We start from the raw sequence: 57,671 nt of genomic DNA, 5'->3' as shown, positions 1-57,671 counted from the left end.
TATATTGCAGCATGCCTGCAATACGGTCTCCGATCGGAAAGTCGTGGAATCGGTAAGATTCAGCGCGAGTTCCAAAATTATAGATGAGTTCTCAGATGCAACAGAACTTCAAAGGCAATCGCTGGAACAGATCTCGGCGTTAAAAACGGATGGGGATTTCCGGCAGTATTTGCTTTCGTTGGAGCCTTATTTGGCGGAGTTTGCGCAAGTGACGGATAAGCAGCTGAAGAAGCTGTTTCCAAAGAACAAAAAATTAAAGGTTCCCGATCTAACTGCGATCGATTATCGCTATGTCACGTATCTCGGCTGGACCGACATCGCGACGAATAAATTGTTCATGGTTTATCATCTGAACGGGCAACTTGTCGGCGTAGAAGGAAGATTTACCCCAGTGAACAGAAAAAGCGTCTGCTTTTTGTGTAACCGGCATGAAGAGGTTGCGTTGTTTTCGGCGATTACCAAGTCGAAGCCGGCTAACGCATCACCTGACTACTATAAAGCGATCGGCAACTATATGTGTGTAAACAGTGACGCTTGCAACAAGAATATAACGGATGTAGCTCCACTGGAAAAATTCATTCATGCGGTCGTCGGCTAATCCAATTCGACAGATCGCTGCGGCGTTCCAATTTAACGAAAGCATCGTTCCATTTAGGTGGGACGATGCTTTTTTGAGGGCTTTCTAAAACACCTGATACCAGAATATCGCTTTTTCATTAGCTGTCGGAAAATTGGAATATAACATCGTATCAACTGCACCGATTACAAACTTGTTCTTAGCATAAAATCGGCACGCCGATAGATTAACATCCTGCGTTTCAAGCATAAGACCAATGTGGTGATTCTGCTTTGCCCACTCAGCAGCCTTTTCTAATAGTGACGTTCCCACACCTTTTTGTCTCCACTCTTTGGCAACCGCAATATCCTCTATGAAACCATAGCCGTTCCAATAGGAACGAAGCCTTATCTGTCCGACGCAGTTATCGTCATTGTAATACAAAAACACAGCTCTATCTTTTTCTTCAATATAGCTTATGTCAATGTCGTCATTGTCGTATTGTTTCTCATATGACTCAGAGTAAATCTCCTCGGTATATGTCCAGGTGTCGTTTTCGTATTTTGGTATAATCCTCCCAAAAACAATAAAGCTTTCGTTTGATTGGTTAAAATCCTTCATATTGGCATGTGACATTTTAATGATCATCATCTAATCCCTCACAAAAATAGTCGAGTTAGTTTACTTATTATTACAATATCGAATGTTTCAATCATACCATGAACAGCTGAATACATGTAGATTCTATCAGTAAGCCGACCGCAAGAGGTCGGTTTTTTGCGTTGAGGCGAGGTGAAGGGAGTCTGTTATAATCATACATAAATGCGTGATAAATTATGGTAGGTAGAATACCGATATTCTGAACGTGTGACTTCACCAGCGGAGGACAAGCAATGACTCTTCATATCTCAATATGTGACGACGAGCAAGTTGAAATCAAATATTTAACGATGCTAATAAATAAGTGGGCTGTGGCGAACGAGCATAGAGTGGTCATTGAAACCTTCGAATCTGCGGAGGCGTTTCTATTTCGATATACAGAAGACAAGAATACGGATATACTTCTGCTTGACATCGAGATGGGGAAAATGAACGGCGTGGAGCTTGCGCAGCATATTCGGCGTGACAACGAATCGATGCAAATCGTGTTTATTACAGGATTCCCCGATTTCATGGCGCAGGGCTATGAGGTATCGGCTTTGCATTATCTCATGAAGCCTGTGAATGAAGAAAAACTGTTCTCAGTGCTCGACAAGGCGTGCAGAAGTCTGAACAAAAAAGAACGCGTAATCATGCTGAACATCAACAGCGAGATCGTACGTATTCCCGTTAGTGACATCCTTTACGTCGAGGCGTTTGCTCATGATGTCGCGATTGAGACGATAGACGGTCTATACAATGTGAAGCAATCCATTACCGAAATCGAACATCAGCTTGAGGAAGGCTTCATCCGCTGCCATCGCTCCTATATTGTCGGGCTTAAGCATATAAAACGCATCACCAAAACGGAAGTCATACTTGATACCAACAGGGCATTGCCGCTTTCACGCCGATCGTATGACAAGGTAAATCAGGCTTTTATCCAATTTTTCAAAGGGGGATGAAGATGGGACTAGCCAATTTTCTTTTTGGCCGAATGCTTGATCGCCGTATTTCTGCCTATCAAAATGATCTTATGACCAAGCACTTCGACGAAGTGCAAAATATATACATGCAGATGCGCGGCTGGCGACATGATTACCATAATCATATCCAGACTATGAAGGCGCACCTTGCACTCGATCAAACAACCGAGCTTCAGGAGTATCTAAGCAAGCTCGATTCGGACTTGTCCACTGTCGATACGGTTCTCCAGACAGGCAATGTTTTAATAGATGCGATTCTTAACAGCAAGCTTTCGCTTATTGCCAAGAAAGACATTGCCGTCAACGCAAAGGCAACCGTGCCAGGCAAGCTTCAAATCTCCGAGATCGACCTCTGCGTGATCATCGGAAATTTGCTAGATAATGCGATGGAAGCATGTCTGAAACAACCAGACCCATTCGAACGCTATATCCGTGTATATATCGGAGTATTGAAAGAGCAATTATATATTTCGGTATCGAACTCCGTCAGCGGAGAAGTGATTAAACACGGCAAAACCTTCATCTCGACCAAAAACAGCGCTACCCATGGCTTCGGGCTGCTGCGGATTGATCGGATCGCTGATAAATACAACGGTTATGTCAACCGTCAGCATGAAGAAGGCGTGTTTGCAACAGAGGTTATGCTGCCGCTCTAACCATTCGTGCTCAGGTATGGACCATTCGTGCAATAAACAGTCGTCCTTTTCCATGATATGCTACCCTGATGGCAAGGAGGTATGTCGATGAAGAAAGAGAAAAAAACAAAGCCATTGTATTCTTTGCCGAGCAATGTCCTATTTCTGCTGCGTAAATCGTGGCAGCTGGACAAAGCCCTGTTCTTGGGGATCCTGACGCGTATCCCTATAGTCGTGCTATTGCCGTTGCTCGGTGCCTATTTATCCAAATTTGTAGTGGAGCTTGTGTCGAATGGTTCGTCTGCAGGTACCTTGATTACTTATGTGTTGTATATATCAGCCGCAATATTGTCACTTCACTTGCTGAATAACTTTGTCAGCGTCACAATCGCATGGAGAGCCTTCGGCAATCGCTTCTTATATATTAATATGAGCAGCAATAAAATCATGGATACGGACTATGACAATATCGAAAACCCTGACGGGCAAACCAAAATGCAAAAAGCCTTAAATACGCTTTACAGTGATAATAGCGGAACACAGCAAATTTTCTCTCAATTCGTCAATATTTGTGCCAATACGATCGGTCTTGTCACGTATTCGGCCTTGATTATTGCGCTTAGCCCGTGGCTTGTGCTGCTGCTCTGCGTGATGACGATAGCCAATTATTACGTCAATAAGGCCCACAATTATTGGGTACATCGGAATAAAGATCAATGGGTGCCGATCGATCGGAAACTCGGATACATCAGCAATAAGGCCGGGGATTTCGAGGTTGCAAAGGATATGCGTCTCTACGGTATGTCCAGCTGGTTTAAAGATGTATTCGCTAGGCTGCTTGCAGATCGGATGCATTGGATCAAGAAAACCGAAAAACGCGGCTTTGGCATTGATTGGTTGGCGGCCATGATGACCTTTATCAGAGACGGGGTCGCATACGGGATCTTAATTTACCAAGTCACCCAGAACGAGATTACGGCGGCGGAGTTTGTGCTATACTTTGCGCTGATTTCCCAATATTCCGGCTGGCTGCTCGGATTGGTCGAATCCTACAATGCGATTCAGAAGACAAGTCTCGGCTTTTGCGACGTACGCGAGTTCCTCGATATGCCCGACCGTTTCAATCGCGGAGAAGGCGAGGAATTGCTGTCAAGCTCCCCGGAAATTGAGTTCGATCATGTTTCCTTCATCTATCCGCATAGCGAAAACGTTACCTTGAAGCACTTGAACTTTAAGGTGAAGCAAGGCGAAAAAATTGCGCTGGTCGGGCTCAACGGTGCAGGTAAAACGACACTGGTTAAGCTGCTGTGCGGTCTATATCAACCCACAGAGGGGGCTGTAAAGGTAGGGAATGTGAATATTACCGAGTACAACCGTGATGAATATTATACGTTACTGTCGGTTGTATTCCAGGATATCAGTCTGCTGCCGATTTCGATTGCGAAAAATATCGCCTTGTGCGAGGAAAAGCAAATAGACAGCGAGCGACTTGAACAGGTGTTGAAGCTTTCGGGGCTGTATGAGAAGGTGCAGAGTCTGCCGAAACACGAAAGCACCGTGCTGCTAAAAAGCGTTCACGACCATGCGATTGATTTATCAGGCGGGGAAAAACAAAAGCTTGCGTTGGCAAGAGCTCTGTACAAAGGCGGCAAGATCATCGTTCTGGACGAGCCGACTGCCGCACTTGATCCGATTGCGGAGAACGAAATGTATTTGAAGTACAACGAATTAACATCGGGCACAACTTCGGTATTCATTTCTCACCGCTTATCAAGCACGCGCTTCTGCGAACGAATACTCTTCCTTGAAAATGGTGAAATCGTCGAGGAAGGCTCCCATAGCGAATTGATGAAGCTTGGAGGCAAATACGCCGATCTGTTCAACCTCCAAAGTCACTACTACAAGGAGGTTGTGGAAGCATGAGGCGTTTGATAGATGATATTCTCTACATAGTCAAAGGGCTGCAGGAAATCCGCCGAATCCGTCCGTGGCTGCTTTCTCTGATTGTTATCAGGGCGATTTTTAATGCGGTTTCTCCCTTTGTCAATATTTATATGTCCGCGTTTATTATTGACGGTATCGTTGACGGGAAATCCTTTCAACTTTTAATCGAATACGCTGCTATTACCATTTCATTAAACTTAATAGTTGCTCTGATTATCAGGTTGATGAGCAGACTCATTTCGATCTTAGAGGCGGAGTTTAACCACCGATATGAAATGGTATTGAGCCAAAAAATTATCAACATGGACTACACCAGCGTCGAAAATCCTGAGACACACCGTTTGAGAGTGAAGATTAACGAAATCCGCAATATGAACAGTGGAGGAATTTGGAGGCTGTTTTTTTCATTTCAGGAGATCGTCAAAAGTCTATTTGTCATCGTCTTCTCGGTATCGCTCACTTTCTCGTTGTTTACACTAAACGCCGATCACGAATTAACGGGGATATACGGCTTTGCAGCATCGCCGATCTCTTCAATTGTCTTGGGGGCGTGCATTCTTGCAAACGTCATGATCAGTATGTACGCAAACGCAAACATGACTCAAAAGATGTATCAAATTATGAATGAATTCATCCCATTCAACCGGATATTCAGTTATTATTTTAACAGCTATCTCCCTGCCTATAACGCGGGAAAAGACATTCGGATCTATAACCAGAAGGCATTAATCGAAAGCGAATCTATGGCGTTGTTCGATGATTCTAATGTCGTGATTAACAAGATGGCTAAATATGAAATAAAGTATTCGGGCATTGCTACGATTTCGACAGTTTTGATCACGACCCTAGTCTATCTGTTTGTCGGATTAAAAGCATTGGCAGGATTGTTCGGCGTCGGTTCTATTGTGAAGTATGTAGGCAGCATCAATGAGTTCACCGGCGCTTTTACAAGCTTCATGACGGAGCTCGCTGTACTTCGCGCGAATAACGAATGTATGAGGGTCTATTTCGACTTTCTCGATATCCCCTCGCAAATGTACCAGGGTTCGCTCCCCGTGGAAAAGCGTGCGCTATGCGATGATGGCGATAATGATTACGAGATCGAGTTTCGAAATGTGTCCTTCAAATACCCGTCGTCAGAACAGGAGACGCTGCGTAACGTATCGTTGAAATTTAAAGTCGGAGGGCGACTCGCGGTTGTAGGGATGAACGGAAGCGGTAAGACGACCTTCATCAAGCTGCTTTGCCGTCTATATGACCCGACGGAAGGGGAAATTCTGCTTAATGGCATTAACATTAAGAAGTACAGCCATGAAGAGTATACGTCGATTTTCTCGGTTGTTTTTCAGGACTTCAAGTTGTTTTCGTTCAGTTTAGGTCAGAATGTCGCCGCTAGAGTTGATTACGACAAGACCAAGGTAGAGGCATGCCTTGCGGAGGCCGGCTTCATGAAGCGATATAGCGAAATGCCGAGCGGATCTGAAACCTGTTTATACAAGGATTTTGACGAAAAGGGCGTGGAAATCTCCGGCGGAGAAGCACAAAAAATTGCGCTGGCACGCGCGCTGTACAAGGATGCGCCGATTATCATCCTTGACGAGCCGACTGCCGCACTCGACCCGATAGCCGAGTTTGAGATTTATTCGAAATTTAACGAGATTGTCGGCAATAAAACGGCAATTTACATTTCGCACCGCCTGTCTAGCTGCCGCTTCTGCGACGATATTGCCGTGTTCCACGAGGGAAGGCTGATTCAAAGAGGTAGCCATGACGAGCTCGTTTCCGACAAGAGCGGAAAGTACCATGAGCTCTGGCACGCTCAAGCACAGTATTATGAGGTAAGCAATGACAAAGAAGCCGCTGCTGTAACAACGTTTTAAGTGAGAGGTTAATGAATATAAATGTAGTAAGTCTGAGTAAGCAGAGGATGTTGACTGTGAAGAGATGGCTATTAAATCGAGGATAATTTGACTGCATAAAATGAGCTGCCAAGCATGAATCTGGCAGCTCATTTTTAGTGCGCCAAGCATGGGCGCTATCTCAAGAATTCAAGTCCCTTCATTTCATACAACCTATGCGCGGGAACGGATCTCTTGCTTCATAAATAAAGCATAAGAAAGACCAAAGCAAATCATCGTCTCCGCAATCAAGGCGGTTAACTGCGGCCAGACAAGCAGAATACTTTGTCCAAGCGGCAGCGGACTGTCCGGTATCGCACCTACTAGCTGCTGCATCGTCAATGGTCCGAGCGCGCGGACATTTGGCATGAGCAGCGTCATCGTCGCTTCATCAAACAGCATTGCGGGTGATATTCGCGCAATATTCTGTAACGTGCTTTGATAGCTCAGAATCTGATTGACACTTGAAGCATCGGTAGGCGCGATCAAACCGGCTACTAGATTGAGAATTAATCCGAAGAAAACGGTAAAGAACAGCCAGACGGAAATAGACAAAAGCGCCGATGTGGCTGCCTGACGGAACCAGATCGAGAATAGAATCGATAGATTCAACCAGAATCCAACGTAGAAGACCGTCATGATCAGATAGATGATAACCCGCAAGAATTCTTCCAATGTCGGTGGATACCCAATCGTGATCATCCCGAATCCCATAACGAGAAATCCTAACGTAAAGAAGATGATCGCGATCATAATCAGCGCCGCAACAAATTTAGCATTAATAAAATAGTCGCGATGGATCGGCTGAGACATAACACGGCTTAACGTACCCTTGTTCCGTTCTGAGTTAACGGCGTCGAAGCCAAGCACAATCCCGATCAATGGCCCCAGGAAGCTCACAAAGGTAACAAAAGAAGGGAGCGTTCCGTCCGATGCTGTAAATATTTTTAAGAACAAAAAGTTCGTATTCGCGCCTTCAGTTGCCGCACCGCTCTTTAGTGCTGTTATCGCCGAATATATAGAGCCGATACAAGTCAGAGCAATTAATGCCAACAGAACGATATACCGCCAGCTGCGGATATGATCGGTCATCTCTTTTTGCACCATGATCCAGAATGGATGAGGAACAGCATCACGTTCTGTTCGCGGCTTCCGGTGAAACTTGAGCTTGAGGTTCAGCTTTGGCTTTGCCTTGGACAGCAATTGGTTCATCAGGATCACCTCCTTCAAAATAGCGGTGATAGATTTCATCCAGTCCATACTCTTTGGTGCTGATATGAGACAACATAGCTCCAGATTGTACGATCAATTGAGAGATTACACCTGCTAGATTGCTATAACAATCAATATCAAGCCAACCTTCTTGTAGTTCAACATTGATGACTCCGTCAACTTTATAGAGGGACTCAATTAATTCTGCCGTGATCGGATCAGCCTTTACTTTGACACGCACCGGTTCTCCTGCAAATAACTCTCTGGATAAGCTGGCTACGTCACCTTCTGCTAAGAGCTGCCCCTTTACGAACAAGCCGACACGATCGCAGATCTGCTGCACCTGATGCAGATGATGCGAACAGAGTACAATCGTAATGCCTTCATCATCTCGTAATTGTTTGATCAGATGAAGCAGATCTCGGACCCCTACGGGGTCAATGCCAAGCGTAGGCTCATCGAGGATGATCACTTCCGGCTGCTTAATCAGCACATCCGCCAGCCCTAGCCGTTGTCTCATCCCGCGTGAGAAGGTTCCTACTCTTTTCGAGACCGCATCTGATAGACCCACGCGCTCGATGAGCTGTTCAGCTCGTTCTTGCGCTTGCTTAAGTGGAATACGATTCAGCCTTGCTGTATATATCAAGTTTTCAAGCGGCGTACGATCCTCGTAGAAACCCACGTCGTCAGGCATATAGCCAACGCGGCGCTTTACCTCCAGCGGCTGTCTGGTTGAATCGAACCCGCAGACGCGGACAGAACCGGAGGTTGGTTCGGTCAGCCCAAGCATCATCAGAATCGTTGTCGATTTCCCCGCGCCGTTAGGGCCTAACAGTCCATAAATTTCACCGGTTTGAATCGATAAGTCAAGATGGTCGACTGCTGTATGGTTATCATATCGCTTCGTTAAATCTCTTAGTTCGATAATGGATTGTTCCACCGTTTACCTCCTCCCGTAGGTACGGAAAAGATAGTATACTCCGCCCGCGACGGCTATGATGATCAGTATGCCGAGCCAGCCCCATAGCATGGAAGTTTTCACCGCTACTCGGAACTGAGCATCTGCAGACTTCTCTACGCTCTGCGCCGTCATGTCTACTACATAATCTCCTGCAATCGCTTTCTTATCTGCTTTGATCGTGGCCTGCACACTTGCTGTTTGACCGGGATCTAGACTTGCAATGGTCTTTGGCTCGAACGTCACTTCCCAATCAACCGGTGTTGTTGAACTCATCTGAATATCCTTCAAAGTACTGGTTCCTGTATTGGTCACGACCAGATCCAAATTTTTAGAAGAACCGGATGTGACGGAAGTGCTGAGCAGATCATTCGGTGTGCTAAGTTTAATGCCGTATGTGCCGGTAATGACGGCTTCAAGCTCTGTTTCTGCCGATGTGGAATTGGTTACGGCTTGAATCGGAATCTTATACGTATCTGCCTTTACCTGTTTAGGAGGAACGGCTGTGATACTGATTTCCTCCGTAGCATTCGGCTCGACATTAACGGATGCTACATCGCTGCCTGCAACCGAGAATTTAACATCCCATCCTGCAGGAGCATTCGCGCGCAAGGAATAGAGCTGCTTCTCAGCTGTGCGATTGCGCAAGGTTGCACTGAAATTGAACGTGGTTTCAGAGTGACCCTGTATGTTCGGCTGTTCGGAAGTGAGCTCCGTTTTATAGGTGCCCTGTTCAGAGACTTTAACTTTTAACGGAAGCGTATATCCCGTACTGGCCTTCACAGAAAATGTATATTCCCCTTTACTCACCTCAAGAGGAACATTTAGCTGCAGGTTCAGAGTCTGCGATTCATTTGGCTTAACCGCGATTTGTTGAATCTGATGGCCGCCAGAGGTTAACTCATAATTCCATTTACTAGCTCCTGTATCGACACTTAGCCCTACATTCTGGATCTCATCGGTGTTATTGATGACATCGATTGAATAACTGATCTCCTCTCCAGGCGGTGCCGTGAGGCTTGTATACGTGGTATACAGCGATACTCCTCCAGCGGCGTATGCGGTACTGCTCATTCCTGGGCTCATGCTCAATATTCCGAATGTGAGAATAAAGATGAGCAGCGATGCAACTCGTTTTTTACTAGCATGTAACATAGAATCATAGACCTCCTTGGATGAAAGTTATACACTCTAAGTACGCCCAGGGAGTGCCGTTTGGATTTATCATTTTACATAAAAATTAGCTTAAAACAACCTTAAAACAAGCTTAAATCGAGTTAAATAATCAAGGCTGGTATTCACACGTTGCAAAATATTTGATACATATGGTTTAGACATCTATGATTGGGGTGAGGGTATGTGTCAGATTTAGACCGCAGTATGGTAGAGCTATTGCAAGAAATAAAGAACGGATCCATAGACGCATTTGACCGATTCTATCAGAAGTATTCTCCATTTATCATGCAAATTGCCTTGCGTATCATGGGAGACAGGATGGAAGCAGAAGATGTCTGTCAGGATGTATTTCTTGAAATTATAAAAAAGGCAGACCATTACAACGCCACGAGAGGCAGTCTGGAAGCGTGGATCGCCATTATGACGCGAAGCCGTTGCATTGACAGCTTGAGAAAAAGGCAGCGAACCGCTGCAGGGGAGCTATCGGAAGCAGTTGAATCTGCAATAAGCTGCAGATCATCAGCACCTGCCGTTGAAGACTCGGTTATGGCTAAGCTGCAAGTCGAGGCGCTCCGAGAAGCGCTTCAGCTCATTCCTAGTAAACAGAGCGAAGTCGTTACTGAAATGTACCTGGGCTCACGCACCCAGCAGGAGCTGTCAACCGAGATGCATATTCCGCTAGGTACTGTTAAATCGCTCGTGCGGTACGGTCTTCGTAATTTACATAAACAGATGTCTAGTTTGGGTTGGGGGGACCCCAAGAAGAAGGTGATGCGCCATGAATAACACAACATGCAACTGGAAGGAAGAAGATCTGATCGATTATGTGATGGTTAAGCTTCCTGAGCATAAACGCGATCAATTGACTCATCACCTGCAAACCTGCCATTCCTGTAAACAAGGTGTACTCATGTGGCAGCAAACCTTAACAGGGACCCAAGCTGCGCCCCATGATGATCCACAGCTGCAGCAGCAGGAATCCCTTATGATGCCTTCTATGCGTATTAAGAGAAAATTGATGTTTCGAGTGCTGCTTAACAAGCTGCTATACGTGATCAGACGTCCGATTACCACCGTATCGATTGCCGCTTGTCTAGCGTTATTCTTGATCGTCTCTTCATTTGAAGCGAATGATGTGATCCAGGAGGTTCGACCGCCACAGTGGACGCAAGAAATGAACAATATTGAAGGAAGCTCATTAATAGGGGATCCGCAGACTATCATCTATCGGATCGAGCGACTTCCTCAGCTGAATATGGACGGATATGCCTGGATCAAGGGCAAGTCCAATGAATTACTGTTCTTATTTGACGGATTAACTCCTTCACAAGTGCATGATTATCAGATGTGGGCTGTAACCAAGAACAACCAGACCAATATCGGATTGCTTCGTTATGATCAGGGAAAGGCTTATTTATATTTCAACGGCAGACTGCCGCAGACTGTTAAGCATTTTGCTGTCAGCATCGAGCCTAAAGGCGGCAGCAAGGTGCCAACGAACCCATTCACGTTTAACGTTGTTATTCCTAAGTAAGTTCAACCCGATCGTCCCTGTCATTCTCCCATATGTGACAAATGTCCTCGAAAACACAAATCTAAATTTTGAATAATAAGACATCAACTATTGTGAGGATAATCATATGTAGAAGGGGCGTGAGAGTGTTGACAGCCATCCGTGAATCCGTAGAGCAGGATTATGTTATTGAGCACCTGAGACAGGAATTTCAATGTACAGTACTATGGTGCGAAGGGCGAGCATGCCTAGAGTATGACAGCGAGGAAGAGCTTGACCATATATCCGACTATGTAAAAGCAAAGTTTGATCGAGACCTTCTTGATGTATTTTTTACAGCTATCGAAAGCATTCCGGTGGAATCATAGATTTTAAAAGCTTCTATAATCCTATTAAGGGGTGGAACTTTTGCAGTATAAAGCTATCTTCTTTGACCGTGATGATACGTTGGCCTTTAATGACCCAGGATGGGAGACTCTTCGTGATGACAAGTTATCAGAATGGAGCGGTGTTCCCTTTTTATTTTCTCATGAACTGTTTATGGAAGTTTTTTGGGAGGTTTTCAACGGCGGCCATGATTTTGCACCCTATAAAAATGTGGAACAAGAGCTGAAATTTTTTGCCGAATGGTACAGAGTATTGTTTAAAAGGCTTGGAATAACAGAACAGGTATCAGAACGCGTAGATTATTTAATGCAGCATTTATGGTATCTAAAGAAAGAGTTATTTGAAGAAACTATTGAGGTTTTAGAGTATTTTAAATCCAGAGGATATAAGATGGGGGTTATTAGTGATTGTCCGCCTTCGCTCGAGATGACATTGAAATCGGCAAATATCCATCATTATTTCTCATCATTTACGGCAAGTTCGCTAGTTGGAGTTGGTAAACCTCATCCACGTATATTCAATGCGGCTCTAGATTCTCTAGGTGTAACTGCTGGGGAAAGTATATACGTTGACGATTACGAAGTTGAAGCGGTAGGAGCTAGAGAACAAGGATTTACGTCTTTCTTAATTGATAGAAGCGGGAAATCTAGCGTTCAATGGACCATACATAATTTGAGAGAGCTTGTAGACTTTGTGGAGACATTGGACTAATCAATACTAGTTTAATGTAACGGGAATCCGGTGAAGGCCGCTATAGCAGTCTTCGCCAGATTTTTTAGTCGGATCGCACTTAAATTCTATCGAGGCTTGGTTTCTCTTTGTTTGACAAAATTTTAGGGGCTATCCCTCTTGGGACAGCCCCTTTATATCAATTTGCCAATGCTTTTATTTCTTCCGCTGAGTAGCCAGCATCCTTCAAAACTTTTACACGATTATTAGTAATAACGGCTATAGACTCGGTTACTCTCTGCAGTTCCTCTTGTGCAGCGGATAAATCACTTGTTTTGCCGCTATCTAAATACTTCATTAATTTTTGTGCAGTTAATTGCGATTGGATCGCCATATTCGAAATAAGGCTATGCAGGGATGAATTATGCAGTAAAGCTATATAAAGAAGGAGGTATGACTGTAAATCAAATTTGTGAAATTACAAATGTGTCAAGGGCTTCATTATATAGAAAGCTATCGGAAGGGAACGAATAATCATTCCTTATTTCATTAAAGGGCCATATAATTGAGTAACCTATTGTGAAAATAATGGTAATTTAAAATAATTGTTATTAAAGGGCAGAAAAGTGAGGGGAATTTATAATGGATAATAGATACCCAATTGGACAATTCGATTGTCCAAATGAAGTACAAAATAAAGATATTCAAATGTGGATTAAAGAAATGACTACACTACCTAGTCGTTTAAATGCATTAACTGTATTCCTTGATGAATTGAAACTAACAAAAACGTATAGAGAAAATAGCTGGAATGTACGTCAACTTATTCACCATATTTTCGATAGTCATTTAAATGGTTATATGCGAATGAAATTAGCTTTGACAGAAGAAAATCCAGTGGTTAAAACGTATGAAGAAAGTGAATGGGCAAAGCTATTAGATTATGAGTTGCCTATTAAAGTTTCATTACAGTTATTAGAAAGTCTACATGAACGCTGGACATTTTTACTTAAAAATCTAACAGCTTCTCAATTACAGCGTACATATCAGTATCCTGATGGTAGTAAAATGCGAATTGAGCAGAGTATCGCACTTTACGCATGGCATGGTAATCACCATTTGGCACATATTCAACAAGCTTTAAATAAATAACATTTGGGTTCATTTCTTGAAATCAATAGCATGGTTACTCAAGAACGATATTCCATAAAAGGGCGCTTTAATGGAGCAATGAAAAAAGCCTAATTTCTTCACATTAAATTGAGAAATTAGGCTTTTTAATGTTGAAATTTCCTTAACGTTGTAATTCCGCATTTTCCTGACGCTACACCATATTCAAATTCAAATGTTTGAGGTTCAGTTGGTGGTATAGAGGCTGTATTCATAGGAGCCGCACAGCTTTCACAGAAATTATTCGTGTCAGTATTTTTATGGCCACAGTTTTGACAAACCTTCATGTGTCTACCCCCTGCAAAAATATTAATTATTTGATAATATTCTCCAATATATTACCTAGTCTATCATTCGAGATAAGTTGTTACAAGGTAAAAGTCATTTCTACAACAGCCCCCTTCGACTCATAGACCCCCTCTAAAAGATGGACAAATCGTCGATAGCCTAGTCTTATAGTCTTAGTAGGTTCGAAGGATTGGTTAAACACTGAATATATGTATAAGTAAAAGGTAAAGAAATGTATACGAAAGGTAATGATTTATCTATTTGAAATAGGGGTCAAGTTTTTTACTGTTACAGTAGGCCATTGCTTATGCTTCTCAATATCGTGATAGGATCACGAACAGGAGGGAAGGAGGAAAGAGCATCGAACTCAGCTTGAAATGATAAATATGTTGTTAAAAGTTTGATGATGTTTCTTTACTCAGGAATAAGAAGGGAGCTACATGAATGAAATGGAATAAGAGATGGTTATCTATTATCATGATTACATCCATGTTGTTGACAGTGGTACCGATCGTGCATGCGGAAGAGGCACTTCCGCCAACACAAACAAAAGAACAGGCTCCGGTTGCGGAGACTGAAGGAGTGGTTCCAGTCGTGTATGGAGAGCTTCATAATCTTGCTCAAGGTCTTCCTTATGAATGGTCGCAAGGCCCTGAACCAACGTATCCAGATGATGGTACGAAGCTTACCGACGGTAAGTATGGGACGAAGAATATCTCAGATCCAGCGTGGGTAGGACATCACAAGAAGATGACGCGCGAAGTCGTATTCGATTTAGGCGAGGCCAAGTCGATCTCGGGTGTTAAAGCTCATTTTCTGCAGGATTGGCCGAACAACAATGTACTCATGCCGCTGACGGTCTCCATGTACGTCTCCGACGACAAGGAGAATTGGGGGTTGCTCTCGCATAACGCGATCCAGACGTTATGGAGAGATGGACAATACGAGGAGACTTATGCATGGGATGGAAATAAAGATGGAATCCCAAGCGCAGGCCCTGATGCGAAGATAGCCTATGCTCGTTATGTAAAAGTAACCTTTTCGATGCACACGAGAGCAATGACTTTTGTTGATGAAATAGAAATTTTAGGTGCAGACGGAAAGGCTGAAGGAGCGGTAACGGTTCCTGCTGAGCCTGTTGGCTTTTTGAAGCCGGGAGAAGCAACAGCTGGAATTGAGCATCTCGGATTGCTTTATAACGGACATTATTCGAATGGCAAAGGAGATTGGTCGAAGGAGCGGATCATTCCGAACATCAGTTATGTCGATAAGACAGATAAACCTGTGGATTGGCTCTTTGACGGTGTGCTGTATCTCGGAATTAGTCCACCAACACCAAATCGTGATTTTGGCGGAAATGCATACCTGGAGGACTGGAAATGGTATCTGGACAAGACCTTTGCTCCAACAGGCGATATGTATCAGCTAAATGAAGCGACGAAGGAAGTAGGAGTAGCGTTAGGCCAGCCTAATCAAAAGGAAAAGGTTGTCTTGATGATTCCGGACCCAGGTGAGTATATCACGAATTTCGGAGTCATTGATGGTGAGAATTTAAATTTCCGCGCTTCAGTAGTCGGAAAAGAGAAAGCGCTTGCAAATCGAGAAAAAGCGGTTCAATGGTATTTGAACGAAGTGAAGCAAAAGTGGGAAGCAGCGAATTATTCCCATCTTGAGCTAGTGGGCATGTACTGGCTGGAAGAGCAGATCAGTACAAGTGCGGAAGGACCGGATTTGATTCGTTCGGTAAGCAACGAAGTTCATAGCATGAATGTTTCCGGAAATAACAATATGAAGTTTTTCTGGATCCCGCACTTCTTGGCATACAAGAGCTACATGTGGGAGGAAGTCGGATTTGATGCCGTAGCTTTCCAACCGAACTATTTCTTCGAGCCGATGGACTATGACCGTCTGAAAGACGCTGCGAACATCGCTAAACAATATGGCATGACCAATGAGTTTGAGTTCGATGATCGAATGCTGACAGACAGCGTATTCCGCGAACGGTATATCGATTATCTGAACAGCGGCGTGGAGACAGGTCTAATGACCAATGGCTTCAATGCTTATTATCAAGGCAATGATGCCGTGTATGATAGCGCGGTAAGCACAGATCCTGCCAACCGCATTCTATATGATTGGCTGTATCAATACGTAAATGGAACGTACCAAGTCAACAATGGCGCTCCTCCAGAAGTGGAAGTGCAGATGAACGGGCAGCCGTTCCAAAGTGGAGTCGCCCTGCCTGACACGGAATCCGTTCAGTTTACATGGCAATTGAAAGAAGACGATGGAATTACGAAAGTAACGGCTACGTATGATGGCAAGCCTTATACAGCAGGTACCGTCATCCCTCTGGCTGGCAAGCTGGGTAAGCATGAACTGGTCATCACGGCAACATCGGGCAAATCGCAGAAAACATCTTACGTAATCGAAGCAACTACGAATGCATCCGGTATGAAGATGCTAGTGGATCGCTTCGATAAAGCCCAGCAATTTACGAGTGCCGAAGCGGTGCGTTCTTTGAACACTTATTTGGATATCATGCAGCGCTACGAAGGGAAAGATGCGGCGCAAGTTAACAAATATCTAAGAGCCTTTAACGCAAAGCTGGATGAATTGAAGACAGCGGGCACTGTTAAAGATGAGGCGTACAACACGCTGAAGGATAACGTCTATTACCTCATCGGAAACATGGCGCTGGGTAAAGCGGTAGAAGCATCTTCGACCGAAGGCGGCAATCCGAATTATGCACCTGCGAAAGCCGTTGACGGATTCCCTGCTTCCAGATGGGCGAGCGATTATGTGAACGATACTTGGTTCCAGATCGATCTCGGTGAAGCGCAGATGGTAGATACGGTTCGAATCGACTGGGAGTATGCTCGCGCTGACCAATACAAGATCCTTGTGTCGAACGATAAGCAGACCTGGACCAATGTGATGGCGAATGACGGAATCATTAAAGCGCATGATGGCAAGGAAACGGTACAATTTAATCCGATCAAGGCGAGATACATCAAATTCCAAGGTGTTAAAAGAGCTACAGATTATGGATATTCCTTCTACGAATTCGGTGTATATAACCTTTCAGAAGCTGTAGACGTGCAGGTTATTGACGGCGTACAAGTAACGGTCGACGAAGCGGCGAAAAAAGTAACGATTGATGGATTCGTGATGAATGGCAACCTTGCAGATGTGAAGTTGAAGGTAATTAATCCGAAAGGCAAGGTTCATCTCGAAGCTCAGACGAAGACTACAGAATCGGGAAGCTTTCAATTCACCTTCAAGCTGACGGGTAACTTGAAAGGAATCAATGAAGCGTATCTATCCACAAGTGATATGAGCGAGCCTGTGAAAGTGACCTTCGAATACGAAAAAGAAAATCCAGGCAAAGGTCACCAAAAGTAACGGCAATAATAAGGTACAGTGCACCCCTTATAGTAGACATTGGATAAACACCTTTGGTGTTAGTAACCGATGAATATATAGGGGGTGCATTTTTTATGTTTATATTTTCTGTAGATTTGTTACTATGAAGCTAGATACCAATGAAAGGTAACTAGAATATGAATTGAACTAACTATCCGGAGGGAATCAATTGAGCACACAAAAACTCGGAGTTCCATTAGAAGGCTTTGCTGAATTTAGTAGAAAAGTAGCCGCAGAAGGTGCCGTGCTGTTAAAGAATGAAGGTCATGTTCTCCCCATTCGCAAGAGTGAGAACGTTTCAATTTTCGGCAGAACTCAGATTAATTATTACCGTAGCGGGACAGGCTCGGGCGGCAGCGTCCATGTTACCCATACGACCAATCTGTTAGACGGTCTTCGGAGTAAACAGAATATCACAGTCAACGAGAAGCTAGCGGCGGTATATGAGAAATGGATTGAGCAGAATCCATTTGATAATGGCGGAGGCGGCTGGGCAGCTGAACCGTGGCACCAGAAGGAAATGCCTCTGACCGATGAACTGGTGTCGGAGGCAAGAAATGGGTCCGACAAGGCGATTATTGTGATCGGGCGTACGGCGGGAGAAGATAAGGATAATGCCAATGAGCCGGGAAGCTACCAGTTAACAGCAGACGAAATAGCAATGCTGAAGCAGGTAACTACCTATTTTGAACAAACTGTCGTCGTACTGAATGTATCAAATATTATGGATATGAGCTGGCTGAACGATGAAAGCTATGTGCACCCGGTTCGATGTGTTATCTATGCTTGGCATGGTGGAATGGAAGGCGGCAATGCCATTGCAGATGTATTGGTTGGGGATGTGACGCCGAGTGGAAAATTAACAGATACAATCGCATATTCGATCAACGATTATCCTTCGACTCACAACTATGGAAATGAGAAAAAGAGCGTATATGAAGAAGATATTTACGTCGGTTACCGTTTTTTCGAAACGTTTCGACCGGAAAAGGTCCAGTTTGAATTCGGTTTTGGTCTATCTTATACCCAATTTAGAATAGAACCTGACGAAGCCAAACTGACTGTCAGTGAAGGAGAACCATACGTTGAGATCGGCGTAACCGTACAAAATATCGGAACCGACTTTGCAGGCAAAGAGGTCGTTCAGGTTTATTGTGAAGCACCGCAAGGAAAGCTGGGCCGACCAGCTAAAGCTCTAGCAGCATTCGTAAAGACCACAGAACTTCAGACGGGTGAATCGCAGCATCTTACCGTGAGTATCCCTGTTCGATCCTTAGCCTCCTATGATGACGCTGGTGTGACAGGGCATCCTTACGCTTATGTATTGGAAGCCGGAACGTATCGACTATTTGTGGGGAACAGTGTCAAGAATTCAGTGCAGATCGGCGTTGAGGGACAAGAAGGCTACGTCGTGGAAACTCTTCAAGTCGTGGAGCAGCTGCAAGAGGCGATGGCGCCAACGGAAAGCTTTACGCGAATGAAACCGGGTGACCGGAAGGAAGACGGTACATACGAACTGACCTTTGATGAGGTGCCGACACGGAAGATTTCGCTTGCGGAACGGATCGAGAAGAATCTTCCAAGAACCCTGGAGCAAACCGGTAATCAGGGGTATAAGCTAAGAGATGTATATGACGGGAAAGTAAGCATGGAGGCTTTTATTGCTCAGCTCAGCGATCAGGATCTAGCAGCGATTGTCAGAGGAGAAGGCATGTGCAGTACATTGGTTACACCAGGTACGGCTTCGGCTTTCGGGGGTGTAAGTGATCCGTTATTAAGTTACGGAATACCGATTGCCTGTACGGCTGATGGACCATCCGGAATTCGGATGGATAGCGGGCAGCAGGCGACTCAGGTTGCCATTGGCACCTTGCTTGCCGCAACATGGAACACCGAATTGGTCGAAGAACTTTATGTCATGGAAGGCAAGGAATTATTAAGCTACAACATTGACGCTTTGCTTGGCCCCGGTTTGAATATTCGGCGCAGTCCGCTCAATGGACGCAACTTTGAATATTTTTCGGAAGATCCGCTGATTTCAGGGAAGTTTGCTGCAGCATGCACTAGCGGCATTATGAAAGGCGGCTCGAATGGTACGTTGAAGCATTTTGCATGTAATAACCAGGAAAAACATCGCAGCAAGGTAAATGCCGTCGTATCTGAACGCGCCCTGCGGGAGATTTATCTGAAAGGCTTTGAAATCGCGGTGAAACAGGGCGGCGCGAATTCGATTATGACCTCCTATAATCCTATCAACGGGCATTGGGCGGCTTCTAATTATGATATGAACACTACCATTCTTCGTGGGGAATGGGGCTTCAAAGGCATCGTGATGACGGATTGGTGGGCTATCATGAATGATGTTGTTCATGGAGGCTCTGCGGATCGGAAATATACGAACTATATGGTCCGTGCACAAAACGATCTTTATATGGTTGTAAGCAACTATGGTGCGGAAACCAATGTTTGGGGAGACAATACCATTGAATCCCTAGAAAATGGCTCCTTAACCCGAGGAGAGCTGCAGCGCTGTGCTATGAATATTTGTGAGTTCTTGATGCACGCACCGGTGTTCTCCAGAAAACAAGTGATTGAAGAAACGGTCAATACTTTCAAAGCGAATCCATCTCCTGCAGCGGAGCAAGCGCAAGCATTATCCCATCAGGAACAGGTTGAAGTTTCCGCAACAAGATCGACCTGGATAAAAGTAGAACAGGCTGGGGTATACCGGATATTTGCTAATGTTATGTCTCCAGATACCGAGTTGGCTCAGAGCGCATGTCATGTGACCTTAAACGATCAGTCGATGATGACCGTTCAAACCAATGGGACAGAAGGCAGATGGATCAAGCTGAAGCAAGTGAAAGTCGAACTGGAAGCAGGCTCTTATGAATTAAAGCTTGATTTTGTCAAACCGGGCATGCAGATCGACTGGATCGAATTTAAACAAGTGTAAGCGTAAAAACGTAAATAAGGCTATTAAGCTGCCAAGGATCAAAAAGACACCGTAATAGGTGTCTTTTTGCGTTGTCAGAAAGCCTGCACACCACCTCTATCTGTCATGCAAATATATTATTTTAGGCGGCTCGAATGCTTTGATCCAATAGGCAATAAAATAAATGCAAGGGAAATATTGACAACCAGCCCTCGAAGACTTACTATTTCAATAACCGATTAATACTACCTATTTTATCGGAATTGAGAAATAAAGCAATGCGAGCTAGATGTTGAAACGATGTAGTCAATCAAACACAAGTGGGGGATGGCGATGAAATCAAGAAAGCTCGGTCTATTCTTTTCTGCAATGATACTCATATTGTTGACCGTCGCGTGCAGCAACGATAATACGGAGGCTCCTAAAGACAATGCCAAAAATATCGGCAACGACAAAGGCGGAGTAAGCCAAGGAGATACCAGCAAGAAAGAGTATAAGAACGAATTGAATATCGCACTTACTGCCCAGCCGCCAACACTGGACACGGCGATGACGGTCTCGGCTGTTGCATTAGACACGGCGGGAAATATATTCGAACAGCTATACACACTTAATGCAGATTATGAGCCCGTGCCGATTCTAGCGGAATCCGTTGAGAAGAGTGAGGATGGCTTAACGTATGTGTTCACGCTTCGTCAGGGCGTCAAGTTTCATAATGGCAAAGAGATGACCTCTGAGGATGTTGCAGCATCCATGAATCGTTGGCTGGTCACATCTTCACGAGCGAAGATTCTACTAAAGAATGCGAAGTTCGAAGAATTGGACACTTATAAGGTGAAATTAACAGTGGAAACAGCCACATCAGACGTCTTAATTCTAATCTCTGCTCAAGCTCAATTCCCATCGATTATGCCGAAGGAGATCATTGATGCCGCTCCTGCTGAAGGAATAACCGAGTACATCGGTACGGGTCCTTATAAGTTCAAGGAGTGGAAGCAGGATCAGTACATCCATCTCGTCAGATATGAGGATTATAAGTCAGTTGACCGAGCGTCTAGCGGCTTCGACGGACGCAAAGAAGCGCCTACAGAGAATCTCTACTTCCATTTCGTTACGGATCACTCGACACGAATCGCAGGCATCAAGACTGGGAAGTACGATGTTGCAGACAGTATCCCCATCGAGAATTATGACGAGCTTGCGGCCGATAAAAATGTGAAGCTGCAGTCGTTCCCGGGCGGCGCGTTAACCGCATTTTTGAATACGAGAGAAGGATTGTTAGCGGATGTGAAGATCCGTCAGGCCATTCTTGCTGCACTCAATAATGAAGAGATCATGTTAGCCAGCTTTGCTAAACCGGATCTATACTCCTTATCTCCAGGCTACCTGAGCACGAATCAGGTGCAATGGACGAATGATGCGGGTGCGGAGTATTACAATCAAGCCGATCCTGAAAAGGCCAAGAAATTGCTTGAAGAAGCAGGCTATAAGGGTGAGGAAATAACGCTGTTAACGACGAAGGATTACAACGAAATGTACACTGCAACATTAGTCATCCAAGAGCAGCTTCGTCAGATCGGCATGAATGTGAAGGTCGACAACTTTGACTTCCCGACATTCTTAGAAACGAAGAATGACCGCAGCAAATGGGATCTGTTCGTAGCAAGCACAGGGTATCAATTGACTCCTCCTCAGCTGTTGGCTGTGAATCCGGATTGGGCGGGACTAGAAAATGAAACGGTGCAGCAAGCGTTAGTGGCTATCCGCGGAGCGGCGACTCCTGAAGCGGCGAAGCAGGAATGGGAGAAACTGCAGGGCTTCTTATATGAATTCGGTTCATCAACCGTTATCGGGCATTACAACGGCATCGTAGCCACGACGAACGCAATTGAAGGCTTCGAGCTCTATGAGGCGCCAGTCGTGTGGAACGCGAAAGTAGCAAAGTAGTGAATCCGATTCATAGATCATGTACAAATGAGGGGTTCCAGTGCTAACTTATATCACCAAAAGACTCTTGTCGTTAATCCCTGTATTGCTAGTCGTGACTATCGTTATCTTCTTAATCATCCATATTACGCCTGGTGATCCGGCAGCGGCGATGCTGGGGATCGAAGCGACGCAAGAAGAGATACAAGCGCTCAATGAGGAGCTTGGTCTGAATCGCCCGATCTATCAACAATATGCAGGCTGGATCATCAACTTATTCAAGGGCGATATGGGAGATTCCATCTTCATGAACCAGCCCGTCAGTCAGGCGATCAAGGAACATATCGGCCCTACCTTCTCACTGGCGGTTATCGCACAGATCATATCCCTTATTCTAGCGATTCCATTCGGAATTATGGCGGCATACAAGAGAGGTTCCATAGCGGACGTTTCCCTCATGGGAATCTCATTGCTGGGCATGGCAGTTCCAAGCTTCCTGTTAGGGCTATTGCTCATGCTGTTAGTAGGTGTCCAGCTGCAGTGGCTGCCGGTAGCAGGATATGAGCCGCTAGAGGAAGGGCTATGGGAACATATCCAATATTTAATACTGCCCGGCATATCCTTAGGGACCATCCAGGCAGCTTTAATTGCACGAATGACTCGTTCTTCGATGCTGGAGATCCTGAACCTGAATTTCATTAAGACAGCTCGTTCTAAAGGGCTAAACGAGACGAAGGTGCTGCTCAAGCACGCGTTTCGCAATGCATTTCTACCAATCCTAACGGTTATTGGGCAGACGTTCGGCACCTTAGTTACAGGCGCCGTCGTCGTGGAATCGATATTTAACATCCCCGGTCTAGGGCAGCTCATATTGAACTCTATCGCACGAAGAGACTTTGCGGTCATACAAGGTGTCGTTCTCAGCGTAACGCTCATGTATGTCTTGATTAACCTCATTATCGATCTCCTATACGGCGTGGTCGATCCGCGTGTTCGCTTAAGCCGCAAATAGAGAAGGGGGAGCAGCATGATAACCGTGCAAGAGAAAGAGCATATCGCGCAGCTCAGCAAGCAGCTGAAGAAGGAGCGGCGCTCATTAGGATTCAAGCGGCTGACATCCAACTATGGGCTGTTAGCAGGCGCCGCTATCCTAGTGATATTAGTGATTCTCGCAGCAATAGGTCCGATTTTAACATCGTATGATCCCTATGAGATGAAGGTGGTTGAGCGATTGAAGCCGCCTAGCTCGACTCATTGGCTGGGTACGGACGAATTCGGCAGGGATCTGTTAACGAGAATTGTATATGGCGCAAGAGTGTCTATTAGCGTAGGTCTAATTGTTTCGCTGCTCTCCTCAGCAATAGGGCTCGTCATGGGTGTGTACGCCACGTATTATCGGACCTTGGATCATATCTTAATGCGGATCTGCGACGGGTTAGTTGCGATTCCTGGGGTCTTGCTTGCGATTGCCTTAATGGCGGCGCTTGGCGCTTCTGCTACCAATGTCATTATTGCGCTCACGATTGTGTTTACGCCGAGCATTGCGCGAGTCGTTCGCTCATCCGCGCTCGTCATCTGTGAGCAGACCTACATAGAGGCTATACATGCCCAAGGGGCAAGCGACTCCCGGATTATCTGGCTGCATATCGTGCCGAATACGTTATCGCCGTTGCTTGTACAAGCAACCTTTGTATTTGCGGAGGCTATTATTTCAGAGGCTGCATTAAGCTTCTTGGGAGCAGGCATACCTGCCCCGGAGGCGAGCTGGGGCAATATATTGCAAGCAAGTAGATTGGTTATCTTTAAGGCTTGGTGGATGGTCGTATTTCCAGGCGCGATGATTATCTTGTCCGTTCTCAGCTTGAATCTATTAGGTGACGGCTTGCGCGATATGCTGGACCCTCGTGTGAAGCATAAACAGAAGAAATGATAACTATACAAGGCTGGAGGTGATTCCATGAGCATAGAGCCTCTATTGGAAGTGAAGAATCTCAAAGCACATTTTCACACAGAACGAGGGAGAGTTATGGCGGTTAACGGGGTCAGCTTTTCGATGAATAAAGGCGAGATCATTGGCATTGTAGGGGAGTCAGGCTGCGGCAAGAGCGTGATGTCACAGTCCATTATTCGATTGCTGGATCACACGGACTCGATTGAGTATGAAGGCGAGGTCATATTTGACCATAAGAATCTCCTATCTCTACCCCACTCACAATTGAGAGCTATTCGGGGCGACGAGATCTCGATTATATTTCAAGATCCGCTCACTTCGCTGAACCCTGTCTATACGATAGGCAATCAGATCGAAGAGGTTATTCGGCTGCATCAGAAGAAATCCAAGAAAGAAGCGCATCAGAAGGCGATCGACATCCTCAGATTAACAGGTATTTCTTCACCAGAGGTGCGAGTACACGAATACCCTCATCAGTTATCAGGAGGGATGCAGCAGCGCGCGATGATCGCAATGGCGCTTGCTTGTGAGCCTAAGCTCTTGATTGCGGACGAACCGACAACGGCCCTCGATGTTACGATTCAGGCGCAGATCCTGGAGTTAATCGTGGAATTAAATCAGAAGCTGGGCATGGGCGTGCTGTTTATAACACATGATCTAGGCGTTGTATCTGAAATATGCACCAGCGTGAAGGTAATGTACCTTGGACAGATCGTAGAGGAGACGACAACCGAGCGATTGTTCGATACCCCGCTGCATCCTTATACACAAGGGCTGATCAAGTCTATACCTAAGCTTGAAGGAAGCCGTCATGACAAGCTTCATGTAATTGAAGGAACCGTTCCGTCTCTGACCGATATACCGCGAGGATGCAGCTTCTCGACCAGATGCCCCTATGCCGATGGTCAATGCTTTAATGAGGAACCGATAATGGAGAACGTTCGTGAAGACCACCGTGTAAAATGTTGGCATTATGGCAAAATAAGCAGCTTGGAAGGGGGAGCAGAAGTCCGTGGAACGAGTAGATAGCAGTCCGTTGCTAGAAGTGACCTCCCTTCATAAGAAGTTTCCGGTGTATGGGTCATTCGGCAAGCTATTGGGTGCTAAGGCCCATGTGAACGCAGTGACGGATGTATCCTTTCAATTGTTTGAAGGGGAAACGTATGGATTAGTAGGCGAATCCGGATCGGGCAAGAGTACGACCGGGCGTGCGATTCTAGGGTTAACCCCTCCAACCTCAGGCCGAGTGACGTATCGAGATCGAGACCTGACGGCGATGTCGCGCAAGGAACTGCGCAAGCTTCGCAAGGATATTCAATTTGTGTTTCAGGACCCGTATTCCTCATTGAATCCTAGAAAGAGAATCGGCCACATTTTAGAAGAGCCGCTTATTATTCATAACATAGGGGACAAGGCGCAGCGACAGGAAGACGTATTTCGAATCCTGAACACCGTAGGCTTGCAGGCGGAACACTATTTCCGATATCCCCATGAGTTCTCAGGCGGTCAACGTCAACGATTAGGTCTGGCAAGGGCGCTTATTATGAATCCGAAGATGATGATCTGTGATGAGCCGGTGTCAGCCCTGGACGTGTCGATTCAATCGCAAATCCTTAACATACTTAAACAATTGCAAAGGGAACTGAAGCTCACGCTGCTGTTCATCACCCATGATATCAGTGTTGTCCGATATATCTCGGATCGCATCGGCATTATGTACCTAGGCAAGATCGTAGAGGAGGCTCCGACGGATGATTTATTCCACGAGCCCTTACATCCGTATACGAAAGCTCTCTTCTCAGCCGCGCCTGATTTCAGCCGCAGCCGCTTGAAGGAGCGCATCCTTTTAAAGGGTGAGATTCCTTCACCGATATCTCCGCCATCCGGCTGTGTCTTTCATACACGCTGTCCCTATGCGATTGAAACATGCAAAGTGAAGATACCCATACTTAAGGAAATACATCTCAAACATAAAGCAGCTTGCCATCTAATCGAAGAGAAGAGGTAGTTAACGATGACAATGATTAAGATCGTTGAAGGTCAGGATCACATATGGAATGAGGCGGGATTCCAACTGATAGGAAGCCATGCGCCGAATCAAGAGGGATTGTCTCCGAGAGAATTGCTAGAGGCAGCGCTAGGCTTATGCGTGTCGATCTCACTGCAGAAGATTATGGACTATGATGGTGTGGAGTATGATAGATCCACGATTCAGATTCAGGTGAAAACAGCGAAGCCAGAGGACAAGACGAATAGGTTCTCCGATTTTCACGTCTCCGTTACGTTGCCACCTACTCTAGAGCCTGCTTATAAAGAGAAGCTCAAATCTGTAGTCGAGCGCGCATGCACGATCGGAAATACGCTGAAGAGCGGGGCAGTCGTTGAAATAATAGAAGGGGAATATTCGATCTCCGCGGGGTAGAAAAAATCCCTTGGCGCTCCACATAGGAGCACCAAGGGATTTATGGATCAAAGTATCATGCTTGACGTTCGAATTAGCTGCGGTTACGTCTTGCGATCATTGGCAAGATGAGACCGAGACCAAGCAATACAAACGGAGTCACGACATTCAGCGCGAGCTGGAAGTACCATTCACTTGTGAATGCAGGGACTTTAGGGAACATTCCCATGAGGCAAGCGAAAGCTGTAAATACAAAACACCATAAGCCGATCGCGAAGCCAACTTTATTGTTTTTAACGAACTTATAATCAGATACGAACTTGTCAGACATCTTCATCAAGGCCATGAATGCCAAGAATACGAACAGGTAACGAATCGGCATAACGATAGAGTTCAAATCTAGCAGCCAGTTGAACAGTGTGTTCATGTTTTCGATACCAAACGCAGGCACCATAATCAGGATACCAACCAAAATCGCTGTCATGATATAACCATTCACAGGCGTACCGCGATCGTTCGTCTTAAGCAATGTGCGTGGAACATAGCGCTCATCCGCGTCAGACAGCAACACTTTGAGCGGCGCATCGATCGAGAATGCCAACGCCGAGATTTGCGCCAACGTATTAGCCAGAGCGTATACAATCATCAATGAATTGCCAATGCCGTAGTATTCACCAAGAATCTGGAATGCATAGTATTGCCCATTCATCTTCAAGTCGCTTGGAATATTGTTCGAGTCGAACATCATCCCCATTGCGAATGATCCGAGCAGCGCGCATACCGCAACCATAATTGCTAATATGAGCATACCGCGCGGGAATTCCTTGGACGCATTGTGCGTGTTATTGACATAAGGCGAGATCTTCTCCGCTCCGCCTACTGCGAACACAAGCATAGACAAGGTCGTGAAGTATGCAAAGTTGAAATCAGGAATGAAGGATGATACCGACATATCCGCAGTAGCCACTTGAACACCTGTGAACGCTGGCGCTGTGACCGCGAGTACAATGTACAAGAGTGACATCACGAAGATCGAGATACCTGCTATCGTACCGATACGCTTCAACGAGGATATACCGCGTGATGCGATCCACAAGAAAGCCAGGAAGATAATCAAAGTGATGGTTTGCAGCGTTATCGTAGAGAATTCTTTAACGAGTGTCCCCTCACCAGTAATTGCCCAACCAAGTGCGATAATGATAGATTGAGGCTTCTGAGCCAAGTAAGGGATATGTACAACCCAGTAAGTCCATGCCGCAAAATAGGCGATATTAGCGCCCATCGTTTCCTTAATCCAGCTGCTGACGCCGCCCTTGCCATCTTTGAAGGTGGATCCCAGCTGACCAACCATTAACGCATACGGTATAAAGTAGAGCGCGATGATTAATACCCACGAAGTAATTACGGCCAGACCTTGGTTCGCATAGTTGTTGACTACATTGCCGAATCCCCATACGGACACGAAGGCCATGAGTGCGATATTATACCATCGCAGCTTTTTAGCTTCTTTGTCATTCATTGATATACAAGCTTCCTTTCTTCTGCAAAGTCGAGATGTAATATTTCGTCAGGCACACTTCTGTGTCGAAGTTCCGCATACTTAGCAGAACCTGATCCGTCTTGCGGGCCTGTCCTGCATGTCTGCTATTCCTGATGAATTGCGGTCTTTTCTACTTTTAGGTGCAACTATAATAGTATACGATTTCCTGTTTTGTAATCCTAGAGGTAAAACTAGCCACCCCCTTGACAATAGATTATTTCGACCTCTCAGCAAGGACTTTGTCTAAGTTTTGTTTTATTTCAGCGGACAATCTCTCTGACCCCCTAATAGTAAAATAAGGAACATTTGGGAGGATCGCTCTCGGAGAATATTCAATAATTTATGCACACAAATAATAACCCCTCGCAGCTAATCTATGATTCAAATCTTATGTGTTGAAACGTTTCACAAAGGATAAAAGACCTAGATCGTGGTGCTGATAAGCAATCTGCGAATGTTTAGAAGGGAAATCTTCACCATGGTTTGACCGTATATAAGTGTATTTTTTCAATTTTTGACCACGTTCAAAACATAGTTTTATCTTGCGTCAAACGTATTAATTACAATAAAAACGCATTCATAGCAATAGTTGACTATAATATGAAAGGACATTATAATTCGAATTAGAACAGTTGAAACGTTTCGCTAATGTTCATCAGTATGTCAGCATGGTCGTTTGATGCAGGTACAATATTATGAAATCGCTATCACGTGAAACAAGACACGAGGCGAACCCGATGTCTGGCCGTTTGAGGAATTGAAAGCGTTTTATATTATCGAGCTGATGTCAGGAAAAAGCCTAAAGGTACCATTTACTCTGAACTGCAAGGAAGTACAAGAGCTTCGAATCACATTGATGGAGTAGAGAAAGAGAGGGAAACATCATGACAATGACGACAAGAGATCTGATTCCGATTCAAGCAGGCAAGATAACGTTTACGTTTATGGAAAGTGGAGATATCCGCGATATATTGCAGGGCGATACGATGGTGAACCAAGTGGTATCCAACCCGCTTGATGGATCCATGAACAATATATATTTGCGCATTCACCGCGACGGCAGCATTCATGTTGTACCGATGGTGGGCATCCGCTCTAAGAGCGAAGTGCGGTTTACGGACTCCCAAGTGATATGGGAAGGCGAAGCCGAAGGGATCCGCTATGCGGTAACGTTCACACTTACGCCTCACGGCATCTGGTTCTGGGACGTTGCCGTCAACGGGGACGGCGAGATTGTGGACGTTATTTACGGACAGGATATCGGTCTCGCGAATAGAGGCGCCGTTCGCAACAATGAATCGTATGCAGCCCAATATATTGACCATGCCGTGTATGAACACGAACAGCGCGGGTACGCAGTCTGCTCCCGTCAGAATCAACCGCAGTCCACTGGATTCCCGTATATGCAGCAAGGCGCGCTGACGAAAGTGGTCGGTTATTCGACGGATGGATTTCAATTTTTCGGATTGTCTTACAAGGAAACGAATGAGCCCGAGGCATTGACTCGGGATACGCTGAATAATGAAGTGTACCAATATGAATTCGCATATACGGCGCTGCAGTCGGAGCGAATTCGATTACATAGCTCGGCACGATTCGTATTTTATGGATTGATCAAGCCGGATCACCCGTTGGCCATTGCATCGCTGGAGTATGAGCAAGAAGTGCTGCGTGCTTGGGAGCAGGTAGACGCGCAGCCAGCCGCTGTGGGCCGGAGTGTGGACAAAGTAACCCTGGCAGCGCACATCGGAGCGCCATTGCGCACGGAAGCGATGACCTCGCAAGACCTGGACCGTTATTTCCCGAGGCGCTGCCAAGAGGAATGGGAAGGCGAAGAGCTGCTGTCCTTCTTCACAGAATCGCATGAGCATGTTGTGCTACGGGAGAAGGAGCTGCGGGTAGAACGGCCGCACGGTCACATCTTGATGACAGGACACAACGACCGTCTGAATGAACAGGTTCTTACTACTACTTCATATATGTATGGCTTATTCAATGCCCAGGTGGTAGTTGGAAACACCTCATTCAACAAATGGATGTCCAACGCCCGCAACGCTCTCAATGTGCTGAAGACGTCAGGGCAGCGCATTTATGTGGAACAGAACGGCACATACCGATTGCTGACCATGCCGTCCGTGTTCGAGATGGGCTTCAACTATGCCCGCTGGTACTACAAGACGGAGGACGATATGCTCGTTGTCACCAACTTTACGGCGTTGGATACACCGGAATTGCAGCTGCACGTCCGTTCCGAGAGCGGTACGCCGTACCGATTCATCGTGACGAATCAGATCACGATGAACAGCAATGAATACGATGTGCCGTATCAGATGAACCAGGAAGGCTCTGTTCTGTCGTTCCATGCGGATGCCTCGTCGGAGAGCGGCGGCACGCTGCCGCATCTGTGCTATCGCATGGACATTGCTGGAGCGGATGTGACAGTCACAGATGAAACCGCGTTGGCTAATCACGTGAAGTCGGGATCGGCATCGCTTGTCGTGCTCCAATTGAGCGCGAGCCATGAATGGAAGCTGATGATGCAAGGGCTGCTCAAGGGCGAGCATCAACCGATTCGGGAGCTGGATGCGGAGATTGAAATTTCCCGTTATCGCGCGTTCTATAAGGACGTCATGAACGGCTTCCATCTATCCCACCGCGAAGGGAAGAAGCAGTCCGAGCTTGATAAGTTCAATTCGCTCGCCTGGTGGTATACCCATAACATGCTGGTTCATTATTCCGTTCCGCACGGACTCGAACAGTATAGCGGAGCCGCATGGGGCACACGCGACGTCTGCCAGGGACCGACGGAATACTTTATGGCGACGCAGAAATATGATAAGGTGCGCGAAATTATTAAGACTGTGTATGCGCATCAGTTTGAGGATGACGGGAACTGGCCGCAATGGTTCATGTTCGACCATTATTGGCGGATCCAGCAGAATGAGAGCCACGGGGACATTATCGTTTGGCCGCTCAAGGTGCTGAGCGACTATGTTCGCGTGACCGGCGATTACAGCATCCTGCAAGAAGAGGTGCCGTATTCCAAGCGGGGAGGCCTCGGCTTCACAGAGACGAACGCAACTTTGCTGGAGCACGCCAACAAGGAGATCGAATATATCAAGCAGCATTTTCTGCATGATACGCATTTGTCTTCTTATGGAGACGGGGACTGGGATGATACGCTCCAGCCTGCCAATGCGAAGCTGAAACAATATATGGCGAGCAGTTGGACTGTGGCGCTGACGTATCAAGTATTCAATCAATTGTCCGAAGCCCTGGTGAACTACGACGAAACGGCTGCGGCTGAGTTGGGGGAACTGGCATCCGGCATCCGAGAGGACTTTAACCGCTACATGCTGTCGACCGGCGTCATTCCGGGATTCGTCTATATGGAGGAACCGGGACAAGCCGAACTGATGGTGCATCCTACAGATACGAAGACGGGCGTTCAATACCGTCTCCTTCCGATGACTCGCAGCATGATTAGCGAGCTGCTCACGAAAGAGCAGGCGGAAGACCATTATCAGCTGATTAAGCGAGAATTGTACTGTCCGGACGGCGTCCGCCTGATGAATCGGCCAGCCCAATATGTGGGCGGCTTCAGTACGCACTTCAAGCGCGCGGAGCAGGCAGCCAACTTCGGACGGGAAATCGGCTTGCAATACGTTCATGCCCACATCCGTTATATAGAGGCAATGGCTAAGCTGGGCAAAGAGGATGAGGTGTGGAATGGGCTGCATATCATCAATCCGGTCGGACTTCGGGATGCTGTTCCGAATGCCGAGCTCAGACAAAGGAATGCCTACTTCAGCAGCTCGGACGGTAAATTCAACACCCGTTACGAGGCCCAGAGTCGATTCGGCGAGCTGCGCGAGGGAAGCGTACCCGTCAAGGGCGGTTGGAGAATATATTCGAGCGGTCCGGGAATTTATATGAATCAGCTCATTTCGAATTGCCTTGGAATACGTCAAGAGGGCGGCGATCTCGTTATCGATCCGGTGCTGCCGCGCGAACTGGAGGGAATGCAATTCCAATTCACCTTAATGGGGCATCCTGTTCAATTCGAATATCGTTTTACGGATCAAGCTGACAGAGGCGTCACGATTAACGGGCATGAAGCCGCTTCGTTCGAAACGGCAAATCGCTACCGTCAGGGCGGCATGCGGATCAAGCGCCAAGAGTTGGATGCCCTTCTGACCGACGGACCGAATGTGATTGCTATTCATATGTAAGAACAGGTGGGGCTTTCCCAATAGTAGATTTTTTCTACCTGGGAAAGCCCCTTGTTTTTCGGCTCGCCGATGCGGTTGTGGCGTCTGAGCCGTCATTTTTTAGCGCCTCAGCCCTCACAAGAGCTGGTTTTGGAGCTGAGATGCAGGTTTTTTACGTCTCAACTGAGATAGTTTTTTCGATGATGGCGAGCTCAAGGTTGTCCATTCCTAGTTCTACAGCTATTCGATAAAATCGATAGCTATCTACAGGGGCCGGAGCGGACACACGAGCCGCTATTTGCAGCAAACACCACTAATTCGCCATACTAGCGGACCGTAGAGCCGTTATTTGACCTGAATAAGCCGTTTAGTGCTAGTTTTGAAGCAAATAGCGTCATCTGTGTCCGCAAGCCCTCAAAAAATACCCCGAAATCATGAAATAGCGGCCCCTGTGTCCGTTCAAGCACGGGTCATACGACCCTGCTGTCACCGTATGTGCTATCGGATAGAAAGACCGCTGATCCAGTCTCATCGACTAGGTGAGCGGTTTCTGCGCCTTACATTCTATTCTTCATCAATCGAGTATACACCACGATCAAGATTGCGGCATACAGAAGCGGGTAAACGAAAATGAAGAGTCCTTGCAGACTTGAGTAGGTCTCTATATTCGCCATGTATTGAACGAATGGATAGACAGGCGGAAGCAGCCATTGGATGAAAGACCATCCAGTCGGCAATAAGTGAAGAATGGCTCCCTGTCCAAGGGATACGATAAGTATTATGATGATGCAGCCCAGTGCCGTGCCTGTATTCGCAACCAGCCTGGAATTGAACAGGGCGGCAATAGCTGAGCCAAGCAACGCGAACTCCATATGAGCGATCCAACCTATACTGAGATTGGCTATGGTTATTTCTCCGTCCAATTTGTTAAAGAGCAGCGGATACAAGACTGCAAATAGGCTAAGAAGGAAACTTACAAGTAAACTAGCAGCTATTTTACATAATAGATACTTCTTTACGCTTCCGATCTGGAGAATGGTAATGTGTTCTTGTACGGAATCCTCCGTCTCAAAGAAATTGTAGTTCACCCATGCCGATATGAAGAGGAGCAAGACTGCGGTTACGGTCAGACTGTCCAAGATCGGATTAGGCTGGATCGAATATTGAAACATCACCCACGTGAGAAACAGTGCGCACGGCGGGAAATAACGATTAGAACGCGCATAGTTGCGCAGCAAATAACGAATCGTTGGAACTGCCAGTTTAATCGCTCTCCTTCCATACCTCGATAATCTGACAATCTCGATCTATCAATTGACGCAGGATCAGATTGCTATGCTGCTGCCTCACTTGAATGTCGATCTTCTCACTGCTTTCATATATAAGCACATAACCTTGCAAGTTCTCATGCCAATTCTGATTCTTAGGTATAAATGAAATATGGTACATCGTCGAAGTATCCTCATAGATGTGCACGGCCTCTTCAACGCCTATTCCATCTTGAATACGGATGATTCGATCCGCGATCCCTGAGATTATTTCCGGCTCATGGCTTGCGATCACCATCGTGACTCCACGCTCTTTCAAGCCTAGCAGATGCATGATCATATCTTGCTGGGACAGCAGATCTAAGCCCGACAGCGGTTCGTCAAGCAGAAGCAAGTCTGGAGTGCTCAACAGAGCTTGAATGACGTTGATCTTCTGCAGCATTCCCTTTGAGTAGTGCTTCATCCGTTGATGCTTAGCATTGATCATATGAAAGTAGCTTAGCAACTCATCGATCCTTTGCTCCAATGCGGGCTGCGAGATTCCTTGAATGCTCCCCATAGAGGTCAAGTATTCAGCAGCCGTTAATCGTTGCTTCGGAAAGCGGTCTGGCACATAACCGATCCGTCTATTCTGAAAGCTGCCTTTCCATTCAATCTTCCCCTGTGTAGGCGAAGTCAGTCCTGTTAAGATCCGCAATAACGTACTCTTGCCACAGCCATTACGTCCGATTAAGGCCATAACTTGTCCAGGTTCGATGGAGAATGAGATCTGCTTTAAGATGAGATGGTTGCCATATTGTTTGCTTAGTGTTTGCACAGACAGCACTTTGACTCACATCCCCATATGTAAATTCAAGCTATATCAACTATTAGTATAAATGATTTCCAAAAGGAAGTTTAATGATAGGAATAAATTATGGTAATATATTGATTATTAGGATAAATCCAAACCATATACACTTTTAAACTGTTCGAATTGTTGAACGGTTTTTTAATAATATGTGAAAGTATTTGTTCCTCCTATATTTTGGGTTATAATTTTAAAAAATCACAATGTCGCTTATAGCGAGAATAAAGGGGTTATATAGATATAAGTTGGCGACCACTAACAATCGGGAAGTATGATGTGAGATAAGTGACGGCAAGCTTATGAAGCAGAACTATCATCTCTCTTATAAGCGAAGGGGCGAATGTTATTGAATGCTCAAATGATGAATATAGATGTAGAAGAGTTAACGCGTGTGGGATATGTCTATTTCAATTCTGAGATGGAAATGCTGAACAATCTATCATGCAAAATGTATAAGATTCCGCTTCGACAAAGCTTATGGACTCACTTTCATGACTATTTCCAGATCTGGTATGTGACTAAAGGTGAGTTTACGCATACGGTGAATAATCAACAGTATAAGATGGTAAAAGGCGCTATATCAATTGTTCCTCCATTTACATTGCATAGCGTTGATATCGCTCCGGAGCAAGATATAGAAATTCTAGCATGTGAGTTCATGCCGTCGTTTATTAATGAGCGATTAGAACAGATGCCCCTTGATCAATCTTTTTTTGATAGGGCGTATTTGGAGCATTTTCTGCATATGGAGAGCGGCACACGTTATAAAACTGTAGTAGAGGACACATTGGAGGAGACGATTGAGAATGTGATGAAGGAGATGCTTGCTGAATATGAGCGGCGTTCTCCCTTCTTCGAACTGATGTTAAAGGCTAATTTACTGCGTTTATTAACGATATTAATTCGTCAGGTAAACGGAGAATTGGTCAAAGCCGGATTCGAGAAGGCGGAAAAATATAGGGACACGATGAATAAAGTAGTCGAATATGTCCATCAGAATTATCATGAGGACTTAAAGATAGAAACAGTCTGTTCGATCACGATGCTGTCGAGGTCGACGATATGCAATTTATTTAAACAATGGACAGGCAAGACGTTCAACCGTTATGTTACCGACCTTCGAATTCGTAATGCAACTATCCTGTTAAAGCAGCCAGAATTAACAGTTACGGAAGTATGCTATTCTGCAGGCTTTAATGATCTACCCTATTTCTGCAGGACATTCAAGAAATACACTGGGCTTTCTCCGGCTTACTTTCGGAAGCAAGCTATGCGTTAGCAAGCTGGAATATCGTACGATAATCCAATTTTTTTAGACAATAGTGAAATGAAAAAAATGACATCCATGTTACTATGATAGTTAAGCGCTTACAAAAAAAAGTTGCCATCAAAGTAGCAAGGGTGTTTTTTTACACTATTTTGGAGAATATATTCTATCCGACTATCAAATCGGAAAGAAAATATTCTACAAAATTAACAAATTTCCTTATTCTTCTTATTTTTCTACATGTAAACTGGATGATTTTGGTTGTACAGTTAAGGGGTTAATTTGAAGTACAGAACCGCTTGAAAGGGGGGATGCTGCTCATGATGCTTTATCTGATACGGCATAATTTCACACGAATGCATAGAGTCCAAGCCGTATCTGTATGATGATGGAATGTCAGCATATCAAATTGGGAGGTTGGGATTTGTGAATAAGAGAGCGAAGCGGTTTTCCGTACTATCCATTGTGTTAGTGATGATGTTAGTGACAGCCTGTTCTGGAGGAGGCGGTACGAAGCCAACAGATCAGGCTGGAGGCGATAGTAAGCCTGTAGTGGAGAACAAGCAGACAGACCCACAACCAAAAGCAGAACCAGAACCACCTAAAGAAGAAGTCATCGACATGAAAGGCAAGCCAATCCGAGTTATGTCTTGGGGATTTCCTTTCGGTGAAGAGGGCTCCGAATTAGGTGAAAAGAAGATTGCGCTGGAAAAGGAAATGTCAACCAAGCACAATACTAAATTTGAATATGTTCAAGCAACTTGGGGCGACGTTGGCGAAAAAACAGCGACTTCGGTAATAGCAGGCGAACCGATCGCTGATATATTTTTGATCGAAACCAATCGCGCTATTCCAGCAATGGTAAAGAAGGATATGCTGACACCAATCAGTGATTTCTTGGATGTAAGTGATCCGAAATGGCCGGTGAAAATGAAAGATATTGGCGGCTACGACGGTAAAGCATACGGTTTCACAACTAGCCTTGGCGGGGGCTCAGGCATTTATTACAACCGCGGCCTCATCAAGAAGGAAGGACTGGAAGATCCGCAAGAGCTGATGGAGAAGGGCCAATGGACTTGGGAGTCTTTCCTCAACATTGCGAAGACGGTAACGAAGGATACCAATGGTGATGGTCAACTTGATCAATACGGCGTGGCCCTCGACGCGAACAGCTTTGTTCGTGCTTTGATAGCTTCGAATGGATCGGACATTACAAAGGTCGTAGACGGTAAGGTCGTTTATGACGGTGAGAATCCTGGAGCTATGGAAGCGCTGCACTTCTTTAACGATCTGTACCAAGTTCATAAGGTTGTTAAGCCTAATAAGGACGGCAACTGGGATGATTATATCAATTCCTTTAATAAAGGCAATATCGCGATGCGCTATGGCGAGTTCTGGGAAGGCGAAGGCATCAAAAACAGCATCGGTGACGATTACGGCTTTATTTTCTACCCTAAAGGACCAAAAGCTCAAGATTACGTGTACTCCACAGATGCTGTAGGTATGTGGTGGGTACCTAAGGGCGCTAATCAGGATGCAGTGAAGCTGTTTATCGATTATCTGTTTGAAACCGCGCCTCCAGCAGGTGAAGTAGACGCTTGGGTAGAAGCACAGTTCGCTGATGAGAAAAGCTTGCAAAACAGTCAGAAGATGGCTGATTATATTAATTTGGTAACTTGGGCTGGTGTTCCAGAATTTGGAGCTACCATCCGACAAACATGGAACGACATCGGCGCAGGTAAAGAGACTCCTGAAACAGGTATGGCAAAGGTTCGTCCTGTATTGGAAGGCTTGTTAAAAGCGTTGGAATAATAACAAGTATGTAAATCGGATCGAATGGACGGGCGGAGCGGATCGAACATGATACCTCATGTTAGTTCCGCTCCGGTTTATTAGAGCCTTTTTGCTGACACCAAAGGGGGATATGCATGAGAGCTAGAGTTATTAGCAACCGTGTGATATTCGTCGTCCTAGCAATGCTGCTCTTTTCAGTATTGCTGCTTGGGAACTATAGCTCTGCTGAGGAAGAAGTAGTAAAGCAGAAGTCAGACGGCGACGCTAACATTGCGCTGACGGATCCGCGATCATATGCCGCTTATGCGGATCGATACAAGAATGAGGCGCGTCCTGAGGCGACTATTCGACTTGAAGGAGAGCAATATAAGAGCTCCGCGGAGATGACTCCTAAACCAATGAACATGGACGGTACAGATGGGGTACTTACCGATGAGATTGGTGAAATAAGCTGGGAGTTTGAAGTCCGAGAGAGCGGCTTGTATGATATCGCGCTTCGTTATTACCCAGTGGCGGGAAGAAATGAATCCATTGAAAGAAAGCTGCTCATCGACGGAGAGTCGCCGTTTAACGAGGCGGATCGTATGTTATTCCCTCGTATCTGGGGCAATAAGCAAGATTCCATCAAGCAGGATATGAATGGAAACGATCTTCGTCCATCGCAGGTGGAGAAGCCGGCATGGCGCGATATGAAGCTTCAGGATAGTGATGGCTATGTGGATGAGCCATTTTCTTTCTATTTTACCGCAGGGAAGCACGTTCTGACCCTGAAGTCGGAACGAGAGCCCATGCTTATTGATTACATTGAGGTCCAGAAGTCGGAGCCAATGCTGACATATGCGGATTGGGAGCAGGAATTTACCAATAAAGGATACGAGAAGAAACAGGGAATACAGCTGAAGGTACAAGGTGAGCAGCCGCTCTATACATCGAGCCCAACACTGTATCCAACATCAGATCGATCCAGCCCTGCAACTGAGCCGTATGAGGTCAGTGTCATCCGGCTGAACACGATCGGTGGAACCAATTGGCGTTTGCCTGGCCAGTCGGTCACATGGGGCATTGAAGTGCCGGAGGACGGTTTGTACAATATCGCAATTAAGTACAGACAGAACCTCGTTAAATCTCAAAATGTACCTCGCAGGCTGACGATTGATGGCAAGGTGCCTTTCAAGGAAGCAAGTCAGGTCATATTTGAGCCAAGTTCTGGTTGGCAGATGATGGAGGTCGGCGGCGAGGAAGAGCCGTATTGGTTCTACTTCGAGAAGGGTATGCATCAGCTGACGCTTGAAGTGACGCTCGGCGACATGAAACCGATTCTGAGCCAAGTGGAATCATCCATTCTGGAGCTTAATCGACTGTATCGCGAGATCATCATGATCTCGGGGGCTTCGCCAGACCCTTACCGCGATTATCAGATGACGAAACGGATACCGGATCTTCAGAAGCAATTCCAGGTGCACGCAGATAACCTCCAAGCTATTGTCACAGAGCTGGAGAGGATGTCTGGAGGACTTGGCGAACGAACAGCTGTCATCCAGACCTTCCAGTTTCAATTGAGCGAGCTGGCCAGGGATCCGGAGTCTATCGTGAATCGCATAGGTTCATTTAAGAACAATATCGTTGCTTTAGGTACATGGATCTTGACTGCGAAGGAGCTTCCGCTAGAGATTGATTATCTTCTATTGACTTCTGACGGTACCGAGCTGCCTGATCCGGAAGCTGCTTGGTATGAAAAGGTATGGCACGAAAGCAAGTCATTCGTCTATTCCTTCTTTACCGATTACAGCAGTGTGGGATCGAGTGCAGCAAGCGATGATGCAGTGGAAGTATGGATCACGGTAGGTCGAGATCAGGCGCAGGTTATCAAGACGATGATCGAGACAGAGTTCACGCCGAAGACGGGAATTGCGGTCAATTTGCTGCTTGTTGATCCAGCTGTCATGCTTCCTGCCACGTTAGCAGGCTCGGGTCCGGACGTAGCCCTTATGCACGGTGAGGTAGTCAACTTTGCTATACGGGATGCAATCATAGATCTCTCGCAGTTCGATACCTTTGAACAGGTGAAATCACGCTTCCATCCAGAAGCTTTCGTTCCTCTCCAATTTAACGGCGGTATCTATGCGATCCCAGAGCAGCAAACGTTTCCGATGCTGTTCTATCGAAAGGATGTACTGGATGAGCTCGGAGTCGAGGTGCCTGAGACCTGGGAAGATATCTACGATTTGATCCCTGTGTTGAACAAGCATCATATGAATATCGGATTGACACCGCAATTGACCATGGATACGCTCCTCTTCCAGAACGGCGGCAGCTATTATGAGGGTGACGGGATTAAGTCGGCGCTGGATTCGGAAGAAGCGATGGAGGCGTTTAAGCAGTGGACGGATCTATACCGGAATTACAAGGCACCGCAAACCTTTGACTTCCTTAACCGCTTCCGTGTCGGTGAGATGCCGATCGGTATTGCTGATTACACAACCTATAATTCATTGATCGTATTCGCGCCAGAGATTCGAGGACTATGGGGCTTTCTGCCGATACCCGGCTATAAGGACAGTGATGGAAAGATTCATCGAGAAACCGTAACAAGTGCGCGCGGTTCTGTTATGTTCAAATCGGCGAAAAACAAGGAGCAGGCATGGGAATTCATCGACTGGTGGACTAGCAAGGAAGCACAGCTAGCCTACGGCAGAGAGATGGAAGCGATACTGGGAGCTTCGGGACGATATCCGACAGCAAACCTGGAAGCGCTTCAAGAGCTTCCATGGCCCGTTAAAGATATCAACGCTTTATTGGATCAGATGGAGTGGGTGCGCGGTGTGCCGGATGTGCCGGGAGCATATTCGACGCAGCGTCATTTGAACAATGCCTATTTCAAAGTGTTGAACCATGGATCGAATCCGCGCGAGACATTGAAGGACTATGTGCGAATCATTAATCAGGAAATCACGGTTAAACGGCGGGAATTTGACCTGCCGATCGCTGAATAGGGGTCGAGAAATATGAACATGGTTCAACCAAAAGCAGAAGCCAAGCGTCGCGGTCTGAAGTTAAGAACAGGCAAGCTGCTTCATCAGATGAGATTGAACCGGCAATCTTACTTCATGCTAGCGCCGTATTTTTTAATCTTTTTCACGTTCACTGTATTTCCGGTATTAATGTCCATGCTGCTTAGCTTCACTGACTTTAATATGCTTCAATTTCCCGATTGGGTTGGGCTTCAGAACTACGCTCGGCTGTTTATAACGGATGAAGTATTTCTGATCGCTGTTAAAAATACGATCATACTCGCGACCATTACCGGACCGGTCAGCTACATTGCCTGCTTCATACTGGCATGGCTCATAAACGAGCTGTCTCCAAAAATGCGCGCGTTCGTAACGCTCGTTTTTTATGCGCCATCCTTGTCAGGCAGCGCCTTTATCGTATGGAAACTGCTCTTTTCAGACGATTCGTACGGCTATATCAACGCGTTTCTATTGGAGAATCGTTTCATATCGGATCCCATCTTGTGGTCGACAAGAACAGATTTAATATTGCCGCTTCTAATTATCGTCCAGCTGTGGCTTAGCTTAGGAACGAGCTTTCTCGCATTCATCGCCGGTCTGCAAGGCATGGATAAGACACTGTATGAAGCGGGGGCAGTTGACGGTATTCGCAATCGCTGGCAGGAATTGTGGTATATTACTCTGCCATCCATGAGACCGCAGCTTATGTTCGGAGCAGTCATTCAGATTACAGCTTCCTTCGCTATTTCGGAAGTGTCCAAGCAAATCGCGGGCTTCCCGAGCATTCAGTATGCCGGCCATACGATTGTAACGCATCTAGATGATTATGGCGGCATTCGTTTCGAGATGGGCTACGCATCAGCAATCGCTACTGTACTGTTTGTGATTATGCTCAGCTCGAACCTGGTCGTTCAAAAATTGCTGCGGAAAGTCGGTGAATGATGATGAAGTTCCTTCGAATTCGCCGTAAGCGCCTTAACCGTTCAATGCCTGTAGACATTTTGTTGTTCCTGCTGCTTTCCGCAGTTGGAGTGTTTATGGCGCTGCCGCTAGTCTTTGTGATTAACAATGCGTTTAAGCCGATCGATGAGATCTTTATATTCCCACCGAAGTTTTTCGTTCGTTATCCGACTTTGAAAAATTTCGAGGATCTCTATCATCTGCTGACAGCGTTCTGGGTCCCATATACACGGTATATATTCAATACCGTATTTATCGCTGTCGTTGGAACAGCAGGGCATGTCATTCTCGCTTCGCTTGCCGCTTATCCGCTCGCGAAGAAGCAGTTTCCAGGCAAGAAAGTGCTGTTTACGTTCGTCGTACTATCGCTCATGTTCTCTGCGAACGTTACAGCGATTCCGAACTACATGACGATGTCTTGGCTCGGATTTCTGGATAGCTATTGGGCTGTCATTATCCCGGCCTTCGGTTCCTCGCTCGGACTATTTCTCATGAAGCAGTTTATGGAACAGATGGTTCCAGACAGTGTGCTTGAGGCGGCGAGAATCGACGGATGCAGTGAAGTGAGAATCTACTGGAAGATTGTGATGCCAATGGTCAAGCCGGCTTGGATGACGCTCATCATCTTCTCCTTTCAAGGGCTGTGGGGAAGCGGAGGTTCAGGCAAGGTGTACATCTACAGTGAACAATTGAAGACGATTGACTATGCGCTAGGTCAAATATTGTCGGGGGGGATCGTCAGAACGGGACCTTCTATGGCGGCGACACTGCTTATGATTTCAGTGCCGATTGTCCTCTTCCTCATTACACAGAGCAACGTCATTCAGACGATGACTACCTCTGGAATGAAGGATTGAAAGGTGGGACGACTCAATGAAACGGTTATGGAAATTGTTCTTTACTATGCTCATCCTTACGTTGCCGTTCGGTTCCGTGGTCTCGTCTACTCCCTACTACGGCTATCAGTATACGAGCTTTGGAGAAGCGGTTCCGGCTCCTCTTCCGTATCTGCCAGATACTGTTATTTACGGTAAGGATACAGGTGCCGGAGAGTTCAAAGGCCCAGAGGATATGTTTGTGGGACCGGATGGGGCAGTTTATGTCGCGGATACGGGCAACAACCGCATAGTGGTCTTAAATGAGCAATGGAAGCAAACTCGCATTATGGATTCCTTTATGAATAATGGCAGCAAGGAAACGTTCAACCAGCCGCGAGGTGTGTTCGTGAATGGACTGAACCATGTTTATGTGGCGGATACGAACAACAACAGAGTCGTTATTCTGGATGAACAGGGCAAGCTGATCCGTATCGTGAATGCACCAGAAGCTGATGTCGTAAGGGAAGATTTCAAGTTCATACCTACCAAGCTGGCTTCCGATCGAGCAGGACGATTATTCGTTATTAGCCAGGGTATATATGACGGTATTGTAGAGTACGATGCCAACGGTGTCTTCACTGGCTTTACTGGACGAAATGATGTCAAATTCAATGCAGCCGATCTGCTCTGGAAGCGGTTTGCGACCGACGCGCAGCGCGAACAGATGGCACTGTTCATTCCGATTGAATTCAACAACTTAGACATTGACAAGGATGGCTTCATCTACGCAACGACGTCGGAGAACAGCTTTAAGACCAAGATGGTGAAGCGCTTGAATCCTTCCGGTATTGATGTGCTGCGTGAAGACAGCGACTTCCCGGTTATCGGTGATTACCGCAGTGCGAGGGCAGGAAGCATTCAGGGAAGCTCTACTTTCGTGTCCATTTCCGTATATGAAAATGGAATATATGCAGCGCTTGACGCCAAACGAGGCAGAGTGTTTGTATACGACGACGACGGTAATCCGCTGTTCCAATTTGGCCAGGTCGGGGATAAGTTGGGTAACTTTCGCGCACCTGTCAAGGTGGAATGGGTCGACAAAAACGTGCTGGTTCTCGACCAAGCGTTGAATCGAATTACGGTATTCACACCTACCCGATACGGCAATCTGCTGCTGGATGCCTCTTCGGCTTATCAGGAGGGCCGCGATAAAGATGCGGCACAGCTTTGGATGGAAGTGTCTAAGCTGAACAATAACCTGGAGCTGGCGCATGTCGGTATCGGTAAGGCGCAGTTGGAAGAAGGCGATAGCAGAGCGGCTATCGAGAGCTTTAAAACGGGGATGTCCTTCCCTTATTATTCTCGTGCCTTCGGCATGTATCGTAAGGAATTTATGTGGGAGAACTTTGCCTACATCTTTATAGGTGTCGTGCTGTTTATCGCGGCTGCTCTATTTGCGAGAAAGCGGCTGCCGCGTTTGACGGCTGAAGACGGAGGTCCGATCAGGCTGGCATTCCGCACATGCATAAGGCCGTTCTCGATGTTCTGGGAGCTCAAGTATGAGAAGAAAGGCAGAGTGTGGGTAGCGCTCGGTATTGTTGCCGGTGTAGCCTTCATGAATGTGATGCGAGCCTTCTATTCCGGCTTTCTTATTTACGGTGACTCCGACCAATATATGAACAGCTTGCAGGAAGCCGCTGTTATCATCATCCCATTCTTCGTTTGGTGTATCGCAAACTGGTCCTTAACGACGTTAATGGACGGTGAAGGCACATTTAAGGATATCGTGATCGCAACTGGCTACGCTATGCTGCCGCTGCTCGTGGTATCCGTGATTCAACTGGTGTTCAGTTGGTTCATTACACAGGAAGAGATAGCCTTCTATTTAATGTTTGAATCGATCGCCATGATGTGGTTTATCGGCCTGCTGTTTGTCGGCACGATGACAGCGCACCAATATACACCTCTCAAAACAGTCATCACGATGCTGCTTACGATTGTCGTGATTGGAATTATCATCTTCTTGGCGTTATTGTTCTTTAGCTTGGTACAGCAGTTGGTCATATTCGCGACAACAGTCTATAGGGAATTGTCATTACGTTAACGAGGTGGAGCCATGAACAAACGAATAATCCTCATAGTTGCCGCAGTGTCGGCATGTCTCCTGCTTCTGGTCTTATGGCTGCTGTTCGAACGGAATGACGACAGCTATCAACAGGCCATAGCGGCTGCTGAACAGCGGATGTCCGCTGACCTTGCCGCGGTGAGCGTTATGTCGGATGAGGCCAAGGCTGATTGGAAGCCCGATCCTGAAGCTGCACCGGCAGGCTTTACTAAGGAAGCTGAGACAAAGCAGTTAGTCTTGTATATGAACCGGGAAACGACAGAGATTGCCGTCAAGAATAAAGCTAGCGGCAAAATATGGCGTTCTAACCCGGAGGGACGTGAGAATGATCCGATTGCCTCGGGAGCCAATAAGAAGCAGTTGTCTGCACTCATGAGCGTCACCACTACGACGAAGAATGGTCAGCCTGTGGAACAAAACAGCTTCTCAGACAGTGTTGAGGCAGGTCAAGTGAAGCTGGAAAGCATCGAAGACGGCGTGAAGGCGACCTATACCATCGGAGTGATGGAGAACGGCGTGGATTCAATCCCCAGTGTGATTAGCAAGAGTCGGATGGAGGAGAAGATCCTTAACAAGCTGACAGATAAGAAGAAGCAAACGGAGATCAAGAAGCGTTTCAAGTACGATGAAGCAACAGAAACGTACACGCGCAGAGAAATAAGTTCGGTTGCGGTCAATTCGGTATTGTCGATTCTGAAGGAGGCCGGATATACCGAGGAAGACCTTGCTTATGATTTGGCAGAGAACGGAGTTTCAGGAGAGAGCTCGAAAGAGTTTGCGCAGTATGAGATTCCGGTCGAATTCAAGCTCGTCGGTGATCGTCTGAACGTTCGGATCAACAGCGCCGACATTAAACAGCTTGGCTCATTGCCGATTCAAACGATAACGGTGATGGAAATGTTCGGGGCGGCGGACAGCAAGCAGGATGGTTATATGTTTGTACCGGATGGCTCAGGAGCGCTCATTCACAATAATAACGGCAAGACCGCTTCTCCGGCCTATATCGCGCCTGTCTATGGTGTTGATCAGGCCATTATGCCAACGGAACAGCTGAACATGCTGGAACCGATACGGATGCCGGTATATGGCATGAATCAAGGCGACGATGCTTGGCTTGCGATCATCGAGAAGGGGGATGCGCTTGCGACCATCAAGGCGGATGTAAGCGGCCGACTCCACGATTACAATATCGTGGCTCCGCGCTTTACGTTGAAGAGCCAAGACATCCTGGTCATTTCCGGTGCGGGCAAATCAACTTCCAACCTTGTTAGTCAGACGCATCCATACCAAGGAGATATTGTAGTCAGCTATGGCTTCCTACACGGTGAGAAAGCGAATTATTCCGGGATGGCCGAGATGTACCGCAATTATCTGGTTGATCGCCATGGCATGACTCCATTGGAGCCGCAGCCGAACACACCTTTCACACTTGAGTTGGTTGGCGGAACAGAGACAGCCAGAACCTTTCTCGGGATTCCTTATGACGCGGTGGAAGGTTTGACGACATATGATCAAGCACTGGATATAATCTCTCAGCTGCAGGATAAGCAGATTGATGCGATTAAGCTTCGATACAGCGGTTGGTTCAACGGAGGGCTCTTTCATTCCGCTCCAGGCGAGGTAGACTTTGATGGGGCCGTAGGCAGCGCAAAGGAATTCAACCGCTTCGTACAGGAAGCGTCAAAGCGCAATGTCAGTGTGTATCCTGATGCGGCATTTAATCGGATCTATAAGGAAGGAGCGGGCTTCAACACATCCAAGGATACGATCAAGTACATGTCGCAGCTGCCAGCTTCAGTCTATGCGGTCGATATGCCAAGCTTTTTGCACATGAAAGATGTGTTCTCTTATTACCCGCTTGCGTTGCACCGGCTCCCAGATCTGATGGAAGAATTCACGAAGCGGATGAGCAAGACGGATGTCGCAGGTTTGTCCTACCGAGATCTAGGGGACGAATTGAACTCCAACTTTGATGACAGCAGACCCGCGACACGTCAACATAACGCTGCAATCGTCGAAGTGGAGCTTGAGAAAGCGAAGCAGTCATTTCCAGACCTGATGGTTAGCGGAGGCAATGCGTACACGCTACCGTACGTGAAGACGGTGGTCAACGCGCCTAGTGGCAGCAACGGCATCAACATCACTGATGAAGCCGTTCCTTTCTATCAACTGGTTCTGCATGGCTACATGGATATCTCCTCCGTACCATTTAATGAGGCGATGGATCAATCGAATCGGATGAATGTATTGAAGGCGATTGAAACCGGCAGCAACGTGTATTACCGCTGGATATATGAGAAGGGCACGGATCTGACAGATACGGCCGCCAATATGCTGTATGCGAATCATTATCAATATTGGATCGATGAAGCGGTTCAAGCCTATGATGAAGTCAATGAGGCTTTAAAAGGGGTGCGGCATATGACGATAACCGGACATTCGGAACTGTCGGATCGTGTATTTTGTACCACTTATGAGGACGGCACTAAAATTTACGTGAATTATAACGAACAGCCTGTTTCAGTCGATGGCATATCGATAGATGGAATGGGCTATAAGGTAGGAGGAAACTGACATGCGTAAATCTCGCCTAACTTTATCGCGTAAGAAGGCAATGATGGGCATGCTGTTCGTCCTGCCCTGGTTCCTCGGCTTCGTATTCTTATTTACAGTTCCTTTGATCCAATCCCTTCAGTACAGCCTCAGCAATCTGAAGGTGGAGGAGGGGTTGGTGCTGGAGCCCGTAGGCTGGGCTAACTATATTGAAGCCTTTACCATTCATCCGACGTTTAATCGAGTGTTGTATGAATCGATAATTAATATGGCGATCAATGTACCCTTGATTATCTTTTTTAGCTTATTCATTGCTACGATATTGAATCAGAAGTTTAGAGGACGCTCGATTGCGCGCGCAGTCTTCTTCTTGCCGGTCATTATCTCAACAGGATTACTCACAAGTCTGGATTGGGCAGATTTTATGGGTCAGGCCGCACAGGGAAGCACGATAGCGGAAGGTGCAAGTGGAACGTTGACAGCTCTGAAAAATTTCGAGCTGGAGAGAATTCTCTTTCAGATGGGCGTCCCTCGTGGATTGGTCATCTATCTCTCAGATGCGGTTAACCGCATCTACCAGATCATCAGTGCTTCAGGTGTGCAGATCATCATCTTTCTAGCAGGGCTTCAATCCATATCTCCGTCACTGTATGAGGCTTCACGGATTGAAGGAGCGACGGCGTATGAGAATTTCTGGAAAATCACATTTCCGCAAATGACACCGCTCATCCTGACAAACACCATCTATTCGATCATTGACTCTTTCTTGAATAGCCAGATGTCAGGCTTGCTGAAGAGCACATCCTTTCAGCTTTACAACTTTGGATTGAGCGCGGCCATGTCCTGGGTCTATTTCCTTACCATACTGGTGCTCATTGGCTTGTTTACACTCATTATCTCAAAGAGGGTGTTCTACTATGATTCGTAAGAAAGAGTTCTCTGTCATCGAAAAGGTCGATCAGGCTGCGGCATCAGCTCACAGGTATATACCGACAGTGACGAACAAAAGCAAAGAATGGCTGTGGAAGATATTCCGAACCGTGCTCCTTGTTGGGATCAGCTACGTTATCCTTTACCCGATTCTCCTAAAATTATCGATTGCATTGCGGGGACAAGAGGATATGTTTGATCAGACGATCTTCTGGTTTCCGAAGAATGTATCACTCGATAACTTCAAATTCATTATGGGGAAGATGGATTATTGGGGGTCGCTGGTGAACACGCTCTTCATTGCGGCTATGGCGGCTATTCTGCAAACTATTTCATGTGCGCTGGCGGGTTACGGATTTGCGCGTTTGAAATTTTGGGGATCCAGCGTTCTGTTTGTAATGGTAGTTTTCACGATTATCGTGCCGCCGCAAACGATTATGGTTCCCACTTATTTGCATTATCGCTATTTCGATTTATTTGGCCTAGTGGAATTGCTGACCGGAAAGTCCGAGCTTAATCTGCTCAATACACAGTGGCCATTTATCTTATCGTATCTGACAGCGACTGGTCTTAAGAATGGACTTTATATCTTTATATTCCGTCAGTTCTTCCGGTCCCTGCCTAATGAGCTGGAAGAAGCGTCCTTAGTAGATGGAGCGGGACCGTTCAAGACATTCAGGAGCGTCATGCTGCCGAATGCGATGCCAGCGATCGTGACTGTCGTGCTGTTCTCGTTTGTATGGCAGTACAGCGATACCTATTATGTATCCATGTTCTTAACGGAATCATCCGTATTGTCCATGCAGTTGGCTTCTTTGCCAGCTAAGCTTGGCTATAACAGTTCTGAGCCGATTCTGAACTCGTACCGACTCAATGCGGGTGTCATAGTGGTCATTATCCCATTGATCATTTTCTACCTGCTGCTGCAGAAGAAGTTTGTTGAGAGCGTAGAGCGCTCAGGTATCGTTGGATAGAAAGGGACGTATGACTTCTAAGAGGATGAGGGGAAGATGAACATGCTACAACGCAATTTAGCAGCTGGCCTGACCTATCAATTAGATTCGGTGCGAGGAGCGGCGATCCTGGAGCAAACTCTATTGACGGACGGGCAACGGGCGGAACTGGACCCGGATGATCCTCGGTGGGTTCGCTTTTCTGAAGGGACCACACACGGAATCATTCTTGATCTTGGTGGCGAGAAATCGATTGAACGTGTTGCAATTCGGTTCTTGCAGTATACGGATCAGAAGATATTTTTCCCGGCTACCGTATCGGTATTTGCATCCGCAGATGGACAGGGATGGGAGCTTGCCGCTCACATCCCTTCCCGCAAGCCTATGTGGCATGCCGGTCCGGCGCATGACCAGCTCTATGTATGGGATGGCAAAGAGGATGGTCTTCGCACTGGAGATAAGGAAGCGAAGTCCTTCGCGGCGCGATACTTGAAGGTAACTCTTACAGCCGATCTCGATCTAATGGCTGATGAGCTGGAGGTATGGGGAACGGACGCGGTAACAGATGAAACGGGCAGAACAGATTCGTATCTGTCGGGGTATATGGCTCCGGGAGAACATACGGCTGGCATCTATGATCTGGCGCTGCTGTACAATGGACATTATTCCAACGGCACTGGCGTATGGACGAAGGACAACATCATCCCTTATATCAGCTACGTCGATGAACAGGGCAAGCCTGTCGATTGGATGTTTGACGGAGTGCTGTATCTTGGATTGATAAGTCCTTCCGGACTCAGCTTTGAAACGGGAACCGCGGTGATCGAGACGGAATGGAAATGGTATCTCGATAAAACCTTTGGTGTTGACGGTGATCTTGATCATTTGAATGATGCAACAAAAGAGGCGGCTGAACAGCTAGGGCAATCGGGTAAACGCATGAAAGTCGTGCTCATGCTGCCTAACCCCGGCACGCTTAGCTCCTCATTTGAGATTAAAGAAGGCCAGTTAGCCGCTTATGATGGCGGCGTGCTCAGTGTGGCGGAAGAACTCGCAATGAAGAAGCTGTTGATGAGCTGGTATATGGATCAACTTATGACCAGATGGAGCTCAAAGGGCTACGACCATCTGGAGCTGTCAGGCATCTATTGGTTGAGCGAAGGAGTAAGTGCTGACATCCCGCAGGAAGATAACCTGATCCGCTACATGAGTAAGATCGTACATGAACAAGACCTGCAATTCTTCTGGATTCCATTCTTTTACGGCTTACGCAGCTTTGACTGGAGAGAGCTGGGATTTGATGCTGTCGTATTGCAGCCGAATCACTTCTTTAACGGTACGAAGGAAGAGCGTATAGAAGATACGGCTTATTTGGCCCAGCTATATGGAGTTGGCGTCGAGATGGAATGCGATGAAAGGATGAATGAGGATCCCGCATATCGCCGCAGGTATATAGAGTACCTGAACGGAGGCGTCAAGTACGGCTATATGACGAATACCTTCAGAGGGTATTATCAAGGGAACACTTCATTGCTGGACAGCGCCCGCAGCACGAACCCAGAGCACAGAGTGCTATACGATTGGACTTATCAATTTATAAAAGGAACATATGAGATCCAGGAGCTAGAGTAAGATGGGAGTTGATTCAGATGAGTACAATGCCGGCGTATTATACGGAAATGATTGAACATGCGGTGCACAAGACAGCCTTCAAGCAGAATGATCAATCGTTGAATTTCATCTTTATTACCGACCCGCATCATACCCTCGGCGGCAACCAGATATTCGCCGCGCAAGCGATTCAGCGTCTGGCGGAAACATTGCCCCTAGATTTTATCGTATGCGGAGGGGACTTAAGCATCAATGGGGGTAAGGATGCGGTAGTCGCCGCGCAGAAGGAAATCTTGGGCTGTTTGGGTGGCACACCCGTACCATTATTAACTGTAAACGGCAATCATGACGATAATTCAATTATTGATTGTATGAACAAGTCGAACAGTACGGAGAATGTCATCTTTCCTTCCGAATTGTACGAGTACGGGTTTCGCCAATTAGAAGGCCGAGCGACGTTCGATACGGGCAATGAATTTGGCTTGTATTATTACATGGACATTCCATCCAAGAGAACGCGTGTCATCGTGCTTAATTGCATTGATATTCCGTATGTGACGACATCTGAAGGCACATTGAGATATCATGGTCAATGGGATTATGCCTTCTCCAACAGACAGCTGAACTGGGTCGCGAATAAGGCGCTTGACTTTAGCGGCATGCCTGACCGGGAACAGTGGCATGTATTCGTCTTTTCACATGTCTCATTGGTGCTGGACGATGTGTACGGAAGTGATATCGGCGTTAGGAATGGCGAGGCTATGTGGGATCTCATTCGCGCTTTCCATGAAGGGGTGCCGTATACGTCCGCATCGACTGGCGGGGATGAAGATTTTGCATACGATATCGTCGCCGATTTCACAGAGCAGGGTCCTATGAAGGTGATCGCCAGCATGTTCGGACATGTTCATTACGACCAATGTATAGATAGAGACGGAATGAAGATGATCTCTTCGAATAATGCCTATACACATAAGGAGTTCGAAATTTCACCAGAGAGGATAGAGGGGACGGCTTCGGAAACTGTGTTCGACATTGTCACAGTCGACCTAGCCAGCTCCGAAATGGTTCTGGTGCGTGTTGGCGCCGGCGAGGACAGGACCATTCATTTTTAGAAGAATACTTATGGAATGAAAAAGACACCGCGAAGGTGTCTTTTTTAATGGAGTAAATCCTTCACTAAGTGTATTAGACCCGACATAACGAGCGTAATATCAAAGGAATCAACTTAAGGTCTTCATCATTATTATTAGGACTGAGGTGAGATTGCCTTTATGAGCAAGACGATCGTCATTGTACTGGATGGGCTTCGTTATGACGTCATGGTCTCTTCGATGGGGTATGTGAACCATTTGCTGGAGAAGAAGCAGGCTGCGCTATACAGGGTGAAGTCCGAGCTTCCAAGTCTGTCGCGACCCTTATATGAGGTGCTGCTTACCGGTACGCCCAGTTGGATGAACGGCATTACGGCCAATTCGGTTGTCAGAAAGTCCATGTTTCCGAGCGTCTTTCATATGGCGCGCGAACATGGGCTGAAAACGGCTGCAGCAGCATATTATTGGGTGAGCGAGTTGTACCAGCGAGCTCCGTTCGATTATCTCAAGGACCGCATTCAGCATGACGAGAACATGCCTATCCAGCATGGGATGTTTTACTTTGAGGATCACTACCCGGATTCCCATCTGCTCGCGGATGCGGAGCATCTGAGGCAAGTGTACGATCCTGACTTTCTGTATATACATTCTATGAATATCGATGATATGGGTCATAAGTTCACCTCCAATTCCGCTCAGTATCGCGGCGCCGCGCTCAAGATAGACCAATTGCTGGCGATGCTCCTGCCGCAATGGATGGTGGAGGGCTATAACATTCTGATTACGGCTGATCATGGCATGAATACCGATGGTCATCACGGAGGGACGGGTGAAGCGGAGCGGGACGTAGGTCTGATCGCAATCGGGGATCATTTTGAGCCAGGCAACTACACGATTCAACATTTGCCTCAATTGGCGCTTGCGCCTCTTATGTGCGCGCTGCTGGACATCCCAGTATCGGAGCACATGGCAGACATACCAATTCACGGCTATCGGAAACGAGTTTAATCGACATTTGGAGGGGAAGAGGAGGTGCAGGAGGAATGGGAATGTTAGGCGTGAAGAAGAGAGGCTTAGTGGTTCTGCTTCTAGTCTTGGTTATGCTGCTTGCTGCGTGCAGTTCCGGCTCCAAGAAGAGTGAAGGCGGCGGCACTTCCACGGCATCGGAGAATCTTACGCTTGAAGAGCTTGTGCCTCTGGCTAAGAAGGAAGGGAAGCTTGCAAGCGTAGGTATGCCGGATTCCTGGGCGAACTGGAAGGGAACGTGGGACGACCTGAAATCGAAGTACGGCATCGACCACACGGACACAGATATGTCCAGTGCGGAAGAGCTGGCGAAGTTCGAGACGGAGAAGAACAATCCTCCGGATATTGGCGATGTCGGAATTGCATTCGGTCCGGTGGCGGAGCAGAAGGGACTTACGCTGAAGTATAAGACGCAGTACTGGGATGAGATACCCGACTGGGCCAAGGATGATGACGGCGACTGGGTAGTAGGCTACACCGGTTCTATCTCGTTCCTCTGCAACAACACGCTGGTGGATACTTGCCCGAAGAGCTGGGCTGACATCAAAGCCGGCAAGTATAAAGTGTCGGTCGGCGATGTAACGAAGGCATCGCAGGCCCAGCACGCGGTATTAGCGGCAGCTCTCGCATTCGGCGGCAGCGAGAGCAACTTGAAGCCAGGGCTTGATTTCTTCGCCGAGCTGGCGGAGCAAGATCGAATCGCGAAGACGGATGTCAGCGTACCGACGATTCAGAAGGGCGAGGGCGAAGTCATCCTGTTATGGGACTTCAATTCATTAGGCTACCGAGAGCAGATTGATCCAGCCAAGTTCGATGTGCATATCCCTTCAGAGGGCAGTATTATAAGCGGATATGCTTCGGTCATCAATAAGAACGCGGCTAATCCTAATGCGGCGAAGCTTGCCCGAGCCTACATATTCAGCGATGAGGGCCAGATTAATCTGGCGAAGGGCTTTGCCCGTCCGATTCGTACGAGTGTGAAGCTTCCTGACGACGTATCGGCTAAGATGATCGACGAGAAAGAGTACGCGAACGTTAAACCGATTCAAGACTTTAAAGCATGGGAAAATGCACTCAAGGAGTTGCCGCAATTATGGCTAGAACAGGTGCAATCCAAAGTAAAATGATGCTGCTTGTCCTGCTCCCGCTCATCCTCTGGATCAGCGCGTTCGAGCTGCTTCCGATCGCGGGTATGATTATCATGAGCTTTCAGGATGATGCTGGCCAAGGGTTCTCCCTTGGCCAGTATGTTAAGAGCTTTTCTAGTCCGCTCTATCAGCAGGCGATCATTAACAGTGTTAAAGTATCCTTTTTCTCCAGTATTATCGCCATCCTCATCGCTATTGTGTGCGCATATTCCATTACTCGCTTTACGACCCGAGTAAGAGATAACATGCTGATGATCTCCAACATGATTACGAACTTCGTCGGTGTGCCGTTGGCCTTTGCTTATATGATTCTATTCGGCGGTAATGGCGCGTTCATCCTATTAGCCAAGGAATTGGGTTGGAGTACACTCGCAAGCTTCGATCTCTATTCCGGAACTGGTCTATTGCTAACTTACACCTATTATCAGACACCGCTTGCCATTCTGCTTGTATATCCGATCTTCCACGGCATTCGCGATGAATGGAAGGAGGCGGCCTCTCTGCTTGGCGCATCACCATGGAAGTTCTGGCGCCATATCGGCATCCCCGTTATGCTGCCAAGCCTGCTCGGCACGTTTAGCATTCTTATTGCCAATTCGCTAGGCGCCTATGCGACAGCATATGCCCTGACCGGCATCAACTACAATCTGCTGACGATTCGCATCGCAGCTCTGGTGTCGGGCGATATCTTCCCTAATTTCCAATTGGGCAGCGCTCTGGCTGTCATTCTGGCGTTAATCATGCTGATCTCTCTATTCATCAGTGAACAGATGTCGCGCTGGTCGAGGAGGAGAGGTCTGTGAAATCGACAGGTACAGCCGCTAAGCGGCATAAGACATCGAGGCAAGCCGGGAGAAGCGGGAAATGGCATGTATCGGTTATTGCCGTGCTGCTCTTATATCTGTTCCTCCCGATTGTCGGCACCCTGCTATTTTCATTAGCCAAGGAATGGCAGAACGACATCATCCCTACGGCGTACACGCTGAAATGGTACGGGCAGCTCTGGACGGATCTAAGATTCTATGAGGCGATGGGCAGAACCGTTCTTGTTAGTGTACTGACGGTATCGATTACGCTTACGATTATGATCCCCGTGATCTTCGTGCTCCATGTGTATTATCCGAAGTGGGAGAAGCTTCTGCAGGTTTCGATTATGCTGCCGTTTGCCTTTCCGCCAGTGGTAGCGGCCATCGGCCTAATTAAGATTTATTCCTCGGAGCCGGTTGCGATCACGGGCACGATCTGGATTCTGCTCGGCGTCTATTTCGTCATGATCCAGCCTTTCATTTATCAGAGTGTAAAGAACAGTCTCGACACGATCAATGCGATCGATCTCGTGGATGCGGCGGAGGTGCTGGGAGCGAGCAAGATGACAGCCTTTCGCAAAGTCATTCTTCCCAATATCCTGCCGGGCACATTAGTAGCCAGCCTGCTGTCCTTCTCAATGATATTTGGAGAGTTCGTTATGTCGCGTATGCTGGTTGGCGGTGATTACGAGACGATCCAGATGTATCTGTACAATCAGATGAAGACGTCCGGCCAGTCCTCCAGCGCGGTCGTCATGACTTATTTTCTATTAATTCTATTGCTGTCAGGGCTTGTTCTGAAGCTGGGCGGCTGGAAGTCGCAAGGGTACAAGAAGACGTCGGTGCAGGAGGAAGAATGATGAGCTTTGTACGCGTTGAAGGGGTAAGGAAGAGCTACAATGAGCTTACTGTACTGAAGGATATCTCATTTACGTTGGATGAGGGAGAGTTCCTCACATTGCTTGGCCCATCGGGCTGCGGGAAGAGCACGTTGCTGCGTGCGATCGCAGGTTTACATCCTATCGACTCCGGTAAAATGTTCATCGGTGATCGAGATATAACGGCGCTGTCCCCGAAGGATCGGCGAGTGGGAATGGTGTTTCAATCGTATGCGCTGTTTCCGAATATGACCGTGTTCGAGAACATAGCGTTTGGACTCAAGATGGACAGGATGAAGAAGGCGGAGTACACCTCCTTGGTCGAAGAAATGATCGAGATTATCGATCTGCAGGGCAAGGAGAATCAATACCCGCATCAGCTATCCGGGGGCCAGCAGCAGCGCGTGGCGCTAGGGCGCTCACTCGTAAAGCGCCCGAAGGTGCTGCTGCTCGACGAGCCGCTAAGCGCGCTGGATGCGAAGATTCGTCGGATGCTGCGCAGCGAGATCCGCCAGCTTCAGCGGAAGCTGAACATGACGACGATCTTCGTCACGCATGATCAGGAGGAGGCGCTGACCATATCCGACCGGATCATCGTGATGAATCACGGCGAGATCGAGCAGCAGGGGACGGCGGAGAAAATCTATGCCGCTCCGGATACGGAATTCGTCGCGCGCTTCATCGGCAGCTACAATGTGTGGCATCGCGGCGAGCTGGAGCAAGCCGGTTTCGCTTCTATTCCTCATGGCGAGCTGTTTGCTGTTCGCCCGGAGGTCATTGCGATTCAGCCGCAAGCGGCTCTGGATCGGAAAGCTGATGGGTACATGCATGCTGAGGGACAGATCAACAATCTGTCTATCTTGGGCAATGTGGTGCGTTATCAGGTAAGCGTTAATGGATTGGACGTGTCCGTGGATGTCTTGAATAACGCGGAGCATCGGCTGCTGCGGGAGCAGGATCTCGTGACACTAACGATCCCGGGAGACAAATGCCACCCGCTTAAGAGGAATGCATAGCGCAGGAGCATCCGACTGGGCAGTGCAGGCACTCCGTTTCGTACGAGGACAATCGAGAATCGTTAGAGAACCGTTAGAGAACAAGTATCGTCTCTACCGGTTCTTTTTTTGTATATTTATTCCATGTGAACAATTCGATTTGCTCAAGGCACCGTTTCGAAATATAATTATAGTAATTATGCACATTTTTGCAGAAAGAGAGCGAATTCAGAATGGGACGTAAATGGAATAATATTAAAGAAAAGAAAGCATCCAAAGATGCTAACACGAGCCGCGTATATGCCAGATTCGGAAGAGAAATATACGTAGTTGCGAAGCAGGGCGAGCCGAATCCTGACTCCAATCAGGCGTTGAGGTTCGTGCTTGAGCGTGCCAAGACTTATAATGTACCAAAAGCGATCATCGACCGTGCGATTGAAAAGGCTAAGGGCGGTTCCGATGAGAATTATGAAGAGCTTCGTTATGAAGGCTTCGGTCCTAACGGATCGATGGTTATCGTAGACGCATTGACGAATAATGTGAATCGTACGGCGTCTGAAGTTCGTTCCGCATTTAACAAGAATGGCGGCAGCTTGGGCGTAAGCGGATCTGTATCCTATATGTTCGAGCAGACTGCGGTCATTGGTCTGGAAGGCAAGACAGCCGATGAAGCGTTGGAAATCCTGATGAACGCGGATGTAGATGTTCGCGATATTATGGAAGAGGACGATACGATTATCGTATACGCTGAGCCGGATCAGTTCCATGCTGTTCAAGAAGCGTTCAAGAATGAAGGCGTCACGGAATTTACCGTTGCGGAGATCTCCATGATTCCTCAGAACTATGTAACGATTCCAGAAGACGTGCAGGCGCAATTCGAGAAGATGATCGATGCGCTGGAAGATCTGGACGATGTTCAACAGGTGTACCATAACGTAGAGCAAGAAGATTAATTCGAAGATGAGCATGTCCCCCGAGTGGTTTATTCTACTTAGGGACATGCTCTTTTTTATAGCAGGAAACTTATCGCCCCTCACGTTGGCGCCAATCGCGCGGAGTCATGCCGACATATTTCTTGAACACCGTCGCAAAATGCTGGCTCGTCTTAAACCCCAAGTCCATTGCCACGCTTGTTATCGTCGCATGGGATTCCAGAAGCATGC

45 protein-coding genes and 1 pseudogene (2 of these 46 running past the window's edge) are annotated in these 57,671 nt (G+C 46.8%); 37 read left to right on the top strand and 9 right to left on the bottom strand.

Features of this window, described 5'->3' with window-relative positions:
• Positions 1-598, top strand: partial view of a FusB/FusC family EF-G-binding protein gene (locus AC3WTP_RS14100; RefSeq protein ID WP_492395256.1) — the 3' portion only. It extends 56 nt beyond the left edge of the window; only the last 598 of its 654 coding nucleotides appear in the window; the start codon falls outside the window, past its left edge; it ends in the stop codon at positions 596-598.
• Between the two features lie 84 nt (positions 599-682).
• Here AC3WTP_RS14100 and AC3WTP_RS14095 read toward each other — a convergent pair whose 3' ends face one another.
• Complete coding sequence (locus AC3WTP_RS14095; RefSeq protein ID WP_492395317.1) at positions 683-1,204, bottom strand: GNAT family N-acetyltransferase; 522 nt, start codon at positions 1,202-1,204, stop codon at positions 683-685.
• 245 nt (positions 1,205-1,449) lie between these two features.
• On the opposite strand from AC3WTP_RS14095, the gene AC3WTP_RS14090 reads away from it, so the two are divergent.
• The 4 genes from AC3WTP_RS14090 to AC3WTP_RS14075 all read left to right on the top strand — a co-directional run bounded on the left by AC3WTP_RS14090 (position 1,450) and on the right by AC3WTP_RS14075 (position 6,640).
• Entirely contained in the window at positions 1,450-2,160 is a 711-nt protein-coding gene (locus AC3WTP_RS14090) for a LytR/AlgR family response regulator transcription factor (protein ID WP_492395255.1), read from the top strand.
• Between the two features lie 2 nt (positions 2,161-2,162).
• Positions 2,163-2,837, top strand: a complete 675-nt coding sequence (locus AC3WTP_RS14085) for a sensor histidine kinase (RefSeq protein ID WP_492395254.1) — start codon at positions 2,163-2,165, stop codon at positions 2,835-2,837.
• Positions 2,838-2,924: 87 nt separating this feature from the next.
• On the top strand, positions 2,925-4,739 hold the full coding sequence (locus AC3WTP_RS14080; RefSeq protein WP_492395253.1) for an ABC transporter ATP-binding protein: 1,815 nt from the start codon (positions 2,925-2,927) through the stop codon (positions 4,737-4,739).
• The gene (locus AC3WTP_RS14075) at positions 4,736-6,640 is read left to right on the top strand and encodes an ABC transporter ATP-binding protein (RefSeq protein ID WP_492395252.1); all 1,905 of its coding nucleotides are present in this window, start codon (positions 4,736-4,738) and stop codon (positions 6,638-6,640) included. The genes AC3WTP_RS14080 and AC3WTP_RS14075 overlap by 4 nt, the downstream gene beginning before the upstream one ends.
• 192 nt (positions 6,641-6,832) lie before the next feature.
• Here the strand turns inward: AC3WTP_RS14075 and AC3WTP_RS14070 are convergent, their stop codons facing one another.
• Genes AC3WTP_RS14070 through AC3WTP_RS14060 form a run of 3 tightly spaced genes read right to left on the bottom strand, consistent with a single transcriptional unit; the run spans position 6,833 to position 9,983 of the window.
• Positions 6,833-7,870, bottom strand: a complete 1,038-nt coding sequence (locus tag AC3WTP_RS14070; RefSeq protein WP_492395251.1) for an ABC transporter permease — start codon at positions 7,868-7,870, stop codon at positions 6,833-6,835.
• Positions 7,791-8,810 carry an ABC transporter ATP-binding protein gene (locus tag AC3WTP_RS14065; protein ID WP_492395250.1) on the bottom strand — a complete coding sequence of 340 codons (1,020 nt, stop codon included), beginning with the start codon at positions 8,808-8,810 and terminating at the stop codon, positions 7,791-7,793. Before AC3WTP_RS14065 ends, AC3WTP_RS14070 begins: the two co-directional genes overlap by 80 nt.
• A 3-nt stretch (positions 8,811-8,813) precedes the next feature.
• The gene (locus AC3WTP_RS14060) at positions 8,814-9,983 is read right to left on the bottom strand and encodes a COG1470 family protein (RefSeq protein WP_492395249.1); all 1,170 of its coding nucleotides are present in this window, start codon (positions 9,981-9,983) and stop codon (positions 8,814-8,816) included.
• 204 nt (positions 9,984-10,187) lie between these two features.
• Between AC3WTP_RS14060 and AC3WTP_RS14055 the strand changes: the two genes are divergently transcribed.
• The 6 genes and pseudogenes from AC3WTP_RS14055 to AC3WTP_RS14030 all read left to right on the top strand — a co-directional run bounded on the left by AC3WTP_RS14055 (position 10,188) and on the right by AC3WTP_RS14030 (position 13,725).
• Positions 10,188-10,790 (top strand): RNA polymerase sigma factor, encoded by a 603-nt coding sequence (locus AC3WTP_RS14055; protein ID WP_492395248.1) that lies wholly within the window; start codon positions 10,188-10,190, stop codon positions 10,788-10,790.
• Entirely contained in the window at positions 10,783-11,538 is a 756-nt protein-coding gene (locus tag AC3WTP_RS14050; RefSeq protein ID WP_492395247.1) for an anti-sigma factor domain-containing protein, read from the top strand. The genes AC3WTP_RS14055 and AC3WTP_RS14050 overlap by 8 nt, the downstream gene beginning before the upstream one ends.
• A 125-nt stretch (positions 11,539-11,663) precedes the next feature.
• The gene (locus AC3WTP_RS14045; protein WP_492395246.1) at positions 11,664-11,885 is read left to right on the top strand and encodes a hypothetical protein; all 222 of its coding nucleotides are present in this window, start codon (positions 11,664-11,666) and stop codon (positions 11,883-11,885) included.
• 40 nt (positions 11,886-11,925) lie between these two features.
• The gene (locus AC3WTP_RS14040) at positions 11,926-12,615 is read left to right on the top strand and encodes an HAD family hydrolase (protein WP_492395245.1); all 690 of its coding nucleotides are present in this window, start codon (positions 11,926-11,928) and stop codon (positions 12,613-12,615) included.
• Between the two features lie 366 nt (positions 12,616-12,981).
• Positions 12,982-13,107, top strand: a pseudogene (locus AC3WTP_RS14035) (helix-turn-helix domain-containing protein); the annotation flags it as partial.
• A gap of 108 nt (positions 13,108-13,215) precedes the next feature.
• Positions 13,216-13,725: a YfiT family bacillithiol transferase gene (locus AC3WTP_RS14030; RefSeq protein ID WP_492395244.1), complete on the top strand. Its 510-nt coding sequence runs from the start codon at positions 13,216-13,218 to the stop codon at positions 13,723-13,725.
• Positions 13,726-13,850: 125 nt separating this feature from the next.
• Here the strand turns inward: AC3WTP_RS14030 and AC3WTP_RS14025 are convergent, their stop codons facing one another.
• The gene (locus tag AC3WTP_RS14025; protein WP_492395243.1) at positions 13,851-14,030 is read right to left on the bottom strand and encodes a zinc-ribbon domain-containing protein; all 180 of its coding nucleotides are present in this window, start codon (positions 14,028-14,030) and stop codon (positions 13,851-13,853) included.
• Positions 14,031-14,475: 445 nt separating this feature from the next.
• Between AC3WTP_RS14025 and AC3WTP_RS14020 the strand changes: the two genes are divergently transcribed.
• The 8 genes from AC3WTP_RS14020 (at position 14,476) to AC3WTP_RS13985 (ending at position 26,691) form a co-directional block, all read left to right on the top strand.
• Complete coding sequence (locus AC3WTP_RS14020) at positions 14,476-17,436, top strand: DUF4855 domain-containing protein (protein ID WP_492395242.1); 2,961 nt, start codon at positions 14,476-14,478, stop codon at positions 17,434-17,436.
• Between the two features lie 190 nt (positions 17,437-17,626).
• The gene (locus AC3WTP_RS14015) at positions 17,627-20,413 is read left to right on the top strand and encodes a glycoside hydrolase family 3 C-terminal domain-containing protein (protein ID WP_492395241.1); all 2,787 of its coding nucleotides are present in this window, start codon (positions 17,627-17,629) and stop codon (positions 20,411-20,413) included.
• A gap of 312 nt (positions 20,414-20,725) precedes the next feature.
• A complete protein-coding gene (locus tag AC3WTP_RS14010) occupies positions 20,726-22,339 on the top strand; it encodes an ABC transporter substrate-binding protein (RefSeq protein WP_492395240.1) in 1,614 nt (537 codons plus the stop codon).
• A gap of 40 nt (positions 22,340-22,379) precedes the next feature.
• A complete protein-coding gene (locus AC3WTP_RS14005; protein WP_492395239.1) occupies positions 22,380-23,330 on the top strand; it encodes an ABC transporter permease in 951 nt (316 codons plus the stop codon).
• Positions 23,331-23,345: 15 nt separating this feature from the next.
• A complete protein-coding gene (locus AC3WTP_RS14000) occupies positions 23,346-24,248 on the top strand; it encodes an ABC transporter permease (protein ID WP_492395238.1) in 903 nt (300 codons plus the stop codon).
• A gap of 27 nt (positions 24,249-24,275) precedes the next feature.
• Positions 24,276-25,298, top strand: coding sequence for an ABC transporter ATP-binding protein (locus AC3WTP_RS13995; protein ID WP_492395237.1), 1,023 nt, complete (start codon positions 24,276-24,278; stop codon positions 25,296-25,298).
• The gene (locus AC3WTP_RS13990) at positions 25,282-26,277 is read left to right on the top strand and encodes an ABC transporter ATP-binding protein (protein ID WP_492395236.1); all 996 of its coding nucleotides are present in this window, start codon (positions 25,282-25,284) and stop codon (positions 26,275-26,277) included. Before AC3WTP_RS13995 ends, AC3WTP_RS13990 begins: the two co-directional genes overlap by 17 nt.
• Positions 26,278-26,283: 6 nt before the next feature.
• Entirely contained in the window at positions 26,284-26,691 is a 408-nt protein-coding gene (locus AC3WTP_RS13985; RefSeq protein WP_492395235.1) for an OsmC family protein, read from the top strand.
• A gap of 73 nt (positions 26,692-26,764) precedes the next feature.
• On the opposite strand, the gene AC3WTP_RS13980 is transcribed toward AC3WTP_RS13985, so the two are convergent.
• The gene (locus AC3WTP_RS13980) at positions 26,765-28,189 is read right to left on the bottom strand and encodes an amino acid permease (RefSeq protein WP_492395234.1); all 1,425 of its coding nucleotides are present in this window, start codon (positions 28,187-28,189) and stop codon (positions 26,765-26,767) included.
• Between the two features lie 905 nt (positions 28,190-29,094).
• On the opposite strand from AC3WTP_RS13980, the gene AC3WTP_RS13975 reads away from it, so the two are divergent.
• On the top strand, positions 29,095-32,442 hold the full coding sequence (locus AC3WTP_RS13975) for a GH36-type glycosyl hydrolase domain-containing protein (protein ID WP_492395233.1): 3,348 nt from the start codon (positions 29,095-29,097) through the stop codon (positions 32,440-32,442).
• Positions 32,443-32,978: 536 nt separating this feature from the next.
• On the opposite strand, the gene AC3WTP_RS13970 is transcribed toward AC3WTP_RS13975, so the two are convergent.
• Positions 32,979-33,593: a hypothetical protein gene (locus AC3WTP_RS13970; RefSeq protein WP_492395232.1), complete on the bottom strand. Its 615-nt coding sequence runs from the start codon at positions 33,591-33,593 to the stop codon at positions 32,979-32,981.
• A gap of 91 nt (positions 33,594-33,684) precedes the next feature.
• Complete coding sequence (locus AC3WTP_RS13965) at positions 33,685-34,515, bottom strand: ATP-binding cassette domain-containing protein (protein ID WP_492395231.1); 831 nt, start codon at positions 34,513-34,515, stop codon at positions 33,685-33,687.
• Positions 34,516-34,879: 364 nt separating this feature from the next.
• On the opposite strand from AC3WTP_RS13965, the gene AC3WTP_RS13960 reads away from it, so the two are divergent.
• The 17 genes from AC3WTP_RS13960 to AC3WTP_RS13880 all read left to right on the top strand — a co-directional run bounded on the left by AC3WTP_RS13960 (position 34,880) and on the right by AC3WTP_RS13880 (position 57,461).
• Positions 34,880-35,818, top strand: coding sequence for a helix-turn-helix domain-containing protein (locus tag AC3WTP_RS13960; RefSeq protein WP_492395230.1), 939 nt, complete (start codon positions 34,880-34,882; stop codon positions 35,816-35,818).
• Between the two features lie 414 nt (positions 35,819-36,232).
• Positions 36,233-37,618 (top strand): ABC transporter substrate-binding protein, encoded by a 1,386-nt coding sequence (locus tag AC3WTP_RS13955; RefSeq protein ID WP_492395229.1) that lies wholly within the window; start codon positions 36,233-36,235, stop codon positions 37,616-37,618.
• Between the two features lie 116 nt (positions 37,619-37,734).
• Positions 37,735-40,593: an extracellular solute-binding protein gene (locus AC3WTP_RS13950; RefSeq protein ID WP_492395228.1), complete on the top strand. Its 2,859-nt coding sequence runs from the start codon at positions 37,735-37,737 to the stop codon at positions 40,591-40,593.
• Between the two features lie 18 nt (positions 40,594-40,611).
• Positions 40,612-41,553, top strand: coding sequence for a carbohydrate ABC transporter permease (locus AC3WTP_RS13945; RefSeq protein WP_492395316.1), 942 nt, complete (start codon positions 40,612-40,614; stop codon positions 41,551-41,553).
• Positions 41,553-42,428: a carbohydrate ABC transporter permease gene (locus AC3WTP_RS13940; protein ID WP_492395315.1), complete on the top strand. Its 876-nt coding sequence runs from the start codon at positions 41,553-41,555 to the stop codon at positions 42,426-42,428. Before AC3WTP_RS13945 ends, AC3WTP_RS13940 begins: the two co-directional genes overlap by 1 nt.
• A 16-nt stretch (positions 42,429-42,444) precedes the next feature.
• Positions 42,445-44,493, top strand: coding sequence for a YIP1 family protein (locus tag AC3WTP_RS13935; protein ID WP_492395227.1), 2,049 nt, complete (start codon positions 42,445-42,447; stop codon positions 44,491-44,493).
• Positions 44,494-44,505: 12 nt separating this feature from the next.
• Positions 44,506-47,088, top strand: coding sequence for a DUF5696 domain-containing protein (locus AC3WTP_RS13930; RefSeq protein WP_492395226.1), 2,583 nt, complete (start codon positions 44,506-44,508; stop codon positions 47,086-47,088).
• 1 nt (position 47,089) lies between these two features.
• Positions 47,090-47,995, top strand: coding sequence for a carbohydrate ABC transporter permease (locus tag AC3WTP_RS13925; protein WP_492395225.1), 906 nt, complete (start codon positions 47,090-47,092; stop codon positions 47,993-47,995).
• Positions 47,985-48,971, top strand: coding sequence for a carbohydrate ABC transporter permease (locus AC3WTP_RS13920; protein ID WP_492395224.1), 987 nt, complete (start codon positions 47,985-47,987; stop codon positions 48,969-48,971). The genes AC3WTP_RS13925 and AC3WTP_RS13920 overlap by 11 nt, the downstream gene beginning before the upstream one ends.
• A gap of 36 nt (positions 48,972-49,007) precedes the next feature.
• Entirely contained in the window at positions 49,008-50,582 is a 1,575-nt protein-coding gene (locus AC3WTP_RS13915; protein WP_492395223.1) for a DUF4855 domain-containing protein, read from the top strand.
• 17 nt (positions 50,583-50,599) lie between these two features.
• Positions 50,600-51,676, top strand: coding sequence for a metallophosphoesterase family protein (locus AC3WTP_RS13910; RefSeq protein ID WP_492395222.1), 1,077 nt, complete (start codon positions 50,600-50,602; stop codon positions 51,674-51,676).
• Positions 51,677-51,835: 159 nt separating this feature from the next.
• Complete coding sequence (locus AC3WTP_RS13905) at positions 51,836-52,663, top strand: alkaline phosphatase family protein (RefSeq protein ID WP_492395221.1); 828 nt, start codon at positions 51,836-51,838, stop codon at positions 52,661-52,663.
• A 35-nt stretch (positions 52,664-52,698) separates the two neighbouring features.
• On the top strand, positions 52,699-53,808 hold the full coding sequence (locus tag AC3WTP_RS13900) for an ABC transporter substrate-binding protein (RefSeq protein WP_492395220.1): 1,110 nt from the start codon (positions 52,699-52,701) through the stop codon (positions 53,806-53,808).
• Positions 53,775-54,632 carry an ABC transporter permease gene (locus AC3WTP_RS13895; RefSeq protein ID WP_492395219.1) on the top strand — a complete coding sequence of 286 codons (858 nt, stop codon included), beginning with the start codon at positions 53,775-53,777 and terminating at the stop codon, positions 54,630-54,632. The genes AC3WTP_RS13900 and AC3WTP_RS13895 overlap by 34 nt, the downstream gene beginning before the upstream one ends.
• Complete coding sequence (locus AC3WTP_RS13890; protein WP_492395218.1) at positions 54,629-55,495, top strand: ABC transporter permease; 867 nt, start codon at positions 54,629-54,631, stop codon at positions 55,493-55,495. The genes AC3WTP_RS13895 and AC3WTP_RS13890 overlap by 4 nt, the downstream gene beginning before the upstream one ends.
• On the top strand, positions 55,495-56,529 hold the full coding sequence (locus tag AC3WTP_RS13885; RefSeq protein ID WP_492395217.1) for an ABC transporter ATP-binding protein: 1,035 nt from the start codon (positions 55,495-55,497) through the stop codon (positions 56,527-56,529). The genes AC3WTP_RS13890 and AC3WTP_RS13885 overlap by 1 nt, the downstream gene beginning before the upstream one ends.
• Before the next feature lie 212 nt (positions 56,530-56,741).
• On the top strand, positions 56,742-57,461 hold the full coding sequence (locus AC3WTP_RS13880; RefSeq protein ID WP_492395216.1) for a YebC/PmpR family DNA-binding transcriptional regulator: 720 nt from the start codon (positions 56,742-56,744) through the stop codon (positions 57,459-57,461).
• A 70-nt stretch (positions 57,462-57,531) separates the two neighbouring features.
• On the opposite strand, the gene AC3WTP_RS13875 is transcribed toward AC3WTP_RS13880, so the two are convergent.
• Positions 57,532-57,671, bottom strand: partial view of a helix-turn-helix transcriptional regulator gene (locus AC3WTP_RS13875; protein ID WP_492395215.1) — the 3' end only. 757 nt of this gene lie beyond the right edge of the window; 140 of the gene's 897 nt are visible here — the last part of the coding sequence; its start codon lies beyond the right edge, outside the window; it ends in the stop codon at positions 57,532-57,534.

Source organism: Paenibacillus sp. EB106-04-04-XG159, from assembly GCF_058791835.1.
This window is presented reverse-complemented; position numbering and strand designations above follow the sequence as displayed.

Bases quoted from the DNA above. Each gene is read 5' to 3' on its own strand.
- AC3WTP_RS14095 (WP_492395317.1), bottom strand. From the start codon at position 1,204: ATGATCATTAAAATGTCACATGCCAATATGAAGGATTTTAACCAATCA.
- AC3WTP_RS14090 (WP_492395255.1), top strand. From the start codon at position 1,450: ATGACTCTTCATATCTCAATATGTGACGACGAGCAAGTTGAAATCAAA.
- AC3WTP_RS14085 (WP_492395254.1), top strand. From the start codon at position 2,163: ATGGGACTAGCCAATTTTCTTTTTGGCCGAATGCTTGATCGCCGTATT.
- AC3WTP_RS14080 (WP_492395253.1), top strand. From the start codon at position 2,925: ATGAAGAAAGAGAAAAAAACAAAGCCATTGTATTCTTTGCCGAGCAAT.
- AC3WTP_RS14075 (WP_492395252.1), top strand. From the start codon at position 4,736: ATGAGGCGTTTGATAGATGATATTCTCTACATAGTCAAAGGGCTGCAG.
- AC3WTP_RS14070 (WP_492395251.1), bottom strand. From the start codon at position 7,870: ATGAACCAATTGCTGTCCAAGGCAAAGCCAAAGCTGAACCTCAAGCTC.
- AC3WTP_RS14060 (WP_492395249.1), bottom strand. From the start codon at position 9,983: ATGTTACATGCTAGTAAAAAACGAGTTGCATCGCTGCTCATCTTTATT.
- AC3WTP_RS14050 (WP_492395247.1), top strand. From the start codon at position 10,783: ATGAATAACACAACATGCAACTGGAAGGAAGAAGATCTGATCGATTAT.
- AC3WTP_RS14030 (WP_492395244.1), top strand. From the start codon at position 13,216: ATGGATAATAGATACCCAATTGGACAATTCGATTGTCCAAATGAAGTA.
- AC3WTP_RS14025 (WP_492395243.1), bottom strand. From the start codon at position 14,030: ATGAAGGTTTGTCAAAACTGTGGCCATAAAAATACTGACACGAATAAT.
- AC3WTP_RS14020 (WP_492395242.1), top strand. From the start codon at position 14,476: ATGAAATGGAATAAGAGATGGTTATCTATTATCATGATTACATCCATG.
- AC3WTP_RS14010 (WP_492395240.1), top strand. From the start codon at position 20,726: ATGAAATCAAGAAAGCTCGGTCTATTCTTTTCTGCAATGATACTCATA.
- AC3WTP_RS14000 (WP_492395238.1), top strand. From the start codon at position 23,346: ATGATAACCGTGCAAGAGAAAGAGCATATCGCGCAGCTCAGCAAGCAG.
- AC3WTP_RS13995 (WP_492395237.1), top strand. From the start codon at position 24,276: ATGAGCATAGAGCCTCTATTGGAAGTGAAGAATCTCAAAGCACATTTT.
- AC3WTP_RS13985 (WP_492395235.1), top strand. From the start codon at position 26,284: ATGACAATGATTAAGATCGTTGAAGGTCAGGATCACATATGGAATGAG.
- AC3WTP_RS13980 (WP_492395234.1), bottom strand. From the start codon at position 28,189: ATGAATGACAAAGAAGCTAAAAAGCTGCGATGGTATAATATCGCACTC.
- AC3WTP_RS13975 (WP_492395233.1), top strand. From the start codon at position 29,095: ATGACAATGACGACAAGAGATCTGATTCCGATTCAAGCAGGCAAGATA.
- AC3WTP_RS13970 (WP_492395232.1), bottom strand. From the start codon at position 33,593: ATGTTTCAATATTCGATCCAGCCTAATCCGATCTTGGACAGTCTGACC.
- AC3WTP_RS13960 (WP_492395230.1), top strand. From the start codon at position 34,880: ATGTTATTGAATGCTCAAATGATGAATATAGATGTAGAAGAGTTAACG.
- AC3WTP_RS13950 (WP_492395228.1), top strand. From the start codon at position 37,735: ATGAGAGCTAGAGTTATTAGCAACCGTGTGATATTCGTCGTCCTAGCA.
- AC3WTP_RS13945 (WP_492395316.1), top strand. From the start codon at position 40,612: ATGGTTCAACCAAAAGCAGAAGCCAAGCGTCGCGGTCTGAAGTTAAGA.
- AC3WTP_RS13940 (WP_492395315.1), top strand. From the start codon at position 41,553: ATGATGAAGTTCCTTCGAATTCGCCGTAAGCGCCTTAACCGTTCAATG.
- AC3WTP_RS13935 (WP_492395227.1), top strand. From the start codon at position 42,445: ATGAAACGGTTATGGAAATTGTTCTTTACTATGCTCATCCTTACGTTG.
- AC3WTP_RS13930 (WP_492395226.1), top strand. From the start codon at position 44,506: ATGAACAAACGAATAATCCTCATAGTTGCCGCAGTGTCGGCATGTCTC.
- AC3WTP_RS13925 (WP_492395225.1), top strand. From the start codon at position 47,090: ATGCGTAAATCTCGCCTAACTTTATCGCGTAAGAAGGCAATGATGGGC.
- AC3WTP_RS13920 (WP_492395224.1), top strand. From the start codon at position 47,985: ATGATTCGTAAGAAAGAGTTCTCTGTCATCGAAAAGGTCGATCAGGCT.
- AC3WTP_RS13915 (WP_492395223.1), top strand. From the start codon at position 49,008: ATGAACATGCTACAACGCAATTTAGCAGCTGGCCTGACCTATCAATTA.
- AC3WTP_RS13910 (WP_492395222.1), top strand. From the start codon at position 50,600: ATGAGTACAATGCCGGCGTATTATACGGAAATGATTGAACATGCGGTG.
- AC3WTP_RS13905 (WP_492395221.1), top strand. From the start codon at position 51,836: ATGAGCAAGACGATCGTCATTGTACTGGATGGGCTTCGTTATGACGTC.
- AC3WTP_RS13900 (WP_492395220.1), top strand. From the start codon at position 52,699: ATGGGAATGTTAGGCGTGAAGAAGAGAGGCTTAGTGGTTCTGCTTCTA.
- AC3WTP_RS13895 (WP_492395219.1), top strand. From the start codon at position 53,775: ATGGCTAGAACAGGTGCAATCCAAAGTAAAATGATGCTGCTTGTCCTG.
- AC3WTP_RS13885 (WP_492395217.1), top strand. From the start codon at position 55,495: ATGAGCTTTGTACGCGTTGAAGGGGTAAGGAAGAGCTACAATGAGCTT.
- AC3WTP_RS13880 (WP_492395216.1), top strand. From the start codon at position 56,742: ATGGGACGTAAATGGAATAATATTAAAGAAAAGAAAGCATCCAAAGAT.